Origin of the sequence: Shewanella sp. SM87, from assembly GCF_025653705.1 — a bacterium.
Lineage (GTDB): Bacteria > Pseudomonadota > Gammaproteobacteria > Enterobacterales > Shewanellaceae > Shewanella > Shewanella oncorhynchi.
This window is the reverse complement of sequence record NZ_JAKKSC010000004.1, coordinates 1-57671: the sequence shown is the minus strand read 5'-3', so window position 1 is coordinate 57671 and position 57671 is coordinate 1. Positions and strand designations below refer to the sequence as shown.

The 57671-nt window shown below is 45.0% G+C and carries 52 protein-coding genes, 1 pseudogene and 1 CRISPR repeat array (1 of these 54 running past the window's edge); of the genes and pseudogenes, 34 read left to right on the top strand and 19 right to left on the bottom strand.

The window, feature by feature from the left end; translation table 11 throughout:
- Positions 1–252, bottom strand: the 5' portion of a protein-coding gene (gene hpf, locus L5M11_RS04390) for a ribosome hibernation-promoting factor, HPF/YfiA family (RefSeq protein WP_105249847.1). It extends 105 nt beyond the left edge of the window; 252 of the gene's 357 nt are visible here — the first part of the coding sequence; its start codon is at positions 250–252; its stop codon lies beyond the left edge, outside the window.
- A gap of 299 nt (positions 253–551) precedes the next feature.
- On the opposite strand from hpf (L5M11_RS04390), the gene L5M11_RS04385 reads away from it, so the two are divergent.
- Positions 552–1244, top strand: a complete 693-nt coding sequence (locus L5M11_RS04385) for a cytochrome b/b6 domain-containing protein (protein ID WP_113940655.1) — start codon at positions 552–554, stop codon at positions 1242–1244.
- Between the two features lie 73 nt (positions 1245–1317).
- Here the strand turns inward: L5M11_RS04385 and L5M11_RS04380 are convergent, their stop codons facing one another.
- Entirely contained in the window at positions 1318–1767 is a 450-nt protein-coding gene (locus tag L5M11_RS04380; protein WP_263191494.1) for a c-type cytochrome, read from the bottom strand.
- 190 nt (positions 1768–1957) lie between these two features.
- On the opposite strand from L5M11_RS04380, the gene trpR reads away from it, so the two are divergent.
- A complete protein-coding gene (gene trpR / locus L5M11_RS04375) occupies positions 1958–2233 on the top strand; it encodes a trp operon repressor (protein WP_028760799.1) in 276 nt (91 codons plus the stop codon).
- Positions 2234–2297: 64 nt separating this feature from the next.
- Here the strand turns inward: trpR and L5M11_RS04370 are convergent, their stop codons facing one another.
- Together L5M11_RS04370 and slyD are read right to left on the bottom strand one after the other, a co-directional pair.
- Positions 2298–2669 (bottom strand): hypothetical protein, encoded by a 372-nt coding sequence (locus tag L5M11_RS04370; RefSeq protein WP_028760798.1) that lies wholly within the window; start codon positions 2667–2669, stop codon positions 2298–2300.
- A 237-nt stretch (positions 2670–2906) separates the two neighbouring features.
- Positions 2907–3563, bottom strand: a complete 657-nt coding sequence (gene slyD / locus L5M11_RS04365; protein ID WP_028760797.1) for a peptidylprolyl isomerase — start codon at positions 3561–3563, stop codon at positions 2907–2909.
- 641 nt (positions 3564–4204) lie between these two features.
- On the opposite strand from slyD, the gene thrA reads away from it, so the two are divergent.
- The 6 genes from thrA to L5M11_RS04335 all read left to right on the top strand — a co-directional run bounded on the left by thrA (position 4205) and on the right by L5M11_RS04335 (position 14335).
- Entirely contained in the window at positions 4205–6673 is a 2469-nt protein-coding gene (thrA, locus tag L5M11_RS04360; protein WP_263140446.1) for a bifunctional aspartate kinase/homoserine dehydrogenase I, read from the top strand.
- Positions 6670–7632, top strand: a complete 963-nt coding sequence (thrB, locus tag L5M11_RS04355) for a homoserine kinase (RefSeq protein WP_263140443.1) — start codon at positions 6670–6672, stop codon at positions 7630–7632. Before thrA ends, thrB begins: the two co-directional genes overlap by 4 nt.
- 71 nt (positions 7633–7703) lie before the next feature.
- Positions 7704–8987, top strand: coding sequence for a threonine synthase (gene thrC, locus L5M11_RS04350; RefSeq protein ID WP_028760794.1), 1284 nt, complete (start codon positions 7704–7706; stop codon positions 8985–8987).
- 284 nt (positions 8988–9271) lie between these two features.
- Positions 9272–9565, top strand: coding sequence for a hypothetical protein (locus tag L5M11_RS04345; RefSeq protein WP_028760793.1), 294 nt, complete (start codon positions 9272–9274; stop codon positions 9563–9565).
- A 280-nt stretch (positions 9566–9845) separates the two neighbouring features.
- The gene (locus tag L5M11_RS04340; protein WP_263140441.1) at positions 9846–10703 is read left to right on the top strand and encodes a substrate-binding periplasmic protein; all 858 of its coding nucleotides are present in this window, start codon (positions 9846–9848) and stop codon (positions 10701–10703) included.
- A gap of 347 nt (positions 10704–11050) precedes the next feature.
- Positions 11051–14335 (top strand): S41 family peptidase, encoded by a 3285-nt coding sequence (locus tag L5M11_RS04335; protein WP_263191492.1) that lies wholly within the window; start codon positions 11051–11053, stop codon positions 14333–14335.
- Between the two features lie 106 nt (positions 14336–14441).
- Here L5M11_RS04335 and L5M11_RS04330 read toward each other — a convergent pair whose 3' ends face one another.
- The 5 genes from L5M11_RS04330 to L5M11_RS04310 all read right to left on the bottom strand — a co-directional run bounded on the left by L5M11_RS04330 (position 14442) and on the right by L5M11_RS04310 (position 18025).
- The gene (locus L5M11_RS04330; RefSeq protein WP_212600000.1) at positions 14442–14882 is read right to left on the bottom strand and encodes a hypothetical protein; all 441 of its coding nucleotides are present in this window, start codon (positions 14880–14882) and stop codon (positions 14442–14444) included.
- 224 nt (positions 14883–15106) lie between these two features.
- Entirely contained in the window at positions 15107–15544 is a 438-nt protein-coding gene (locus tag L5M11_RS04325; RefSeq protein WP_263191491.1) for an OsmC family protein, read from the bottom strand.
- Between the two features lie 87 nt (positions 15545–15631).
- A complete protein-coding gene (locus L5M11_RS04320) occupies positions 15632–15982 on the bottom strand; it encodes a DUF3325 domain-containing protein (RefSeq protein WP_113940646.1) in 351 nt (116 codons plus the stop codon).
- Positions 15979–17649 (bottom strand): PepSY-associated TM helix domain-containing protein, encoded by a 1671-nt coding sequence (locus L5M11_RS04315; protein ID WP_173246078.1) that lies wholly within the window; start codon positions 17647–17649, stop codon positions 15979–15981. Before L5M11_RS04315 ends, L5M11_RS04320 begins: the two co-directional genes overlap by 4 nt.
- A gap of 1 nt (position 17650) precedes the next feature.
- The gene (locus L5M11_RS04310; protein ID WP_131523016.1) at positions 17651–18025 is read right to left on the bottom strand and encodes a DUF3649 domain-containing protein; all 375 of its coding nucleotides are present in this window, start codon (positions 18023–18025) and stop codon (positions 17651–17653) included.
- Between the two features lie 428 nt (positions 18026–18453).
- On the opposite strand from L5M11_RS04310, the gene L5M11_RS04305 reads away from it, so the two are divergent.
- On the top strand, positions 18454–20022 hold the full coding sequence (locus L5M11_RS04305) for a methyl-accepting chemotaxis protein (protein WP_263146115.1): 1569 nt from the start codon (positions 18454–18456) through the stop codon (positions 20020–20022).
- 248 nt (positions 20023–20270) lie between these two features.
- Positions 20271–20627, top strand: a complete 357-nt coding sequence (hpf, locus tag L5M11_RS04300; protein ID WP_028760784.1) for a ribosome hibernation-promoting factor, HPF/YfiA family — start codon at positions 20271–20273, stop codon at positions 20625–20627.
- Positions 20628–20720: 93 nt separating this feature from the next.
- Here the strand turns inward: hpf (L5M11_RS04300) and L5M11_RS04295 are convergent, their stop codons facing one another.
- Together L5M11_RS04295 and L5M11_RS04290 are read right to left on the bottom strand one after the other, a co-directional pair.
- Complete coding sequence (locus L5M11_RS04295; RefSeq protein WP_263191490.1) at positions 20721–21371, bottom strand: response regulator transcription factor; 651 nt, start codon at positions 21369–21371, stop codon at positions 20721–20723.
- Between the two features lie 30 nt (positions 21372–21401).
- Positions 21402–22595: a sensor histidine kinase gene (locus tag L5M11_RS04290; protein ID WP_263191489.1), complete on the bottom strand. Its 1194-nt coding sequence runs from the start codon at positions 22593–22595 to the stop codon at positions 21402–21404.
- Positions 22596–22778: 183 nt separating this feature from the next.
- Between L5M11_RS04290 and L5M11_RS04285 the strand changes: the two genes are divergently transcribed.
- Together L5M11_RS04285 and L5M11_RS04280 are read left to right on the top strand one after the other, a co-directional pair.
- Positions 22779–23288: a DUF2141 domain-containing protein gene (locus L5M11_RS04285; RefSeq protein WP_219234069.1), complete on the top strand. Its 510-nt coding sequence runs from the start codon at positions 22779–22781 to the stop codon at positions 23286–23288.
- A 14-nt stretch (positions 23289–23302) separates the two neighbouring features.
- On the top strand, positions 23303–24979 hold the full coding sequence (locus L5M11_RS04280; protein WP_263191488.1) for a carotenoid oxygenase family protein: 1677 nt from the start codon (positions 23303–23305) through the stop codon (positions 24977–24979).
- 65 nt (positions 24980–25044) lie between these two features.
- Here the strand turns inward: L5M11_RS04280 and L5M11_RS04275 are convergent, their stop codons facing one another.
- Positions 25045–25767 (bottom strand): YebC/PmpR family DNA-binding transcriptional regulator, encoded by a 723-nt coding sequence (locus L5M11_RS04275; protein WP_028760779.1) that lies wholly within the window; start codon positions 25765–25767, stop codon positions 25045–25047.
- Positions 25768–26202: 435 nt separating this feature from the next.
- On the opposite strand from L5M11_RS04275, the gene L5M11_RS04270 reads away from it, so the two are divergent.
- Both L5M11_RS04270 and L5M11_RS04265 read left to right on the top strand, forming a co-directional pair.
- Positions 26203–27771 carry a methyl-accepting chemotaxis protein gene (locus L5M11_RS04270; RefSeq protein WP_131523011.1) on the top strand — a complete coding sequence of 523 codons (1569 nt, stop codon included), beginning with the start codon at positions 26203–26205 and terminating at the stop codon, positions 27769–27771.
- 332 nt (positions 27772–28103) lie between these two features.
- Positions 28104–28328: a TIGR02922 family protein gene (locus L5M11_RS04265; RefSeq protein WP_028760777.1), complete on the top strand. Its 225-nt coding sequence runs from the start codon at positions 28104–28106 to the stop codon at positions 28326–28328.
- 176 nt (positions 28329–28504) lie between these two features.
- On the opposite strand, the gene L5M11_RS04260 is transcribed toward L5M11_RS04265, so the two are convergent.
- Positions 28505–29086 carry a TetR/AcrR family transcriptional regulator gene (locus L5M11_RS04260; RefSeq protein WP_028760776.1) on the bottom strand — a complete coding sequence of 194 codons (582 nt, stop codon included), beginning with the start codon at positions 29084–29086 and terminating at the stop codon, positions 28505–28507.
- 133 nt (positions 29087–29219) lie between these two features.
- Here L5M11_RS04260 and L5M11_RS04255 point away from each other — a divergent pair, with 133 nt between their 5' ends.
- A complete protein-coding gene (locus L5M11_RS04255; RefSeq protein ID WP_263191486.1) occupies positions 29220–30287 on the top strand; it encodes an alkene reductase in 1068 nt (355 codons plus the stop codon).
- A 70-nt stretch (positions 30288–30357) separates the two neighbouring features.
- Here the strand turns inward: L5M11_RS04255 and L5M11_RS04250 are convergent, their stop codons facing one another.
- Positions 30358–32775 carry a Lon protease family protein gene (locus L5M11_RS04250; protein WP_198572106.1) on the bottom strand — a complete coding sequence of 806 codons (2418 nt, stop codon included), beginning with the start codon at positions 32773–32775 and terminating at the stop codon, positions 30358–30360.
- A 519-nt stretch (positions 32776–33294) separates the two neighbouring features.
- On the opposite strand from L5M11_RS04250, the gene L5M11_RS04245 reads away from it, so the two are divergent.
- From L5M11_RS04245 to L5M11_RS04195, 11 genes are all read left to right on the top strand, one after another.
- A complete protein-coding gene (locus L5M11_RS04245; protein ID WP_263191485.1) occupies positions 33295–36015 on the top strand; it encodes a bifunctional diguanylate cyclase/phosphodiesterase in 2721 nt (906 codons plus the stop codon).
- A 155-nt stretch (positions 36016–36170) separates the two neighbouring features.
- A complete protein-coding gene (locus tag L5M11_RS04240; protein WP_263191484.1) occupies positions 36171–37409 on the top strand; it encodes a DEAD/DEAH box helicase in 1239 nt (412 codons plus the stop codon).
- 94 nt (positions 37410–37503) lie between these two features.
- On the top strand, positions 37504–37659 hold the full coding sequence (locus L5M11_RS04235) for a hypothetical protein (protein ID WP_263191482.1): 156 nt from the start codon (positions 37504–37506) through the stop codon (positions 37657–37659).
- A gap of 112 nt (positions 37660–37771) precedes the next feature.
- Positions 37772–38431: a hypothetical protein gene (locus L5M11_RS04230; protein ID WP_263191480.1), complete on the top strand. Its 660-nt coding sequence runs from the start codon at positions 37772–37774 to the stop codon at positions 38429–38431.
- Between the two features lie 29 nt (positions 38432–38460).
- The gene (locus tag L5M11_RS04225; protein WP_263191479.1) at positions 38461–38703 is read left to right on the top strand and encodes a hypothetical protein; all 243 of its coding nucleotides are present in this window, start codon (positions 38461–38463) and stop codon (positions 38701–38703) included.
- A complete protein-coding gene (locus L5M11_RS04220) occupies positions 38696–39022 on the top strand; it encodes a hypothetical protein (RefSeq protein WP_263191478.1) in 327 nt (108 codons plus the stop codon). Before L5M11_RS04225 ends, L5M11_RS04220 begins: the two co-directional genes overlap by 8 nt.
- 219 nt (positions 39023–39241) lie before the next feature.
- Positions 39242–39940: a hypothetical protein gene (locus tag L5M11_RS04215; RefSeq protein ID WP_263191477.1), complete on the top strand. Its 699-nt coding sequence runs from the start codon at positions 39242–39244 to the stop codon at positions 39938–39940.
- Positions 39941–39990: 50 nt separating this feature from the next.
- Positions 39991–40323 carry a hypothetical protein gene (locus L5M11_RS04210; protein WP_263191476.1) on the top strand — a complete coding sequence of 111 codons (333 nt, stop codon included), beginning with the start codon at positions 39991–39993 and terminating at the stop codon, positions 40321–40323.
- Positions 40324–40355: 32 nt separating this feature from the next.
- A complete protein-coding gene (locus tag L5M11_RS04205; protein WP_263191475.1) occupies positions 40356–41186 on the top strand; it encodes an ankyrin repeat domain-containing protein in 831 nt (276 codons plus the stop codon).
- Between the two features lie 156 nt (positions 41187–41342).
- Positions 41343–42005, top strand: a complete 663-nt coding sequence (locus tag L5M11_RS04200; RefSeq protein ID WP_263191473.1) for a hypothetical protein — start codon at positions 41343–41345, stop codon at positions 42003–42005.
- Positions 42006–42080: 75 nt separating this feature from the next.
- Complete coding sequence (locus L5M11_RS04195; protein ID WP_263191472.1) at positions 42081–42467, top strand: hypothetical protein; 387 nt, start codon at positions 42081–42083, stop codon at positions 42465–42467.
- Between the two features lie 94 nt (positions 42468–42561).
- On the opposite strand, the gene L5M11_RS04190 is transcribed toward L5M11_RS04195, so the two are convergent.
- From L5M11_RS04190 to radC, 5 genes are all read right to left on the bottom strand, one after another.
- Positions 42562–43122 carry a tyrosine-type recombinase/integrase gene (locus tag L5M11_RS04190; RefSeq protein WP_115336121.1) on the bottom strand — a complete coding sequence of 187 codons (561 nt, stop codon included), beginning with the start codon at positions 43120–43122 and terminating at the stop codon, positions 42562–42564.
- Between the two features lie 122 nt (positions 43123–43244).
- Positions 43245–43658 (bottom strand): DUF2787 domain-containing protein, encoded by a 414-nt coding sequence (locus tag L5M11_RS04185; RefSeq protein WP_263191471.1) that lies wholly within the window; start codon positions 43656–43658, stop codon positions 43245–43247.
- Positions 43659–43802: 144 nt separating this feature from the next.
- Entirely contained in the window at positions 43803–44183 is a 381-nt protein-coding gene (locus L5M11_RS04180; RefSeq protein WP_263191470.1) for a type IV toxin-antitoxin system YeeU family antitoxin, read from the bottom strand.
- A gap of 130 nt (positions 44184–44313) precedes the next feature.
- On the bottom strand, positions 44314–44676 hold the full coding sequence (locus tag L5M11_RS04175; RefSeq protein ID WP_263191468.1) for a hypothetical protein: 363 nt from the start codon (positions 44674–44676) through the stop codon (positions 44314–44316).
- A gap of 40 nt (positions 44677–44716) precedes the next feature.
- Complete coding sequence (radC, locus tag L5M11_RS04170; RefSeq protein ID WP_411569284.1) at positions 44717–45208, bottom strand: RadC family protein; 492 nt, start codon at positions 45206–45208, stop codon at positions 44717–44719.
- 477 nt (positions 45209–45685) lie between these two features.
- Between radC and L5M11_RS04165 the strand changes: the two genes are divergently transcribed.
- The 8 genes and pseudogenes from L5M11_RS04165 to L5M11_RS04130 all read left to right on the top strand — a co-directional run.
- A complete protein-coding gene (locus tag L5M11_RS04165; protein ID WP_208662459.1) occupies positions 45686–45868 on the top strand; it encodes a helix-turn-helix transcriptional regulator in 183 nt (60 codons plus the stop codon).
- Positions 45869–46049: 181 nt separating this feature from the next.
- On the top strand, positions 46050–47099 hold the full coding sequence (gene cas1f / locus L5M11_RS04160; RefSeq protein WP_263191464.1) for a type I-F CRISPR-associated endonuclease Cas1f: 1050 nt from the start codon (positions 46050–46052) through the stop codon (positions 47097–47099).
- Positions 47096–50470, top strand: a complete 3375-nt coding sequence (cas3f, locus tag L5M11_RS04155) for a type I-F CRISPR-associated helicase Cas3f (protein WP_263191462.1) — start codon at positions 47096–47098, stop codon at positions 50468–50470. The genes cas1f and cas3f overlap by 4 nt, the downstream gene beginning before the upstream one ends.
- A 230-nt stretch (positions 50471–50700) precedes the next feature.
- Positions 50701–51963 carry a type I-F CRISPR-associated protein Csy1 gene (gene csy1, locus L5M11_RS04150; RefSeq protein WP_263191461.1) on the top strand — a complete coding sequence of 421 codons (1263 nt, stop codon included), beginning with the start codon at positions 50701–50703 and terminating at the stop codon, positions 51961–51963.
- The gene (gene csy2 / locus L5M11_RS04145) at positions 51960–52844 is read left to right on the top strand and encodes a type I-F CRISPR-associated protein Csy2 (RefSeq protein ID WP_263191459.1); all 885 of its coding nucleotides are present in this window, start codon (positions 51960–51962) and stop codon (positions 52842–52844) included. Before csy1 ends, csy2 begins: the two co-directional genes overlap by 4 nt.
- 11 nt (positions 52845–52855) lie before the next feature.
- Entirely contained in the window at positions 52856–53887 is a 1032-nt protein-coding gene (gene csy3, locus L5M11_RS04140; protein ID WP_263191457.1) for a type I-F CRISPR-associated protein Csy3, read from the top strand.
- Between the two features lie 9 nt (positions 53888–53896).
- The gene (cas6f, locus tag L5M11_RS04135) at positions 53897–54535 is read left to right on the top strand and encodes a type I-F CRISPR-associated endoribonuclease Cas6/Csy4 (RefSeq protein ID WP_263191454.1); all 639 of its coding nucleotides are present in this window, start codon (positions 53897–53899) and stop codon (positions 54533–54535) included.
- A 156-nt stretch (positions 54536–54691) separates the two neighbouring features.
- A CRISPR array of direct repeats spans positions 54692–57299; the repeat unit is 28 nt; unit sequence GTTCACTGCCTTACAGGCAGCTTAGAAA.
- A 221-nt stretch (positions 57300–57520) separates the two neighbouring features.
- Positions 57521–57671 (top strand): annotated as a pseudogene (locus L5M11_RS04130) (IS982 family transposase); the annotation flags it as partial.

Here is a 57671-nt window from a genome sequence, read left to right as displayed (position 1 = left end):
GAGCTGCTTCTCTAATTTTTGGCCCATAGCGTTAATCGCAGTATATAAATTTTCATGTTTTGCTTGAGCGAAGAGTTCTCCATTTGGGATGCCAACCGATGCTTCAATTTTGAAACCAGGTTTCTCCTCCGTAATGATTACATGGGGATTTATCATTTGCACATCATGCCTTGAAAGTTTTTCAAAACGGCTTTCAATGCGTTCGCGAATAGGAGATGTGACTTCAAGTTGCTTGCTAGTAATCTTTAGCATATTTCGAACCTTCTGTTGTTTCCTTGGATTTCAGATTACCAAGGTTCGCACTATAAAACGAGATGTAGATCACGTTTTTGTGCCCATTAGATACTGTTCGTTGGATATTTGATCACTTAGACAAATATCAATAATTCTTGGCCCAAAAGCCTTGTATTGCCAGCTAAATGGGGTCATATTCGATGGGATAACTCCGCAGTCTTTGCCCTTATTTACTTATATTTACTTTAAGTTTCATCCCGAATCCCGATAAAATACCTCTACTTATTCCATTCGGTCACTTTGAGTTTGCCCATTTTATGAATACTGAACACGTTAAAATTAAGGTCTGGGATTTACCCACGCGAATTTTCCATTGGGGCATGGTGTGTCTGTTGGCACTTTTATGGTGGAGTGCCGATGCGGGCGAAATGCAGTGGCATCAAATTTTTGCTTATAGTTTGCTGATCCTTATTGGATTTAGGATCCTCTGGGGGCTCATTGGTAGCGATACGGCAAGGTTTAGCCACTTTGTTCATCACCCCAAAGTTGTACTCGATTACTTGAGATCGATTCGAACTAAAGGGATGTCTGTGGTACTTGGACACAATCCTATCGGTGGCTATATGGTCATCGCGTTGATTGGGATTATTAGCCTTCAATTAGTTACAGGCCTTTTTGCGACCGATGATATTTTTACCGAAGGTCCGCTATATAGCTATGTCAGTTCAGATACCAGTGGATTTTTGACTTGGTTACACAAAACGAACTTTAACCTTATTCTCTTGCTGAGTGCCATTCATGTACTGGCTGTGATTATTCATGCCATGAAAGGGGATAAGTTAGTTGGTGCTATGATCAGTGGTTACAAGAAAGTCTCGAAGGTTGCTTTTTCATCAAGTGCGAAGAGCGAGCTTCGATTCAAGTCTGAGTGGCTTGCTTTAGTGCTGTTCACAGTATGCGCGGCAGTGGTATTTGGCTATTTAATGTGGCCAATAGTGCAAGTTCTGTAGATTTATACTTAGTTTTGGAACAACAAAAAGCCTGCTATTTAGCAGGCTTTTTGATGGGGAAAACAACGTCAAACTAATCTTTCTTATAAATGTCGTGACAACTTTTACAGCTTTTTCCTGTGTCCATAAAGGCTTGTTTGATTTCAGCTTGATTACCTTTTTGAGCTACAGTAGCCAGAATGGCAGCATTCTCTTGGAAGGTTTTCATTTTTGCATCAAAATCAGCTCTGTCTTGCCAAACTTTGTCTAGGGCTTCGGTATCACCTTTGTCTGAGCCATCAATAAAACCTTCGAAAGGAATTTTGGATAATGCAGCAACATTCGTTGCGCGCATTGCGAAGGTTTCTGCTTCGAAAGGTTTTTTACCTTTCATCATGGCAGCCATATCGCCGAAGTTATAAGCAATAAGACCAAATGCAGATTGGCGGTATTCAATTGCATCTTTAGAGTCTTCGAAATTGTGTGCTTGTGCAGTTGAAGCCAATAAGGTACTGGCAACGAGAGTAAGTAGTAATTTTTTCATCGTATTCTCACAAATTAGCGTCGAAGTGTGACATTGCACGCCTATTGTACACAAATTAACTTGATGTACTAGAAGCAATTTTGTCAGTTTTTGTCTGGATCAGACTGCTAAACGTAACAATTTATTTGTAAGTAGGCGAAATCTGTTAGACTGCTAATGTAATGCTTGAACAGTACTTATGAGGGTGATTATGCGAGCTAACTGGGATCTAGTATTAGAAAAAATTTTGAGCCACAGCAATTATGAAGATCTTTCTGTGTTGTTTCATTTACTGTTAACCGAAGAAGAACGTAGTGCCGTTGCCGGACGTTTGAAGGTCTTTCAATTGCTGCTAGACGGGGAAATGAGTCAAAGGCATATCGCTGCGGAATATGAAGTCAGTATTGCAACGATTACACGTTGTTCTAATTATTTGAAGAATATGTCTTCTGAGCATAGGGCGAAAGTTCAAAAATTAATTGGTTAGTGTTCATGTGGATACAACTCTTGTGAATATCATCTGCTCCTACTGTGGTGAATAGAACTAAGCCTTAAGGCGTGATGGGAAGCTTATGACGACGATAGAGGGAACGACGAACCAGAATGTATAAGCCGTAGCTGAGTAAACAGATAGCCAGAATTGGGTAAAGATCCTTGGGAAGGAATTTAAAGATAGCCAGCGCCGCTAAGAGATAGATAAAAGGTAGAAAGTTATAAATTATCTCGGGAAGATAACCCGATTTACGCCGCTTAGCCGAGTCTGTTCGACGGTTTTGAGAACGCATAACGTAGATCCTCGCACCTAATACAAATACCACAGTTGCCGCTATCAAGGCATAGTTGATGTCGAGTGCAATAAAACTCGAACTACCGAGCGCCATATAGCCAAAAGGCAAAATTTCGTAAAGTGGTTTGGTTAACATAAGCACTCCGTCGCTTAACTTAGGTTGATATCAATATCTAATTGAAAATATTCATATAAAATTTGAATACTTCAATTTACCAGTCAGTTATTTATCTATTACGAATATTATAAACGCTTGTGTATAAAAAATGCACGACCTTAAATTAAGGGCGTGCATCTTCAAAGGTTAAACTATGGCAGTTTAATCACTTACGGATAAATAACTTCTCGTTTAACTGCTGGTATCAGGCTTTGTTTAGCCGCGGCAACCACAGCCGCCATTGCCGTCACAGCCAGTTTTAGGTGTGTCGCAGGCTTCGTGTTCTTCATGGTGGTGTCCATGATCGTGGTCTGAACCACCACAACAGCCGCCCGCTTCTTGTTTGCCTGAACCGCCACAGCATCCACCACCGTGGTCGTGATCATGTCCATGGCTTCCACAACCACCTTGGGCATGAATGTGGCCATGAGCGATTTCTTCGGCTGAGGCTTCACGAACGTCAACGATTTCGACGCTGAAATTGAGCGATTGGCCCGCTAAAGGATGGTTGCCATCGACGATAACCACATCGTCTTTCACTTCCATGACTTGAACTGGGCGCTGACCCATTTCAGTTTCAGCGATGAAGCGCATACCTGGGACGATATCTTCGATATCACCAAAGGCTTCTAATGGCACGGCTTGACGTAGGCCATCGTGATAAGGCCCATAGGCTTCTTCGGCGCTAATAGTGACATCGAGTTTTTCGCCTTTGCTTTTACCATCTAATGCGGCTTCTAAACCTGGGATCAGGTTTTCAGTGCCGTGTAGATATAGCATAGGTTCAGAGTCGAAAGAGTCTTCTAATAGTCTGCCTTCTTGATCTGATAAACGGTAATGAATGGTTACCGCGCTGTGTTGAGTGATCTTCATATCGCCTCCAATTCGTAATGTGCGCGCATAATAACGTGCTTTTTTAGTGCTGGCGATAATTTGAAGTGGCTTATGTTAGATATCGCACAGGTTTTTTTTAGGCAAATTTGTCGGTGCTTTACGGTAGAAAGGATGAGTAATGTGATTTTTGCTCGTTAGCCTGTTAATTTAGCCTGAGTGATGAGGTAGAACAAATAACGCATTATTTTAAAATGCATTATAAATAATCAGATGTAAAACAAGTGATTATCTAATGTTTTTCGTACCGTGTTACGTTGACGTCAACAGTTATCTGTTGCGTAAATCGCATTTTTACCCCTAGAAAACTTCATATTAACGAATCTTGATGCAGTATTTTATCGAGCGTTAATATTTGCCTATAAATAATCCATTTTAGGGGTTGACAAGCGCGGGTAAAAAAAGCAATTCTGTTTATCAAGAAATTAACATGGATTAGCCCAAACACATGCATAGCCTAGGTTTCGTAGTAACTACCATTATTACAACCACCACTACAACAACAGTGGGGGCGGGCTGATACACCCTAAAGAATTTTAACGATGAGCCCGCTTCCCACAAAGAAGCGGGCTTTTTTGTTTCTAGCTCTTATTTCTAAGTCGGGCGCGGTACAGGAGAACAAGATGAAAGTAATGAAATTTGGTGGTACCTCGCTTGCAAATTGGCAGCGATTCTCGATGGCGGCGGATATCGTTGCTAAGTCATCTAAGCTTGAACCCATAGCCACTGTGCTATCGGCCCCGGCGACTGTGACAAATGCGTTACTAGAAATGGTTGATGTAGCCGTTAAAGGTGAAGATTATTCGTCTGTGCTGCAGCATGTTGAGCGGGTATTTACCTCGCTATACCAAGATGCTGTTACTTCAATGTTGTCGAGTGAGCAGAGTGAACAGCTCTTTTCTGGACTTAATGCGCAGCTGGTGATTTGGCAGGATAGATTACGTGGCATTAGCTTACTGCAAGAGTGTCCCGATGGCATACGTGCTGAAATCGTGGTGGCAGGTGAGCGTTTATCTGCAGCCTTGATGGAACAAGTGATGCTATCTAAGGGGATCACGTCTGCTCAACTCGATCCTCGCGCCTTGTTTCTGGGTCGTGGTCGGCCGTTAGAATCCGTGGTCGATATCGCTGTGAGTAAGCCAAGGTTTCGTGCGTTGGCATTAGGTGAAAAGCGCGTATGGGTAATGCCGGGATTCACCGCCGCCGATGAACAGGGCAAAGTGGTGACGTTAGGCCGTAATGGTTCTGACTATTCTGCTGCCGTGCTCGCCGCCTGTTTAGATGCTTCGAGCTGTGAAATCTGGACCGATGTTGACGGTGTTTATAATACCGATCCCCGTGTGGTTGCCGATGCTAAGCTATTATCACAACTCAGCTATCAAGAGGCGATGGAACTCTCCTATTTTGGCGCTAAGGTGCTGCATCCTAAGACGATTGCGCCTATCGCCCAGTTCCATATTCCCTGTTATATCAAAAACAGTTTTAACCCCGATGCGCCCGGCACTCTGGTATCAAACCAAGCCGATGAAACCGGCTTGCAGGTTAAAGCTATCTCCAATTTAGATAACCAGACCATGTTCGATATATCAGGCCCGGGCATGAAAGGCATGGTTGGCATGGCGAGCCGTACTCTCGCGGCGATTTCCCGCAGCGGCGTGTCTGTGTCTTTAATCACTCAAAGTTCTTCTGAATACAGTATTAGTTTCTGTGTGGCGACGTCTGACTCGGCCAAAGTGAAATGGGCCTTAGAGCAAGAGTTTGAATTAGAAATAAAAAGTGATTTGCTTGAGCCTATCGCTATGCGCCATGAACTGGCAATTGTGTCCTTGATTGGTGATGGCATGCGCACCCATAAAGGAGTGGCGGCGCGTTTCTTCCAAGCGTTAGCGCAGGCAAGCGTGAACATTATCGCCATCGCCCAAGGTTCGTCCGAGCGCTCGATTTCGACTGTGATCGAGCAGCGTAAGACTAAGCATGCGGTGGCGGCTTGTCATCAAGGCTTTTTCGATGTGCAGCAGTATTTAGATGTGTTTTTAGTGGGTTGCGGCAATGTGGGCGCAGGCCTGCTCGAGCAGATAAAACAACAGTCCGCCATGCTTAAAGAGCAGCACATCAGTATCCGTGTTTGCGGTATAGTGAATTCGAACAAGATGTTACTCGACAGTGCGGGCATCGATTTAAGCAACTGGTCTAGTTTGCTTTCCGATAGTCAGCAAGCCTGTGATATTCCAGCGTTACTTGCATGGGTGAAAGAGCAACAATTACTGAATCCTGTGCTGGTGGATTGCACTTCGAGCGAGCAAGTATCGGATCTGTATTTGGATGTGATGAACTCTGGTTTGCATGTGGTCACGCCCAATAAAAAGTCGAACACTCGCGATTATGCTTATTATCAAGCACTGCGCCAAACGGCATTAAAACAGCGTCGCCAATTCTTATACGAAACCACAGTCGGTGCGGGTTTACCTGTGATCGATAACCTGAAAAAACTGTTATTTGCGGGTGACAAACTGCATAAATTTAACGGTATTTTATCGGGCTCTTTATCCTTTATCTTCGGCATGCTCGATGAAGGTATGACGCTTTCTGAAGCGACTGGTCTGGCACGGGAAAAATGTTTTACTGAGCCCGATCCCCGTGATGATTTGAGTGGTATGGATGTGGCGCGTAAGGTGCTCATTCTTGCCCGTGAAGTGGGACTAAAGTTAGATCTCAGTGATGTGCAGGTTGAATCTGTATTGCCAGCCGAGTTTGATGATTCAGGTGATGTTGAAAGCTTTATGGCACGATTACCGCAAGTTGATGCTGCAATTGCCGCAAAAGTGGCGCAGGCCAAAGCTCAAGGTAAAGTGTTGCGTTATGTTGGGCAAATTGAGGATGGTGTGTGCCGTGTGCGTATCGCCGAAGTGGATGCACAGGATCCGCTTTATAGCGTTAAAGGCGGTGAAAATGCCTTGGCGTTCTATAGCCGCTATTATCAGCCCATTCCCTTTGTGCTACGCGGCTATGGCGCAGGGACTGAAGTGACCGCTGCTGGTGCCTTTGCCGATGTATTAAGAACCTTGAATTGGACTCGTGAGGTGAGTGTATGAGTTTGACCGTTTACGCTCCAGCCTCTATGGGTAATGTGGGCGTCGGATTTGATTTACTCGGTGCAGCATTAGCGCCGATTGATGGTAGTTTACTGGGCGACAGAGTGACTATCGCCGCGGCAGCGTCGGGTGTGAGTTTGGCGCAGACTGGTGCTTGGGCCCATAAACTGCCTGAAAATCCGAAAGACAATATAGTGTACCAATGTGCCGAATTCTTCTTAACAGCCATGAGTAAGGAGTTTTTAACTGCGCAGGGTAAAGCAGATGAAGGCGTGGCACTCACACTGGAAAAGAACCTGCCCGTCGGTAGTGGGTTAGGGTCGAGTGCCAGCTCTGTCGTGGCGGCGTTATATGCCTTGAATGAACATTTTGATAGACCCTATAACGAGCAAGCACTGCTGGAACTGATGGGCGAGTTTGAAGGGAAGATCAGCGGCAGTGTGCATTATGACAACGTCGCTCCTTGTTACTTGGGCGGCATGCAATTGATGCTCAATGTGCCGGGTACAGTTTGCGAAGCAATACCCAGCTTTAAAGAATGGTATTGGGTTGTGGCCTATCCTGGGATTTCACTTTCAACGGCAATGATGCGCAAACTCATGCCAGATCAATATGATAAAAGTGTCACTATCGATTTTGGCCGTTATTTAAGCGCCTTTGTTCATGCGTCTTACCAGCAGAATGCCAAGCTTGCGATCAGCGTATTAAAGGATGTGTTAGCCGAGCCCTATCGCGCCGCCGCGATTCCGGGTTACGACAAGGCCAGAGCCGCTTTAGCCGATTTAGGCATGTTGACTACGGGGATTTCGGGCAGCGGCCCAACGCTGTTTTCGATTACCGATGATTTAGCCACGGCAAATACCGCTAAAGCTTGGTTAGAGGCGCATTATCTCACCGAGGTGGGTGGCTTTGCCCACGTGTGTCGCCTCGATGAGCAAGGCACGCGTAGAGTCGATTAATAGTTAATTTAGCTAAGACTAAGTACCCCAAATTAGCATTTAAGGTTTAGCATCAAAAGGTTGAGTTGAGCATGGAACTATATAATTTAAAACACCCTTCGCAGAAAGTGAGCTTTAAAGAAGCGGTACAACTGGGGTTAGGTAAAGACAGAGGTTTGTTCTTTCCTAGTCAAATACCCGTACTAGACGATATTGAAGGACTGCTGGCGTTACCATTCGTTGAGCGCAGTAAAAAAGTACTCGGCGCATGGCTTGCCTCTGAGTTAGGCCAAGATGCGGTCGATGAATTAGTTGAGCGTGCCTTTAACTTTGATTTACCTTTGGTTGCCGTCGATGAGCAGCGCGCTTGCCTCGAATTATTCCACGGTCCAACACTGGCGTTTAAAGATTTTGGGGCGCGTTTTATGGCGCAATGCGTTAATGCTTTTGTGGGCGACACGCGCTTAACCATTCTGACTGCGACCTCGGGCGACACTGGCGCAGCGGTTGCCGATGCCTTCTATGGGCTTGAGAAAGTCAATGTGGTGGTGCTCTATCCTAAGGGTAAGATCAGTGAACTACAGGAAAAGATGTTCACGACGTTGGGCAAGAATATCCATACAGTCGCCGTCTCGTCCGATTTCGATGCCTGCCAAGATCTGGTTAAGCGCGCCTTTGATGATCCCGAAGTCCGCGATGGGCTGAGCTTAAACTCGGCAAATTCTATCAACATCAGCCGCTTACTCGCGCAAATTTGCTATTACTTTGAAGCGGTTGCCCAATCTAAACAACGCCATGAAGCCGATCCTGTGATTTCAGTGCCAAGTGGTAACTTTGGCAACCTCACCGCAGGTTTATTCGCTAAAGCAATGGGATTACCAGTTAAACGCTTTATTGCCGCGACCAATGCCAACGATACTGTGCCGCGTTATTTAGACAATGGCCAATGGCAGCCCAATCCGACTCAAGCGACTATGTCCAATGCTATGGATGTGAGTGAACCCAGTAACTGGCCGCGTGTGGAAGCCATTTGTGAGAAATTAGGCTGGCCACTGAGTAGCTTAGTGGGTATTCGCTTATCGGAGGAGCAAACGTCACAGGCGCTGGCCGAGTTACACGCTCACGGTTATGTGTCTGAGCCCCACGCGGCGATTGCGGCTAAGGCCTTATCTTTAACCTTAGTGCCCGATGAAGTGGGTATATTTTTGGGGACGGCGCATCCCGCTAAATTTAAGGATGTTGTGGATAGAGAGTTAACGCTTAACTTACCCTTGCCGCCTGAGCTTGAAGCTGTTGCGAGTAAGCCCATCTTATCTGCGGAATTAGCGGCAGATTTTGCTGCATTAAAAGTGCATTTATTCAAAATATTAGCTTAAGGGCTTTAGCCCTACTGATGTCTGCCTAGCAGTGGAATAACATGGCGTAAAAGCAGGAAGGGAGCTTGGCTCCCTTTTTTTACAAGTGTGAGTTTTATGGTGAGGAATTGATGAGCTTGTGTTACCAGTGAACATAAAACAACCCTTAGTTAACTACATGATATTTAATTAATATTTGTAACTTTCTGTATTATCCTTGGTTTCTTATATGTGACATTGTTCACAATTTTATCTATTGCAATTAGTTATGTTCACCCGCGTGTTTAATCTGTGGGTTAATTGATTTGTCTAAATTTTTTCTGTTAAGTACATGTTTTTGCGTTTTAATATCTGGATGTGCGACCAAGCAGCATGAACTATATCGTCGCATTAACGTGGCCTACGATTTTGAAGTCACCCACTGCGATAGTTTTGCTTTAGTCACTGGGGTGAGCCGCCATGAAAACCGGCTTGATGAAGCTAAAGAGTCCGCCACGGCTCAGGGTGAGGAATTGGGGGGAACACACATAGTTTGGTTACAAGTCGATATGGGGGATCCCACTAAAGTTGTTGCTATTATTTATAAGTGTCTGATTTAAATTTATAAAACTTTATTTTATCCCCTGCGTTCAGGCTTAGCCTTTATCGCAGCATAGTGAGTCGTTTAGATCTCACTCTTGGCTGTTGTGCTTTTTTGTTATAATTCCTCGCCCTTTTTTAGGCTAATTACTGTGATCTCGCCGGTGTTTATGGCGCGCTATCTAAGTGACAACTACGCTTACTGAGGTAGAACTCCCTCGCGGAAGTCTGACGCTGAATCGTTATACTTCATCTTAATCAAGAGAGGATCATCAACTTAAGAGGCAAGTAACTTAGCCTATGCCATGGTTTAAATACGTTCCTGTCTTATTTATGTTTTTTTTAGTCTTGCCCGCTGTAAGTGCGTCGCAGGTCAATAGTTCTTTACCTTGTAAGAACACGATTAAAGTCGGTTACAACGATTGGCCTCCCTATGCTTGGCAAGATCCTCAAGGAGAAGCCCAAGGCTTAGATGTGGATCTGATGCGGGCATTTGCAGTGTATCTTGGTTGTGAAGTTCATTTTATTAATGTGCCCGCTAAGCGCTCGCATCAGATGTTGCGAGCAGGACAGTTAGATGTGTTGATGGGAGCGACTATGACGGATGAACGTCAAAACTATGCTCTTTTTTCAACCTATTACCGGGATGAAGAGCTGCGCTTATTTGTACTCGATGAGCAAAAAGATCAGATTAATATCGATAAATGGGAGGACATTTTTACCCAAAAATTGCGTCTACTTGTCCCTTCTAGCGGTTGGTATGGTGCAGATTATCAAGAATCTCAATATCGATTAGAGCAGGAGCACTTGTTAGTATTAAGTCCCGACTCAGATAAGTCTGTGCAAATGCTTATCTACGGTAGGGGAGATATGATCGTCGGAGATACCTTAGCTATGCCCTATATCGCCAGCCAGCATCAACGCATCAAGCTAGTACCACTTAAGTTAGTGTTAGATCAAAACCATATTCATTTAATGTTCAGTAAAGCGAGTATCAAGATAAGCCAGTTAGAGCAGTTTAATCATGCGATTAAGGCATTGATGGATAACGGTGAAATTGCACGAGTGATCAATAAATGGCAACAAATGACACTGGTGAAACAGTCTAATATGAGCCGCCTAAACAGTCCGCTAAAGACGCTGTATGTCAGCCCTTAACATTAGCCCTTCACGTTAGCCACTCATGTCCGACTCTGGTATATTTTTATCCTAGTGCAATATGGTAACGCTATGATCTTTGATGTTTTCCTCTAAAGAATCTTGTCTTTTATTCAGTTGTTCCTCCGCGATTTAAGATGTGACACATTTGCTAAAACTTCTCTGACTTGAAGTTACTGAACTCTCTATCAAATTCTGCTAGCTTGTTGGGCTCAATTGTCATGCTTTGGACTTGATTGTGGTTTTTTACAAAAGCCCATGGCAAGAATTTCTTCGCTAAATCTGCTAGCAAAATCTCGTAGTAAAGAGTCTATTGCTAAAAAATAACAATAGGATAGAGGTCATACATGAAACTTCGCCATTCTGTCGCCTGCTGTATGCTTGCCCTAGGCACATTAACAGCGTTCCAAACCATCGCTGCCGATGCGGTGAGCAATCAAGGGTATTACCGTGCGCCCGCGTTGCACGATCAAACCTTAGTCTTTACTGCAGAAGGGGATTTATGGACTCAGACCTTAGGTCAAAAAGCGGCTACTCGCTTAACGAGTTTACCTGCGGAAGAGCTAGGGGCGACTATTTCGGCCGACGGTAAGTGGGTTGCTTATGTTGCCAACTATGAAGGCGCGAGCGAAGTGTATGTGATCCCCATTACGGGCGGTGTGGCTAAACGGGTGAGTTTTGAGAATAGCCGTGTACGAGTTCAGGGCTGGACTGCCAAAGGTGAGATTTTATATTCCACCGACACGGGCTTTGGTCCTGCTAATAATTGGATGCTGCGCAGCGTCGATCCTCAAACCCTCACCACCACAGATTTACCCTTAGCCGATGCAGTTGAAGGTGTGATTGATGATCGCAATGAATACGTGTACTTCACCCGCTTTGGTCTGCAAGTGACTGGCGATAATGCCAAAGTGTACCGTGGCGGTGCAAAAGGTGAATTATGGCGCTTTAAACTCGGCAGCAAAACCGAAGCACAGTTGCTCAGCGGCCAACACGACGGCTCAGTGCGCCAACCTATGCTATGGCAGGACAGACTCTATTTTATTAGCGACAGCGATGGCAACGACAACCTCTGGTCGAGTGCGCTCGATGGTTCAGGTGCAAAACAGTTGACTCAATTTAAAGATTGGCAAGTCCGCGGTGCGCGGATGGACCAAGGCAAAGTGGTATTCCAGTTAGGTGCGGACATCCATGTGTTTGATATTGCGGCCGCTAAAGACTCGTTACTCAATATTGAACTCATTTCCGATTTTGCCGAGCGCCGTGAGCATTGGGTGACAGAGCCTATGGATTACGCTTCTTCGACTAATTTGGCCCCCGCTGGCGATAAAGTGGTGATCACCGCCCGCAGCCACGTGGCGATCGCGGGTATTGATGGCTCGCGTTTAGTTCAAGTTGCACTGCCGGGGACTTATCGCGTAAGGGAAGCGGTGTTGAGCCAAGATGGCAAGTCGGTTTATGCGATTAGCGACATAACAGGTCAGCAGGAAATTTGGCAATTCCCTGCTGATGGCAGCAGTGGCGCTAAACAGTTAACCAAAGACGGTCATACTTTAAGAATGAGTCTTAATTTGTCTAGTGACGGTCGATTTATCGCCCACGACGATAACGATGGTAACGTTTGGCTGCTCGACTTAAAGAAAAATACCAATCAAAAAATCATCACTAACGGCGAGGGACTTGGGCCTTACGCCGATATCCGCTGGTCCGGTGACAGCCGTTTTATTGCATTAACTAAGTCGGAAATAGGTAAACAACGTCCGCAAGTCGTCCTGTATTCTGTGGATGAAAATAAGGCCGAGACGCTCACCAGCGACAAATACGAGTCCTATTCGCCAACCTTTAGCAGTGACGGCCAGTGGCTATATTTCCTATCGAATCGCCAATTCAGCGCAACACCAAGTTCACCTTGGGGCGATAGAAACATGGGCCCTGTGTTTGATAAACGCAGCCAAATTTTTGCCATCGCACTGGTCAAAAATGCCAAATTCCCCTTTAGTAAACCCAATGAACTCGAATCTAATCAAGTTGAAAAAACCGATGCTAAGGATAAACCGAGTCCAGTGAAAATCGATTGGGCAGGGATCTCCCAGCGTTTATGGCAGGTGCCTGTCGATTCAGGCAATTACAGTAAGCTGCGCGTCGTCGATGATAGACTTTATTTGTTAGATCAAGCTATTGGTGACGATGTCGCACCTAATTTAATGACCATCAAATTAGACCGATTAAGCCCCAAAGTCGAGGTTTTTGCCGAGGACATTGGCCAATATGAGGTTTCTGCCGATGGTAAAAAGCTGATGCTACGTAAGCACAGTAATGAGAAATCACTTCTGATTGTTGATGGCGGCGATAAATTAGGCGATACGGATAATACCAAAGTGCAAACGGAACAATGGCAGTTAGCGATTTCTCCGCAGCTTGAATGGCAACAAATGTTTGAAGATGCTTGGTTGATGCACAGGGAATCCTTCTTCGACAAGAAGATGCGTGGCCTCGATTGGCAAGCGACCAAGGCTAAGTATCAGCCTTTGCTCGATCGCCTGACCGATCGTAACGAACTGAATGACATCTTCATGCAAATGATGGGCGAGTTAGATTCTTTGCACTCACAGGTGCGCGGTGGTGACATACCTCAAGATCCCGATGCGGCTAAAGCGGCAAGCCTTGGCGCGCGCCTACAACAAACTGCAGATGGCGTTAAAATCGCGCACATTTATAGTAATGATCCTGAGTTACCGGCTAATGCTTCACCGTTAAATCGTATCGAAGTCGATGCTAAAGAAGGTGATATGCTGCTGGCTATCAATGGCACGCCAGTGGCGAATGTAGCTGATGTCACGCGTCTTTTACGTAATCAGCAGGACAAGCAAGTCTTGCTGCAGCTTAAGCGTGGTAGCCAAACCCATAAAACCATCGTCATGCCCGTTAGTGCTGTGGTGGACAGTCAATTACGTTACTTAGATTGGGTGAGCCATAATGCGGCTGTGGTCAAGGATGCAAGTCAGGGCAAGATGGGTTATTTGCACTTATATGCCATGGGCGGTGGTGATATTGAAAGTTTCGCCCGTGAGTTTTATGCCAACTACGATAAAGAGGGTTTGATTATCGATGTTCGCCGTAACCGCGGTGGCAATATTGACAGTTGGATTATCGAGAAGTTACTACGCCGCGCTTGGGCGTTTTGGCAACCCACCCATGGCACGCCAAACACCAATATGCAGCAAACTTTCCGTGGTCATTTAGTGGTGTTAACCGATGAACTGACCTATTCCGACGGCGAAACCTTCTCCGCAGGGATTAAAGCGCTCGGTATTGCGCCCTTAATTGGTAAGCAAACGGCAGGGGCGGGCGTGTGGTTATCTGGGCGAAATGCGTTGACTGATAAAGGGATGGCGCGGGTGGCCGAGTATCCACAGTATGCAATGGATGGCCGCTGGGTGCTTGAAGGCCATGGCGTAACGCCGGATATTGAAGTCGATAACTTACCTTTTGCTACCTTTAATGGAAAAGATACGCAGCTTGAAACTGCAATAAGTTATTTAAAGGATGAGTTGGTTAAACAGCCAATCCCAGCCTTAAAAGTGCAACCTTTGCCTGTAAAAGGTATGGCACAGGATATTAAAGCTAAGTAATTGATATTTAAATTCAGTATTTAACCGAAATTTAAGGTATCTCGGCTAGCATATCCGCGTACAAAGTTAGGGTGTTGTCTCTTGGTTCCCGAGACAACACCCATTTTTATGCCCATTCATTAATACTTCTATTCCCATTTTTACTTGTTTCCGCATAGGTTTGCATAGTGTTCACTTGCTGTTGTTGGGCAAGGTGATTAACTGTCATTGCTCTCGCGTCTTCGTTATGGCTTAGATAATAGGCCGTTGGCGCTGAAATTCCTTGGCTCGTTCCTGTCGCTAAATTGGTCATGTCGGCGATCACTTGATACTTCATCTTCGCGTGTTTCAATTCGACTAAGGTTTCTATGTTGTCCCTCAGTGCTGGCATTTCTGCTGGTTTTTGCGCATTTGCCGCCAATTGTTTTGCATCGCTAGAAAGCGTTACTGTATCAGTTGATGCTGGTGCGCTGGTTTGAACTGGATTTTTAACCTGTGCAAATTCAGCATTAGAGACATTTTTTTGTGGGCTGACAGACGGGGAATTTCGCAGTGGTTGAATGTGCATCTTTTAACTCCAACAGATGATACCAAGCTAAGATTGGCTTATATCGTACTGTTTAAAAGCTGGACCTGAGCTGAATAATGGTGAAAAGTTAGACTCTGTGGATGGTTAGGTGGCGCGGATAATTCGGTGATAGCAATGATTCGGACAGGTATTGAGTTACGGTGCGGCAATAAAAAAGCCCGCTTAGGAAAACCATCAGCGGGCCATAAAGATCTGCTCAAATCCTAAAACTTGATTTGAATATCTGCTGCTAAACTATTAGCGATAAAGCAATTTGCATGTGCTTTCTCGTGAATTTTCTCAAGGGTTTCTTGGCTGACTTCGGCCCCTTCAGCGAAAATGACCTTAGGATTGAGCACCATCTTTGTCACGGCCAACTTGCCCGCCTCGTTTTTACCCAGCTCTGCAGTGGCATTATCCACATAGGAGGTTACAGGTAAGCGCTTAAGATGCGCAATTGCTAGAAAGGTCAACATATGGCATGAGGATAATGCAGCCAACAGGCTTTCCTCTGGATTGACATTTTGCCCATTGCCTTTGTATTCCGGTGCCGACGAGGCTTGAATCGTCTGGCCGCTGCCAAAGGTAATACTGTGGTCTCGACAAAATTCGCCTTCTTCGGCGGGCGAGGTTTGCCAGTTAACCGTTAAGTTAAAGCCCATTATTTTCTCCTATCTGAAGGACATCAGGGCACTATAGCCTAGCGGTGCTCACTTAGCCATGATCGCCATGCCAGTGTTAGCTGGACATTAGATCCCAGCACTCAGTAATAGAGTGCCAGTGAGCACGCTGCCAGTGACGATTCCTATCGGTAAATGGCGCGGGCTGTAGCTTAACGTTAGGATGACCAGCATTGCCGCGAGGGAAATTATTCCCATAAACAAAATGCTCCCGTAGGCCCAGCCCTGATCGCTCGCGCAGGCACTTAAGCTAAATGCTAGTAGTAACCAAGCAAACAAGGTTAGCAAACGACTTTGCCATTGTGCTGGTGGACGATTGAACACATCTTTGAAGTGACCAAATTTAGCTAAGGCAAACAGGGCGAGGGAAAGATAACTCAAACCTAAGATCCCAAGTAGGGGAATAAATTCTGGCATCATGATTTGGCTTCCTCCAATGAAGATGACGAACTAAGGTCGCTGGCAAGGGATGTTTGGGATTCGCTTCTACGTGCATTTTTTGCTTTTGCTGGGCGTTTAGCGGGGGCCTTAGCAATCAAAGTCACTCTTTTACTGGCAAATAGCATAGCGCCACCAAGTAGCACTGCGAGCACGTCAAATCCGACTAAAGCCCATTGGTGGGATTGGATATTGTCGATGATATTGCTTGGTGATGTGAAGGCATTGAGCACGGGCAGCGCACAGCACAAGGTCCCTGTGAGTCGTAATGCGGTTTGCCACTGGCGACGTGAACGACCCAAGAAAGCCCAAACTCCCATTGCCGCTAACGCGAGAAAGAAACTGTGAACTTCCCATTCAGAGCGGCTTGCAAAACTTGTCGATAAGAGACGATTGGCGTAAAAGAAGGCTACAGTGCCTAAGGGTAGTCCTAAGATAAACATGAAGTTTAACCCTTCAACTAAACGTAATCCAAAGCTTGGTTTCTCGCCTTTATCGATCAATTTTTGCTGTTTTTGACGTAGACGAATGGCCCACATCAAAGTGCCTGTCGCGATCATAGCGCAGCCTAATAAACCGCAGAAAAAGAATAAAAATCTTAGCAGCGGGGCGGCAAAACGTGCCGTGTGCAGCGACATCATAGTATCGTAAGTCGCGGAGGCTCCTGAGGCTTCGTGCGGGCTGGTATATTTAAGCTCACCATTTACCCCGTTGAATATCAAAATATTGGCTTCATCGGTCACATCTTTACCTGTGTTTTGGTAAAAGGTCACTTGGCTATTTTGATCTTTAGGGTATGACACTATCACTTGCTTAATTGGCGCATCGCCCCATGCGGCTTTCACTTGAGGTAATAATTGGCTTAGTTGCACCTGTGGCGCACTAATCCCTGCAGCTTTCTCGGTTTGTCTGGCGGGATTAAGTTCTTTTAAAAAAGCTTGGTTATCACCCGAATAGGCGGTATTAACCGTCCATGGGATATAGATAAGCATTAGGGTAATAAGCCCTGTATAAGTGATCATCAAATGATAGGGCAGGGCGATGACAGAGCTCACATTGTGCGCGTCTAGCCAAGAGCGAGCGCCTTTATCCCGTCTAAAACTGAACAAATCTTTGAAGATCCGTTTGTGGATCACTATGCCACTGATAAGGGCGATCAGCATAAACATAGTGCAAACGCCGACGATATAACGCGCTGTAATAGCGGACATATAGTGCAAGTCAAAGTGCAGACGATAGAAGAAATCACCGCCGCGACTCTCACGCACTTCAGAGATCATGCCGCTGCCATCTGCTAAGGCTACATGTTCTTCAGTCTTGCCACGACGCTGACCTTTTTCTGGTGGCAGTTGCCAGCTAACGCTTTGAAAGGGGGTTCGTTCAGTTGGAAAACCTATCATCCAGCGCTGCGCTGTTGCCGGCGAATGCGCTTCTATGTAACTTTGACCTTTATCTAATTGGTTTTCGAGTGTATCGGCTCGGTAGTCTTGATAAACCCCTTTGTGTAATTCGGGTTCATTCCAAAGGCTGATCTCATGGCGAAAATAACTCAAGCTACCCGCAAAAAAGATCAACAATAATACCCAACATACCAGCAAGCCTGCCCAGGTATGTAGCCAAGATAAAGTTCTAAAAAATGTCTCTTTCATCTTATTGCCCACATACCTTGATCAATCCAAAACATAACAAACTCACTAAGCCTAAATCTCGCCACGCATGCCAGGTTTTACGCACACAAAAGGCATAAATAATAGCAATGGCATAAAACAGGAAAGCTAACATATTGGCTGTTATCGTGCTTTCAAAGCGCGGCATAGGTAGCACTAATGTCAGCAGGCAAGCCAAGGTTGCTGCCGCAACATAACCCGCCAGTAGAGCGGCACTCGCACGCGCAAAGACTTTGAAGGCAAACTGCGATTGCTCTTGCTTAAACCATTGCACAATTCCCCGCGAAATCAGCGAGAACGAGCGCATTTGGGTTGTAGAAGATTGCGTTGAGGTTTCAAACGCGGGTGTATTAGACATAAGTGCCACTTCTCATTTCGAGCCAATATGGGTCTGTTATGGCTATCCGTTACTGTTGATTCTGCAAAGTGTGCTTGAGCTTTTTGGCTTAACGACGAATGCATTTCTATAGCAGTAGATAGCTAACCGCGAGAAGTATAACTTAGTTAATTCAAATGATAAACGATATCATTTAGATTCGAATGTGAATTTGTGATCTTAAGCTGATCTGCTTTAGCGAGTGTAGGGTGACGAGTTTAACGTATGTAGCGTAACGAGCGCCCTGTCACAATTGTTTGTTTTTATTTGTTGATATGTGTTTAGTGGTTACTGCTTGTTTAGCGTTAGGTTAATTTTTATGCTGCCAATGTGAGCTTTATCAATTTTGATAGACGACGGTTTTGGCAGAATGCGTTATCTTTTTTACCGAGACCTAGCCTGATAACCCTATGCATAAAAATTCTACAAATGGTGAAACACACCTGTCAGATAATGCGATTTTACTATCAACGACGGATCTGAAGGGAAACATTAAATATGTGAATCAGACCTTTTCGCAGATCAGTGGGTTTAGTGTTGCTGAGTTGCAAGGGAATCCACATAACATAGTGCGCCATCAAGATATGCCTGCGGCTGCATTTAAGATCCTCTGGGAGCGAATTAAGCAGGGAAAACCTTGGATGGGGATAGTTAAAAATCGCACCAAAACGGGCGGCTATTATTGGGTGAATGCCTACGTTGCGCCTGTGTATGAAGATGGTAAAGTTCATGAGTATCAATCTGTTCGTCGCCAAGCTACCCCTGAGCAGATTAAAGCCGCTGAGAGTATTTACAGTGATATTAATCAGGGCAAGCAACCTAAAGTGTTGCGTAAAGATAGGTTAGGTTTCAGTGGCAAAATACTGCTGGCCATGTTGGTTTCGATTACGGCTACGGCGATAATTGCCAGTTATTCCCCCATAGTTGCCGCGATGGTGGGAATGAGTCTCGCGTGCCTAGCATGGTATTACCTGATGCAGCCGCTGCAAAAGCTTGTGTCTATGGCAACTAACATTATTGACGATCCCGTCGCTACGGGCGTGTACACCGGCCGCCAAGATGAGATCGGTAAATTAGACCTCGCCCTACGTTTTTTGATCACTGAAATTGGTGGCGTTGTTGGCCGTATGGCTGATTCTGCCAGTGAGATCCAAGCACAAAGTGTCAGCCTTAAACAAACCATTACAAACACTTGGGAGCATGCCGATAGTCAGAGTGAACAAACCACGCAAGCTGCGACTGCGATGGAGCAGATGAGTGCCAGTTTTGCTGAAGTAACGGGAAACATTCATCGCACTGCCTCGGAAATGGTGTCGAGCCATGAGGCGGCTCAACGCGGGCATTCTCGTTTAGAAACGGTTATTGATGCGATACATCAGTTAAGTGTACAAGTGAGCCACTTTTCCGATGTTGTACAAGCTATTGAACAAGATAGCAGTGCGATTCACCAAGTGCTCGAAGTCATACGTGCCATTGCCGACCAAACTAACTTATTAGCCTTAAATGCGGCAATTGAAGCGGCACGGGCAGGGGAGAGTGGTCGTGGTTTTGCCGTGGTGGCCGATGAGGTCAGGCAGTTATCGAGTCGTACTAGCCAATCCACCTCGCAAATTGAGTTAATTGTTAGCCGTTTTAGGGAAAGCACTCAAAGGGCGACCTCGACCATGATGGCGGGGCAGGAACAGGTAAAACGTTCGGTAAGCTTAGCGCAAGATGCGAGTGTGGCTTTTGGCGAGTTGCTTTCATCTATTTCGCGAATTAATTCTTTGAGTGATGATAATGCGGCGGCGATGACGCAGCAGACTTCGGTGGCCGCAGAAATTAGCCGAGCCATCCATGTGATCAGCGACTTGGCTCAGCAGAGTTTAGAGCAGACGCTCGATGCGGCAGCGCGGGGTGATCAAGTGTCGCGTTTATCGACCAAGACGCATCATTTGTCCCAACAGTTTTGGCAGCAGAGTGTGCAACGTAAATATTAAGCGTATTTACCTTATGTCGTATTGCATTTTGTGATTGATTTATTATTAATGCCTGTTTATAAATCAATCACTTAATCATGTTTTTCTCGCTGTTTTATTTTTGACTTCTTGATGGAGGTCACATTTAGGAGATGCTAATACCTGAGTTGACCGAAATATTTGCCAATAACCCTTGTGTTTTATCCTGCATGCCCCAAGCTCTATTAGTGAAGCAAAAATAAAAGTAATGACACTAAAAGGGACAACCTATGAAAATAAATATTTCTGGTCACCACGTCGATGTTACTGATTCTATTAGAGAAGATGTTAACGAAAAATTTGCAAAAATCGCCACCCATTTCCCCTCTCTGATCGCACTGGACATTATTATTGCGAAAGAGCATGGCGAGTATCAGGTTGAGCTTCGTACGAATTATGAAGGAAGCCGTATTTCTGCTTCAGGTACCGATGAGGTTATGTACCCAGCAATCAAAGCCGCATCGAAAAAATTAGATGCAGCACTTAAGCACCGTAAAGGTCAGCTAAAAGCGGATTTGCATGAAACCCCGAGCTGTACAACGCCAGCTATTGCCCATGAAATTATCCAAGAGATGGATCTTCGTTAGGTTTTAGCCATAACTCATCGCTTTAGATGAGCACAAAAAGGGCCTTAAATGGCCCTTTTTGTTGGCAATAGGGTTTGGTTTAATGCTAATGGGTTAAATCAATGCCAGTTGCAATCCCTTGAGCACAGCTTGGGTACGGTCTCGGCAATCGAGTTTAGTGAGTATGTTAGAGACATGATTCTTCACTGTGCCCTCGGCTAAAAATACCGCATTGGCGATTTCTTTATTGGAGAAGCCGCCTGCCATAAAACTGAGAATTTCCCGCTCCCGTTCCGACAATAATTCATTTCTAGTTACCCCAATGCTAGGTGCAGGTTTAGGCTCACTCATCTGTTTGAGTACCGAAGGCTCTATCAAGTAGCCGCCTTTGGCGACGGTTTCGATGGCGTGCAGTAACTTGTCGAGTGACACGTCCTTGAGCAAAAAGCCGTTGGCTCCCGCCTGTAAACTATTGAGGAATAACTCACTGTCGTCGAAGGTGGTTAACATGATGACAGGTAAGCGATTGGCACTTTGCCGTATCTGTTTGAGCATGGCGATACCATCAAGATTTGGCATACGGATATCACTGAGCAGCACATCGACGGGATTGCTGGCAAGCTTTTTGAGTGCATCTTGACCGTCTTCGGCTTGCCATAACACGCGAATGTTGTCGGAAATAGCGAGCAGGCTAGCGATCCCTTGGCGAACCAATTGCTGATCTTCCACTAAACCGACACTGATGGTGTTGTTTTGCATATCCATAGCTATTCCAAAGATTTTTTTAATAAAAAGTTAAGCGAGTGCTGGGAGTGTGAGGGTGAGTTGGCAACCGGACGCCGAGTCATTTGCCCTTAACTCCAAGGTGCCATTAAAGGGTTGTAGCCTTTCCTGCATGCCGCCGAGCCCAGTACCGAACTGCCCAGTGCCGAACTGTCCTGTACCGTTTAGCCCTGTGCCGCTTTTAGCTGATGCGTTTCGCGCGGCTCCCCGTGTTAGCCCCATGCCGTTGTCGCTTAGTTGCAATACCAGCGCGCTTTGGGAGTCTTGCATGCTCAATTGCAGTTGATTCGCCTTGCCGTGACGAACGGCGTTGCTGATGCCTTCCTGCAGCACTAACAGTAGTGCCTGAGTCAGTTCGGCTGATTGCAGTGGTTTCATTGCTTTGCAGGTGAGAGTGACGCAGGGTAAGCGGGTCATCAACGCCTCAAGAGGGGGGACTAAATCCAATCCGACTTGCACTCTTTGCGCCCTGACGACGGCGCGAATACTTTCAAGTAGCTCTTTAGCTAAGGATTTACTTTGGTTAACTTGAGGTTTGAGCTCCTCGGGCGCTGTATGGCTTAGTACTTCCAATTGCAGGGAAAGCGCTGTGAGTTGGTGGCCGAGAATGTCGTGCAAATCGCGTGATATCCTTAATCTTTCTTGCTGTTCGCTGGCTTGGCTCAGCAGCGCGCGAGTGGCAATAAGTTGTTGGTTTAGCTGTTCTTGTATCAAACGTGATTTACGTTCAGAAAGCCTTGCTTGGCTACTGCTGTAGGCAAAGAATTGAAAACCAAGATAAATCAAAATATTGAACACATTGCTTTGTTCATGCAATTGCCATTGCTGCAGTAGGTAATAAACAACATTGACCAACACTAGCTGTGAAATGGCTTGGCGACGACTAAAAAACTCAGGCAACAGTGACGCCCAAATGACGAAGAGGATAGGCAGTAATGCGTTGTTTGCTGTGAGCATTAAGCTCATCACGGTCAACGGCATCACTAGCGTGGTTATGCGGCGAAGTTGAATATTATTATGCGCAACTTTATCGGTAGCTATCAGTATAAATTGCACTAAATACAGCCCATAAAGTGTTACATTGAGCATGCCTTGCCATGTATGTAATGCGGCTTGGTTTATCCCAACCCAAGCGACTAATGCCCAAGTGAGCACTCCAGCGGCAATCAACATGTTTTCTTCTTTCGCTAATCGATTTTCTAGCACGAATGTCTATTCCTTAATCCAATTCTGCCGACCATTCTAGGGTATCACCGCCAGATGTCACTATGCCAAAAGTCATGTTGTTATCATTTTGTTTCATGACTTTTGGCACCTGTTTTTCGTCCTGTGATTTTTTAAGCTAACTCCATCGCAGTTACTTATGAGCGCAAATAACAGGAGTAAGACATGAAACACGTGAACTCGGCTATGACAAAAACACAGTTTTCCCAAGCTAATAAGACGAAAAGGGCGTTATCAGCGATTTGGGGCGCAGGCTTAGCTTGCTCGCTCTTGTCGGCTGGAAGTGTGTCGGCAGGAAGCATGTCGGCTGAGAGCCAGGCACATACCTTGACTGTCGATATCGATAATATTCAAGTACAAACCGGCGCCTTGATGGTTGAGCTTTATGCCAATGCCGAGGATTACGCTGCAGGCCATAATCCTAGCGCGTCTATGATAAAACCCGTCACTAAGACAGAGCATAGGCTGGTATTTAGCGATCTCGCCGATGGCCAATACGCGGTAAAGGTCTTTCATGATGAAAACAACAATCACAGTTTAGATACCAATATGTTAGGTGTGCCGAGTGAAGGCTATGGCTTTAGCAATAACGCCGGCAGTTTTGGACCTGCGAGCTTTAAAGACGCCAGCTTTAGTTTGCAGGCCGATGCTCAAATCACTATACACATTCGCTAAGAGGGGGCTGCACCATGGATAGACGTCAATTTCTAGCAGGCTCAGCCGTCCTAATGACGACCGCTGTTTGGGCCAGTTCAGTGGATAAGTTATTGGCGCTGGATAGCGCACAAACGGTCGCACGTGAGCCTTGGGCTATTGGATTTAGTGGTGCTGAAGGTGACTATCAGCCACTGACTATGCAGGTTTCGGGTGAGTGGCCAGCGCAGTTGAGTGGGAATCTATATCGTAATGGGCCAGCGAAAATGTCTCGGGCAGGTAAGGCATATCAGCATTGGTTCGATGGCGATGGCATGGTGCAACAGTTTAGTGTGAGCAATGGGCAAATTCAGCATCAGGCCAAGTTCATCCAAACAAAGAAGTTTAAAGTCGAAGAGGCCGCTGGCGCGTTTAAGTACACGACCGCAGGCACAGTGATCCCCAATGCTTTACCTATTCGAAATAACGATGACTTGAATGTGGCCAATACCAGTTTATTGCCGCGCCACGGCGAGTTGCTCGCTTTATGGGAGGCGGGGTCACCCTATCGACTCGATGCTCAGACCTTAACCACGCTTGGCGTGAAAAGCTTTGGCGACAAGTTTAAGGGTTTACCCTTTTCCGCCCATCCACTCGATGATGGACGAGGTGGACTATGGAATTTTGGCGTCTGGTATGTCGGTGGTGAGAAGCAATTACTTGTGTATCAAGTGGCACCCGATGACAGCATAGCCAGAATGGAAGTGATTGAATTGCCACAGGCGAGTTACTTACATGCCTTCGCGCAGAGTGAGAATAAGCTGGTGTTTTACATTTCATCCTGCGTGTATGAAGAGGGCGAAACCTATGTTGATGCCTTTAAATGGCGCCCCGAATTGCCATCGCAATTACTAGTCATCGACAAAGCTGATTTTAGCGTGCGCCAGTTATACCTGCTACCTGCGGGATTTGTGTTTCACTTTGGTCAAGCCATTGAGAAGAATGACGAACTTTCTGTGCAGCTTTGCCTCTATCCCAATTCATCTATTTTAACCCAAGGGATGAAGGGGTTACTGACGGGGGAGCGTAAAACTAAGACACCCCATGCAGAGTTAGTGACTATCACTGTACCGCTCACAGTACCGCTCACAGTAGCACTTACAGCAACTAGCAAAGCGCAGTTTGCGGAGACCTTGTCTTCCTCTGCACGTATTAACCGCAGCGGCGTGATGATGGAGTTTCCCCAGTTTTCGCAGCACATTATGGGTAAAAAACAAACTAGCGGTGAAAAAGCGTTTGCAGAGAAAACAGGCGGGGCTTCGGCGTTTGTTCCGTTATTTGGCGTTGGAGCAAGATCAGATTCAGCTGTTAACTCTGGCTCCAGCTCTAACTTTAAATATGAAGCAGAATCTGACTCTGAATCAGGGCTAAGTAACACTCTGTATTGTATTCATAATGCAAAAGACAGCAGCAAGCACAGTGTGGATACACTTGGCGACGCGAGCTATAGCGCGTTTTATCTTGGCAAAGGCAAAATTGCCGAAGAGCCGCTCTATATCCCCGCCACTGAGCAGCACGAAGCCTATTTACTGATGACTTGGCTCGATTACCATAATGCACAGTCTGGTTTGTCTTTGTTTCGTGCCAGTGATATCAGTGCGGGCCCCATCGCTTCGGCTCAAATGAACAGGGTATTGCCACTAGGGTTTCATGGCTGCTTTATTGAAGCTTAATATTTTGATCTATAAATAAAAAACGCAGCTCTTGGCTGCGTTTTTGTTTCAGGCGAAAGAAACGTTTAGTCATCAATTTCCGCATTGTGATAGACGTTTTGTACGTCGTCACAATCTTCAAGTGCGGCAATAAACTTTTCAAACATAACGACATCTTCACCTTCAACTTTAGTCATGTCCTGCGGTACGAAGGTGATATTGTCAAATTCAAAGTTAACCTCTGGCATCGCTTCGGTCAGCGCAGTTTTGACTTTAAAGTATTCAGTGTGTGGCGCGTATACTGTGATTAAGCCATCTTCAAGCTCAACATCGCTTACATCAACGTCAGCCATCATCAGCAGTTCTAAAATCGCATCTTCGTCATCACCCGCAAACACGAACACGGCTTGATGATCAAACATGTGGCCAACTGTACCAGGGCCGCCGAGTTTGGCATCGTTTTTCACGAAGGCTTGACGCACTTCGGTGAAGGTACGTTTTACGTTATCGGTTAAGCAGTCAACAATGACCATGCAGTTGCCAGGACCAAAACCTTCGTAACGGGCGGTATCGTAATCTTCACCACCGCCGCCTTTAGCTTTTTCAATTGCGCGTTCAATAACATGCGCGGGCACTTGGTCTTTCTTAGCGCGTTCAATTAAGCGACGCAGTGATAAGTTTCCATCGGGCTCAACGCCGCCTTGCTTAGCGACAACGTAAATCTCTTTACCGTAGCGTGAATAAATGCGGGTTTTTTGACCGGCTGTTTTCGCCATGGATTCTTTCTTGTTTTGATATGCTCTGCCCATCTTGATCTCGTTAGCTCAAAAAAATTGCGCCGATATTAGCAGTTTTCTTGGCATAAGTGCAGTCGTCCCTATGTGATTTATTACCTAGAAGGCGACGGGGCACGCATTTCAGGGCAAAGTTGGTTTTATCAAGGAAGATCCGCTTTTAGATAGGCAAGGACTATATCGCGATAGATTAATACTAATGTCTAATGCCATACGCTCGTGAGACTGTTGATGATAGCTAACTTCTACTTTGTTTATTTAGCGAGATAAATTATCTAGCTTATTCAGAGAAATAGACTAAAACTATAAATCTTGAGCGCTATCATAGTTAGTCCTCCCTCGTCAGTTGTAAGCAATAGCCGCTGTAATTGATAGCAGCTGAACGAAGGCTAATGATTCGACTCTTAGCATTTCCCTTTCATTTTTACCTTGCGCAGTTACGGGAAGTATATGGAAATACAGCACAAAATTTTAATTTTCATCAGTTTTACGCTGGTCACTCTGGGGAGTTTATTACTTGAGGGACTGCATCTTCCGAGTATTGTGCAGGCGGTGATCTTGGGCGTTCTTGCCTGTGGTTTAGTAGTATGGGTGTGTTTGCACGCATCTAAGGCTAAGCTCGACACCGATGAGGCAAACATTAAGGTATTACAAGAGCAAAGCATCCCCGCCCACGACATTAGTGTGCAAACCAGCAAAATGGCTATTGGTTCGGCTGAGGTGTCGCATTTTATTGATTTACTGAATAAATCAATTGAATCAAATGGCGAGCATGCCAGCGCCATTGCGGTTGCCGCGGGGCAATTGAGTCACACTACGGCCCAACTTGGCGATAATGCGGCAGATATTTTAGGCCAAGCTCAAGAGGCTGAGCGCGTTAGCGTGCAGGGACGAAGTCAAGCTCAGAAAGGTGTTGCAGCCATTCGTTCACTGAGTACGGATATTGATACTGCCGCAGAGCAAGTGCAGGCGCTTAAATCAAGAGCCGAAGAAATCCAAAAAATTACCGAGGTGATTAACTCCGTTGCCGAGCAAACGAATCTGTTGGCCTTAAATGCGGCTATCGAAGCGGCTCGTGCGGGAGAGCAGGGTCGAGGTTTTGCGGTCGTGGCTGACGAAGTACGTAGCCTTGCGGGGAAAACGGCGGGTGCAACCCAAGATATTGGCAAAATGCTATTAGAAATCCGCAGTGAAACGGATAAAACTTCTGGGCTGATGGAGCGAGTCGTGACGCAAACAGCCGATGTGGTCGCCGCCATGGGCGAGTTAGACGCGCACTTCACTGAGATTTCGGCTTCTGTGACCCAATCGGCCCATGCCTTAGGTGATATGGAAGATTCACTCAAACAATATAACAACACTACTAACGACATTAGCCGCTCGGTGACTCAAATACGTGACTCGTTAAATTCGACGGGTAAACAGAGTCATAGCGTATCCGAGCAAGCCTTTACTTTATCCTTGACCACTGAGGGTATTTTTAAAGCGTTGTCTAAATGGGATACACAAACCTTCGATCAGCAGGTTCTGCAATTGGCGAATGTTGCCGCTAAAGCGTGCGGTGACAAGTTAGCACAAGGTTTAGCCAGTGGCAGTTTTAGCGAGGCTGATTTGTTTAATCCTAAATACCAACCTATTACCAATACTCAGCCGCAGAAATACAGCACGGCTTTCGATCGTTATACCGATCAGCATTTTCCAACAATTCAAGAGCCCATTCTGGCAAAACACAGCGAAATTATTTATGCGGGAGCCGTTGATAGGAAAGGTTATTTTCCGACCCATAATAAACGCTTTAGCCAAGCACTGACAGGCAAAGTTGAGGTTGATATGGTGCACAATCGAACCAAACGCTTGTTTAATGATCCGACAGGGATCCGTTGCGGCGCCCATACTGAACCTGTGCTATTGCAAACTTATAAACGCGATACGGGCGAAGTGATGCACGACTTGTCTGTGCCCATTTTTGTAAACGGTAAACATTGGGGCGGATTTCGAGTGGGATTTAAAGCTAAGTAGATTACTGATAACTCAAATTTAGGTTATTTACTCTAAAAAATGCATAAAAACGCATCTTTATTTGTGTCTTATATGTGATCGATAGTGGGTAATTGATTAACATAATAGAAATAGATTGGCATCTTTTTGCCGAAGTGCTTAAATAGCCCAAGGTGTACAGTATAAGACAGTATTGTATCCAATAAAAAATCATAAAATTTGAATAAGACCTTAAGCAATTGATTTAAAATGTTTAAAATATCTTTCTGGATATTTTAAAATGTTGAGGACAGGGAGCTCTCTTGCGACGTAAATATAACGCAGTAGATGCTGCTTAATGTGAGTTAAATGTGATGCAAGCAAATCAAGCGACTGTAACTGTTTTATATTATGATGCCCCCGTAGGGTTAATTATGCACAACGCCGTATTAGGTAATTTGCCAGTGAGTGAAGCTGGGCGTGTGATGATACCTGCAAGTTTCCGCAAGGGAAAATCTATCATTGCTGTACTTGAAGGTGAGTGTAAGATATTGAATTCATTAGGCGAGAGAGTGTTTGCTCAAGCTAATATAGGTTAACATTTTAAACTAATCGTCATTCTTGGGACGAATAATTCGCTTTGCTAAATTATCGTCCCGACATCTTCTGCAAAAATTCTATTCAATCCATCTATTTCTATTAATGTTAGCGCTTGTTCGCCTAATCATATTCGGTTAGTCATTCAGATATTTACTGTCCCACAAATTAACGCACTTTAATGGCAGACTTCTGCCAATAATTGGTCTGCAAGGTACTGTAAGGTTTCGGCATTAGGATGGGTGTGGGCGAAGGTTCTTAAACCATAAATTCCCATCATTAAATATTGGGCTCTTTGCTCGCTGCTGCGATTGCCTTGGAGGAGTCCTTGTAACGTTGCGGTGGCAAATTGTAGTGTGAGTGCTTGCTGCCAAGATTGTAGATACTGATTGATGATGTCTCGGATCTCAACATCTTGCTCTGCAATTTCATTTAACGCTTTTGTCAGTAAGCAAGCTTGGGCGCTATCGCAACTCAGACATTCAATAACGAGATGATCTAAGTAGGTTTTCAAATTAGTAAGCACATTCTCGCCATTGCCGAATAGATTGTTGAATTGCTCGTTTCTGTCGAGTTGATATTGCTCTATGGCCGCGATTAATAACCCGCGTTTATTGGTGAAGGCACAGTAAATCGACCCCGGATGTAATCCCGTGGCTTGAGTAAGATCTTGCATGCTCGTTTTGGTGTAACCCTTGTGCATGAAGGCGGCCATAGCGCCGCGAAGTACCTGTTCTCGGTCGAACTCTGCATTACGCATCGAATTTAATTCACTTGTATAGAAACGCTTAGGCCAGATTCTACCTAAATTTGAACAAACATTCAAAAATGAACTTGAATGATCGTTCAAATAATAATATTTTGAATGCATATTCAAGAATGGGACTGAGAAAATGACCACACAAACCACGCCAAATTCATTGGTAAATCTGTTCGATACCTACTCACTTAATGACACTATTACCTTAAATAATCGTATTTTAATGGCACCTTTAACCCGTTGTATGGCGGATGCCGATTTAGTGCCGACCGATGATATGGTCGCCTATTATGCACGCCGCGCCGAAGCGGGTTTGATCATCACAGAGGCGACGATTATTCGTCCCGATGCCCAAGGTTATCCAAATACCCCTGGTATTTTTACTCAAGCGCAAATTGCTGGCTGGCGTAAAGTGACCGATGCGGTACATGCCAATGGCGGTAAGATTTTTGTGCAGTTATGGCATACGGGCCGTGTTGCTCATCCACACTTTTTCGGTGGTGGTGATGTGCTTGCGGCATCAGCACAGAAGATCGAAGGCAGCGTGCCAAGAATGCGCGAACTGACATATGTCACGCCAAAACCTGCCACACTTGAGGATATTCAAGGCCTAGTGCGTGATTACGCCAAAGCGGTGGAAAATGCCATTGAAGCTGGGTTTGATGGCGTCGAAATCCACGGTGCAAATGGTTATTTGATTGACACTTTCTTACACCATGACAGCAATCGCCGCACCGATGAATACGGTGGAACACCTGCCAATATGTCCCGTTTTGCGCTTGAGGTTGTCGATGCTGTTGTGGCTCGTATCGGCAAAGACAGAACCGGTTTACGGATTTCTCCAGGGGCTTATTTCAATATGGCGGCAGATAGTCGTGACCGCGAAGTGTTCGATTACTTCTTGCCTGAGCTGGAATCCCGCGATATCGCTTTTGTGCATATTGGAATTTTCGATGACAGCATGGAATTCGACTATCTTGGTGGCAGAGCTTCAAGCTATGTGCGCGCACACTATGGCAAAACCTTAGTGGGTGTTGGAAGCTACAGCGCTGAAACCGCCAGTGAAGCGATTGCGGCGAATAAGTTTGATTTGATTGCTATTGGTCGCCCATTCATTGCTAACCCTGACTATGTTGCTCGCGTGCGTGATGGCGTTGAACTTGTTCCTTACAGCGATGAAATGCTTACAAGCTTAGTGTAATTTCGCTTAATAGCTTTATAAAGAAAGGGTTAGCATGTGCTAACCCTTTTTTTGTCTCTCTCGTTTTTATTTAATCCGCTTTAACTAAGGATCTGAGTGCGGTGAGCTTTTGCTGAGCTATGCCAAAAATACTCTCGGGAGAATATTGTCCTTGGCTAGGTGCGGCCGTTTGCGGCAAACTTCCTGCGGTTTTACCGAGCAGTAATTCCATTGCTTGAGTCACATGGGTAATAGCCCAAATATGGAACTCCCCCTGTGCCACTGCATCGACAATGTCTTTGCGCAGCATAAGGTTGGCCATGTTCGAGGCAGGAATAATCACCCCTTGTTCCGGTGTACGGCCTTTTATTTTGCAGACATCGAAGAAGCCTTCAATTTTTTCATTCACGCCGCCAATGGGTTGAGCCTCACCAAATTGGTTCATCGAACCTGTGATGGCAATATCTTGCCTAATTGCTTGCTCGCTAATAGCCGAGATAATGGCGCAGCATTCGGCCATCGACGCGCTGTCACCGTCCACACCGCTGTATGATTGTTCGAAGGTGAGGTAAGTGGTGAGCGGGATTTGCGCCGTCTTACCTAAAACTGAGGCTAAATAAGCGGTTAAGATCAACACGCCCTTAGAATGGATCCGGCCTCCAAGTTTGACTCTGTGCTCGATATCCATCACTTCACCCTTACCAAACGCTGTGGTTGCTGTGATGCGATTGGGCATACCAAACTGATGATCTGAGGTCGAGATTACGGATAAGGCATTGATTTGCCCAACCACTTTGCCCTGAGTGCTAATCAAGGTCGTGCCGTTGGTAAAGCTTTGCATTATGTTGTCGTGCAGACGCGAGACTCTTTGCTCTTGATTTCGCAGTGCTTGCTCAACGTGCGGCACTAAAATTTGCTGGCTACCCGAAGATTTAGCGCAGTAGTTTGATTCCCGCAGCAGGTTGGCAATATTGGCTGAGTGTAGCGACAGTTTTTGTTGATCTTCGGCCTCACGCGAGCTGTATTCGATGATGCGTGCTATAGCCGCACGGTCGCAATGTAGCATGTTGTTGTCGTGAACTATGCTCGAAATAAAGCGGGCATAGTGCGCCTCAGAAGTTGAGGTTCTGTCCATCACATCTTCAAAATCGGCGGTAACGCGGAATAACTCACTGAAGTCAGGATCATAGTGCTGTAACAGCTGATAAGTTTCGTGATCGCCAAACAGAATAATTTTCACATCTAAGGGGATAGGCTCAGGCGCCAATGAAATCGTGCCCGACAGTGACACTTCCCGCTCCAGCGAACTTAAATCGAGTTTGCGTGAACGCAGGGCGCGTTTTAACCCGTCCCACACGTAAGGGCGTTCTAACACTTTTACCGCATCCATCAATAACACGCCGCCGTTAGCTTTGTGCAGACTGCCAGAGCGGATAAGTGAGAAGTCGGTGAACACTGTCCCCCTGAAGGTAGCGTTTTCCACATAACCAAATAGGCTGTGATAACTTGGGCTTTCTTCTACGACAATAGGGAATTTTTGAGTCCCTTGAGCGACCAAAACGTTAACTTGGTAGCGGCGGGGCATTTTCTTTTCAAGGGAAGCGTAGGCTAGGCCCAGTTGTTCTTCACTTTCTTCTAAAAAGATATCTAAATTGTCTAAGATATCCGCCTGCATACCGGTTAAGAAAGTCCGCGCTTCTGGCTGATGCTTGAACTTATCTTTGAGTGGCTTAATAAAATGAATTAATACTTCTTTGGCGACTTGTTCGTCATGCTCTTGCTGCTTATCGCTGAATTCTTCTTCCCATTCAGTGATTTGGCGAATAATACCCCGTAGTTTAACCTCTAGGCCATTGATATTACTTTCAAATTGACTACGTTCAGTCTCTGTCAATGCTTCGAATGAAGCTTCGTCATGGGGTTCTTCACCATTGAGCGCTACCATTTGATAGTCGCCCTGCATGGTTAAACTGAGGCTGATGCCTTTTTGTTTCGCTTCTTCGGTTAATTCAGTGAGTGCGACTTCTTGTTTCTGTGATAATTGGCTTTTGAGTTTTTCGGTGCGGGCATAATACATTTCATTATCAAAGGCTAAAGGCATAGCTTTGACAAGTTTAAGCATCAACTTTTCGACGGCTTTTTTAAATTCAAGCCCAGTCCCTGCGCTCAGTTTCAGTACTTTAGGGCAACGGGTATCATCGAAATTAACCACATAGCACCAATCGTACAGGGTATGGTCGTTTGGCTCGTGACGGCTTAGGTAACGCAGCATCATGGTCCGTTTGCCGAGGCCGTTCTGACCTATGGCGTAGATGTTGTAACCCTTTTCTTTAATTCCCATTGCAAACTCTACCGCTTGCTGGGCGCGTTCTTGGCCGACAATATCATTGAGAGGTGTGAGTTCTGCTGTCGATTGGCAATCTGTGCTTAATTGGTCGAGTTCGCAAATGCGATATAATTGTTTACTGTTGAGCAGGGTAGCTTGGCTTGATACGACGTCAGTGGGCATAAATATCCTTGGTTTTTCAGCCTTATTATTTCCATTGTAGACAATAAGATAGCATTTTTGTCAATCAAAACTCTGTTATTGCTGATATATGTCTTTAGGGATGGTTTTCTCTCGCTAAGAAAGTGCTGAATTATCGGGGGAAGACTTAATTGATTAAGTCTAACTAATTGTTACTCAATAAACTTATCGCGATACTGACACTAAAATTTTGTGCTAAAGTAGCAAATGCAATGTTAGTTGGATTTACCCGTGCAAGCAGTCTGCTGAGTGTGAGTAAGTTAGTGTGAATTTTGATGGTTTGACCTCTACCACCCTAAAAGGTGGATATGATGGAGTAAGTTTTAGATCTAACCTTAGTGCCAATTGAGATGTATTGATTTGATGTTAAACGTAAAATTTTATGAGATTTTACTGCTTGGTTAACGTTTTCCCTCTGTAGCAATATTGGGCATGTGTTTAAGGTCTTACGGTATTCTCGCTGTAGGCCGATTGAGCAGTAACGAGATCTGAGTTGGCAAGATGATGATAGATGTACCTATTACGCAGCAACAGCTGGATAACTGGTTGAGTGACTTAAATTTAGTCGCTGAGATATCAAGCAGTAAAGCAATGTTATTAGCATGGAATGCTGCGGGTGAACTTAGCAGCATGTTAAGTTCAGACTCTGCGGCTGAAAGTGAAATACAGGCAATACTCAGCCACCTAAGTGGCAATCATTTGGCTAACCCCCAGCCTGCGATAAGCCAGTCCGTTGTGATGCCATCAATGCTCACACCATCAGAAGTTGTTCCAAATCCATTTGATATTATTGATAAATCTACTATTTCCCCTCTAAGCAATGCTAAGTTGTCCAGCCTGAGTGAGCCGATTTCAGCATTGCCGCGATTAGGCAGTCATCAAATCACGGCTGCATTATCTGTATCACAGCTAACTGAGCAGGTACGTGAGCCTCTGTTAATTATGGATACTCGGCAGCACTCAGATTGGCACACTTGTAGCGCAATCGGCAGCGTGATTTGTTTATCTCTCGCTTGGCCATCTGGGGCAAATTTTGGCTTTTTATGTTTTTATCACAACGAGGCGCTCGGCGTAGATTCGAAAACGCTGCAGCTGGCAAAGCTTATCAGCGATAGCATTCAACGCCAGTTAGGCGAGATATTGAGCCAGCACAGTGCGGCCGAAGCATTAAGCCGAGGTGCGCCAACGTGTGTCGATACGGTCGATTTACAAACCTTTATTGATAGTTTTGAAGAACATATTTGGATGAAAAATGCCGCTGGCATTTACACACTCTGTAATCGCAGCGTCGAGAAAGCATGGGAAATGCCCCGAAGTGAGATTGTCGGTAAATCCGATGTCGAACTCTTTGGTGCTGAAATTGCGAATATTTTTCTAGAGGGTGATAGGCTCGCTATCGAGTCTGGCATGCCTATTATTGTCGCTGAGTGTTTAGACGGCAATGAAGCTAAAAATCATCTTTGGTTAGAAACGCTCAAACTCCCAACCTTAAATACCCAAGGTGAGTTTGTGGGCGTTATCGGTATGACTCGCAATATTTCCAAGCATAAAGCGGTTGAAGAACAACTGACACTGGCGACCAATGTGTTTAAAAACTCGGTCGAAGGCGTGGTTGTGACCGACAGACACGGCAATATCACCGACGTAAATGGCGCATTTTTTGAGATCACAGGTTATGTGAGGGAAGAGCTGCTCGGTCAGAATCCACGGATTTTTAGCTCGGGTCGCCATGATAAAGCATTCTTCGACAAACTGTGGAATGCCCTGTTGGCTAACGGTAAGTGGAATGGTGAAATCTGGAATCGGCGTAAAAACGGTACTATTTTCCCGCAAAATATCACCATAAGTACGATTTATGATGAAGTCGGTGATGTGCGTTATTTTGTCGCTGTGTTTGCCGATATTTCTGCCCAAAAAGAGAATGAAGCGCAACTCACGCACTTAGCGTATTTCGACCCGCTAACGCATTTGCCTAATCGCATGAAGTTTATGATGCAGCTCAAACAGGAAGTGCGGCAAGCTAAGCGGCTGAATTTGCAGTTAGCGACAGTGATGATAGATGTCGATTTGTTTAAGCATATCAACGACAGTTTTGGCCATAGCATAGGTGATGAAATGCTGGTCGAGCTTGCCAAGCGTTTACGCAGCCAAGTAGGCGATCAGGATGTGTTATCGCGGATTGGTGGCGATGAGTTTGTGGCGTTAATTTCGGGGATTGATAATAGCGAAGATGCCACGGTTGCCATTAATCAATTACGCCAAGTGTTTGACCAACCTTTTATTGTGAGCACGGGCGACCACTTGCGTTTGACCGCGAGCATGGGCGTGTCTTTGTATCCAAGTGATGGAGCCGATGCGGACACTTTACTGCGTAACGCCGATGCGGCCATGTATCGCGCTAAAAATGATGGCCGCAATAATTATGCTTTTTATACTGAGTCCTTAACGCAACAGTCTTTTGAGCATCTTAAGCTGCAAAGTGCCCTCTATGGCGCGATTGAGCAAAATGCTTTGTACTTGATGTATCAGCCAAAACTCGACTTAGTGACTCGAAAAACCGTGGGATTTGAAGCGCTGCTGCGTTGGCACGATCCTCAACTGGGTTTAATTTCCCCCGCGGTATTTATACCCGTGGCTGAAAAAATTGGTCTTATCCATGAGATCGGTTTATGGGTGCTAGAAACCGCCTGTCGTCAGGGCATGCGTTGGCTTAGTGAAGGTAAACACTTTGGCCGCATTGCAGTGAACGTGGCTGGACAGCAGTTACAGCGCAGCTCCTTTGTGGATGATGTGAAACGTGTCTTAGCTGAAACGGGCTTACCCGCCAAACACTTAGAGCTTGAAGTGACTGAAAGTGTGATGATGCAAAATCCCGATCTTGCTATCCGCGACTTAAAGTTACTTGGCGATCTGGGTATCGAATTATCGGTCGATGACTTTGGAACCGGTTATTCATCGCTGAATTATTTGAAAAAACTACCCATCCATAAGTTGAAGATTGATCAATCCTTCGTGCGGGATATTCCCTTCGACACTAACAATACCGCGATTGCTAAAGCTGTGATTGCGCTTGGACATGCGTTGAAGCTCGACATTATCGCCGAAGGAGTGGAAACCAAAGAACAAGCCGATTTTCTGCAACAAAATCAGTGCGATCAAGCCCAAGGTTATCTCTTTAGTCGTCCGCAACTACCAGAAGATCTCGACGCATTTCTATCGTGATGCTGGCGTATTGCGAGACTGACTTATGGTAAGGCTAACTATCCTGAAATTGATTTAGTTTCACCCGATAGAACCACAGGGCTAGCGCTATGGCGCTAGTCGCTTGGGTTTGTGTCTGCTAAGATTCTGGTCATTATTTTCAGTGGTTAACCGCAATGTCTTTTAGTGTCTTATCCTTAAACTCCACATTAGTGAATACCTTAGCGAGCCTTGGCTATGAGTCGCCAACGCCTATCCAGCTAGAAGCTATCCCTGCCATCTTGGCGAAACGGGATGTGATGGCTGGCGCCCAAACGGGTACAGGTAAAACCGCGGCGTTCGCCTTGCCAATCTTGCATCATTTGTTGGCACTCAGCCCTGCGCAAGAGTTAACCGCGGTGAGACCTGTACGTGCATTAGTCTTAGTGCCGACACGTGAACTGGCGGTGCAGGTACAGCAGAGTTTTGTTAAGTACGCTAAAGGGACAGATATCCGTGTCGGCATCGCCTACGGCGGCGTGAGTATCGATGCGCAGGTCGCTGTGTTTAATGCAGGGATAGATGTGTTAATCGCAACACCGGGTCGCTTACTCGATCACCTCAGGCAAGGCGCATTGGGTCTTAAGCAATTGAGCGTGCTTGTGTTTGATGAAGCCGACCGTATGCTCGACATGGGCTTTATGGATGAAATTCAAGCCGTGCTCAAGCAAGTGCCGAGTGACAGACAAACACTGTTATTTTCTGCCACCTTAGATGCCGCCATCTTCAGCTTAAGTAAAACTTTACTGCGCGATCCCAAGTTGATTGAAGTTGCCAAGCGCAATACGACCGCTGCCGAAATTGAGCAAGTGGTTTATGCCGTCGACGCCGACCGTAAAACCGAACTCGTCAGCCATCTAGTGCGCAGTAAAAACTGGCACCAAGTGCTGATTTTTAGCCGCACTAAGCAAGGCGTCGACAAACTGGTTCAGCAACTCAATAAAGCCGATATTATCACTCAGGCGTTTCACGGTGACTTGTCCCAAGGTGCGCGCGAGAAAGTCTTGCAGGAATTTAAACAAGGCAAAATTCAAGTGCTGGTAGCCACGGATGTCGCCGCCCGAGGCCTAGATATCGTCGAGCTCAAGTACGTGATTAATTTTGAGCTACCTTTTATCGCCGAAGATTATATTCATCGTATTGGTCGCACAGGTCGAGCGGGCAGTGCAGGGCTTGCCATCACCCTTTTTAGCCAAGAGGACGCCCTATTACTGGAAGAAGTCGAAGTTGTATTAGACAAGCGTTTACCACAGCAATGGTTACCCGGCTTTGAACCCGACTTTAATAAAATGGACACCGAACCAAGACGTAACGGCAAAGCGGCCCAAAAACAACGTGCTAAAAAGCGTGCTTTAGGTGGGAAGGGGAAAAGGTAGGTTTTTAGGTGCGGCGTCTGGGTGGCTGAATATAATAGATTTTAGATCAAGTGGTTACGTGATTTATTATTGGTTAGCCGAGCATGAGCGGGTGATGGATAAAAATGAAGACGCCTATAAAAAGAAGAAAAAAGTTGAACAATGGTTACAAGACAGAAATATTGACTTCAGCATAATTACTCCTGGCTTAAAGGGGAATTCTGGCCAACAGACAGAGGCTTTTTTTGAATTGCAAAAACCAAGGCGTTAACCGTGTATTTTTATCCACTAAGTAAAGCCCATTAAGGAACTTGGTGTTGGTCAGGCTGATGTATTGGCTAAATTAGTTTTGAGCTGATGGATATGAATTAAGGATATGAGTGATGAAGTATTTGTTACTGCTTATAGGTCTTTGCTTGTATGGCTGCACTTCCACCACTTTGGAGGTCGCCAGTGTTCCTTCAATCAAGCCGTGGGATTCTGTTCCTGATACGAGAGAGTATACGCAGAACAAGAGTCTTGATAAGTACATTGAGTTTTCTAGCGTCCATCTCTCATTGTTGTTGACCAATTATGAAACCAAGTACCGCGGTAATGCCATATTGGGTATTGAAATGGAACGTTGGCCCGATAGCCAATTTAATGATGATGAAATTATACTCGCATTGGGGATAAAACCCTTGAAATTGCATGTTGAGTTAATAGCAAACAATATTGTGCTAATCATGAAGGTTGATGGTGTTGAACAGCATTTGAAGCCATATAGGATACTGAAATTTAAAGACTATGATACTAAATTTTGTGGTTTTGATAACTCTTTTGGTGGATGGGGTACTCGCAGTGTAGATGTTGGCGATAAGGAAGATAGTTTACTGGTCGACAGTAAATTTGCAGATAATTGTTATAACTTGTACTTTAAATTCCCTGAAAAGGTCGAAGATGTGGATTTTGCTCTCGATTTTTCCGGCTCCCTGCTACCGCTGGATAATCATCAAGTCATCTATTTTCATAAAAAACTGATTAAGTGGAGATCATCAAACTAAAACGTGAGAAGCCACTTTAAGTTGTTATTGTGGGATTAAACCAAATTTCTAAAAGCCATGACTTTTGGAACTCAGATATATCAAAGTTGGTTGGTTTTCAGGGGTATGATACTGCAACGGGAATGGTACTTTCAGGAACGGAAGCCTACAACACGGCCTTTCAAACATGGAGTTTGCTTGGTATGGCACCCAGTGCTGCATTCACTGGTATAGCAATGAGCGCCAGCACTCCTTATATCTATGATTTTTCGAAAAGGAATTATTATGAATAGGATCTGGGGCTTAACTCTAATGTTATTCAGTTGTACGAGTATTGAAAATCGTTATTACGATTTAAATACCCGTATCGAGTATTCTGAATATTTAAATAGTTTAAAAAATGACTATAAAGAGGGGCGATATTATAGTTTTGACGCTGTAAATTTCACTGAAACAGGCGACCGTCAACCTAGTTTAGCAAGACTTAAAAAACTGATTAGCTTACATGCGAACATCCCTGTTGATTGTAAGAAAAATATGGAAATCATCGATAGCACAAGGAATTTATACGAGGGTGGTGGGGAAAGCATTATCATCAAGTGCAGTGAATGATATGAGCTAAGTTAAAACGTTCGGTGTTATGTTAGATTGCTGGTCGCAACTTTGTGCCAAGCAGCATCTTCAGTTATGTACTTAGGTGTTAAGTAAATTGGCAAATAGAAACAGTTTCATTTTAGCAGGTACTATTGCGCCAGCAATGGCGGGACAATATTACGCATTAGGCGTGGGTAACTACCACTATTACTTAACCAATTTTGAGAGGAAACGCTAATGCGAAATGCCTATATTGTGTTATTGGTGTTGTTGATAACAAGCCTAGTACAAGGATGTGCCTACTATAGTTACAGTACTCGCACTGCTTACGGTGTGCAAAAAGTGGATATCGAAGAGTATTTAGGGCCGATTGATATAGGATATTATTCTCCCATTTTAAGCCCTGTCATCACTTTTGATAATGGTGTGCAAGTCAAGTTTTATATTTCTGGAGCGTATAATTATCCACCCAAAAAAACTGATTCAGAATATTTTAATAACGCAAGAATTGAGATGTTTATCACTTCATTAAAACAAGGGATACAACTGAATACAAAGCGTATCATTCTAGACCAATATCGTATTGGTAAAAAAACACCCGTTAAGTTTATAGAAAAAAAACGTTATCCAAGTTTGGCGAGAAACCAGCATGGACTATTGGTTTGTACATATCCAGAATCGAGCCAAAAGGCTTTTTATGACTTTTACCCAGAAGAGACAATTAATATTCCTTATAGGGAAACAGATTTAAGTTTGGTTACACGAGCATTAAGCTCTGATCCCAAAGTATTGTGTGGTGACTTGGTCGCGATGGATACTAATTTTGCTGGTGAGCAAGGATATTTTACCATTACACTGCCCTTTATCGAGGCGGGAAATACCAAAGAATACACAGTGCATTTCTATCCAGTAGGGACTCGTTACACCATTAAGTAACTCGCCCCTAATTATCGGTGTTCGGATCAACGTTCCAAAAAGGAATTATTATGAATAGGATCTGGGGATGGGGATTAACTCTAATGTTATTCAGTTGTACGAGTATTGAAAATCGTTATTTCGATTTAAATACCCGTATCGAGTATTCTGAACATTTAAATAGTTTAAAAAATGACTATGGTGAAGGTCGATACTATATGTTTCAAGCTGTTGATTTCACTGAGACAGGCGACCGTCAACCTAGTTTAGCAAGACTAAAAAAACTAATTAGCTTACATGCAAATATCCCTGTTGATTGTAAGAAAAATATGGAAATCATCAATAGCACAAGGAATTTATATGAGGGTGGAGGGGAAAGCATTATCATCAAGTGCAGTGAATGATAGGATAAAATCACAGTTACATGAGCAGGCCTATGTTGAAACGATTTATCAGTTATTTGATGTTTGCATGTTTACTCAGTGCCTGTGCTTCAGAGCCGCATTTTCGGGCTTTGGAAGACGCCGAAAAAGCACATAATAAGAAACAGCGAGAAACTTCTTTAGTGCTAATGGACTTGGATGAAATATTCCCTGATCCTCAAGTTCGCGCTTTAGCGAAGGCGGCAGGAAAAGGCGATGTCAAAAAAATCCGTGAGTTAGTGGCAAATGGGGTCGATGTCAACGCTCAGGGCAGGTCGACAGGCACCCCCCTGTTTTGGGCAATTTATAAGGGTAACCTTGATGGATTTGAAGAATTACTAAAACAAGGTGCCACACCCAATGTCAAACTTGAGGGCTCTAGTACTGTAATGCATTGGGCGACCAGAAATAAAGATAGTCGCTTTTTACAGTTGGCATTAGCCTATGGTGGCGATCCCAATCTTAAAGGGGGAATGTTTGATGCCCCACCTATTGAGGAAACAGTGGAGTTAGGCGGAAAAACGATACCCAGAAATTATTATCTGCTCATTGAAGCGGGCACAGATCTTAATATAAAAATAAACACAGATGCTACCTTGTTAACTGAAGCGGCCGGTAGACGTCGATACGATGTTGTTTTAGATCTATTAAATCGAGGCGCAGAATTTCAAATGGTTAACGGAATAGGACGCGTTGGTCTGTATTATTGGCTAGCCGAGCATGAGCGGGTAATGAATAAAAATGAAGACGCCTATAAACAGAAGAAAAAAGTTGAACAATGGTTACAAGACAGAAATATTGACTTCAGCATAATCACTCCAAGCTCAAAGAGGAATTCTGGCTAATAGTGTCCGAGGATTTTTTGAGTGGCAAAGCCAAGGCGTTAACCGTGTATTTTTATCTACTCAGTAAAGCCCATTAAGTCACTTGGTGTTGATTCGGTTGATGTATTGGCTCAATTAGTTTTGAGCTGATATGGGTAAGAGTAGAAGGAATGAGTGATGAAGTATTTGTTACTGCTTATCGGTCTTTGCTTGTGTGGCTGCACTTCCACCATTTTGGAGGTCGCCAGTGTGCCTTCAATCAAGCAGTGGGATTCTGTTCCAGATACGAGAGAATATAAGCAGAACAAGAGTCTTGATAAGTACATTGAGTTTTCTAGCGTCCATCTCTCATTGTTGTTGACCAATTATGAAACCAAGTACCGCGGTAATGCCATGCTGGGTATAGAGATGAACCGTTGGCGTGATAGTCAGTTTAATAATGATGAAATCATAGTCGCATTGGGGGTAAAACCCTTGAAGTTGGATGTTGAGTTAATAGCAAACAATATCGTACTAATCATGAAAGTTAATGGTGTTGAACAGCATTTCAAACCATATAGGGTGATGAAATTTAAAGACTATGATCCTATCTTTTGTGGTTCTGATTATTCTTTAGGTGCTGGATGGGGTACTCGCAGTATAGACATTGCCGATAAAAATGAGAGTTTACGGCTCGGCAGTGAATTTGTAGATAACTGTTATAACTTGTACTTTAAATTCCCTGAAAAGGTCAAAGATGTGGATTTTGCTCTCGATTTTTCCGACTCCCTGCTACCTCTGGATAATCATAAAATCATCTATTTTCATAAGAAACTGATTAAGTGGATGTCATCTAACTAAAACGGACTAACTTTTTGATTTTACGAAAGACCTAAGTACATCTTGAAGGCTAGTCCCTTATTGAGAGCAGATTTTATGAGAATTTTACATGTGTTACTTAAAACGGTTGCTACTGTGCTTACTAGCTTAAGTTTGGCGGGTTGTCCTACTCAATTTAATGTTGAGGTTTTGAATGAGAGCAGTAATACCATCCACATTCTGTCTGGCTATTCAGATATTGAGTTGTCTCGGATTGAACCAGGTGAAGCAACCCAAGTTGCATATAACCTTGATTGTTTTAGGGTTAGGGCCGGAGAGCAGATTTATGAGTACAAACCTGTGATGCCACCAGCTCAGTATGTTCAAAATGGATTGTTTAGCTCGTCATTTAAAGCTGTTTTCACTAGTGCTCAGGAACTAAAAATTTATGTTGATGGTGAAAAGCAAAATGAATCGCTCTACCTAGTTCAAGGTTATAAGTAATGTAAACACATTAAGCCGTAACTCTTTTGCGTTGCTGTTTAAAAATAAAGTCGTTTTTGACAAAAAATAAGGAGGGTGCTCACCCTCCTTATTGTTAGATTTCCAGCTCGACAAAGTCCTTATCGATATCGTCTTGCTCAATACCGATATACCGAAGGGTAGTTTCTTCGGCGCTGTGCCTGAGCATCTTCATTACTCGGCCAATATCTTTGGTTTGTTGATACAGCAGATAGCCACGGGTTTTGCGCATCGAGTGGGTGCCTAAGGCTATTTTGAGTTCTTCTCCAATCATCGCTAGGGCGCGGCAAATATAGCGCCGTGACAAAGGCGCAGGTTTGATGTGCTTCGCCCGTTGATTACGGTAGGACTGGAACAGGTAGATATGGTTAGGATGTTCGCGCGCAATACGCTGAATCCGTTCCAGCGTCTTTTGGTTGAGTTTGATATTGGCAATTTTGCCGGTTTTAGATTCCTTAATGATAAGTCTATCGCCGTGGATATCACTGAACTTAATCGAGAGTAAGTCAGAGATCCGCAGGGCGAGATTAAGGCCGATATTCCACACATCGGCCAGTTGCTGGCTAAACTGTCTTTCCAGTAAGTAGCTGATAAGCTTAACCGTATCTTGGTCTTTAACTGCGTGAACCTCAGGCATGGTCATGTTCCTCTTTTTTGCTATAGTGTGTTTTTGGGCACTTGCATTGCGCAGAGCCTTATTGGGCAAGGGGTTGAGTGTTCCCGTTTTAGGATTCTGGGAACTTGATTTGGCTAAGAGCGTTAATCCAAACTGACCTTCACCTTGTAAACCCCCATATCGAAATAAGTGGCAAAGTTTTGGGAAAATAAATCGATTAATGCTCTGCATTCCCGCTCCCCAATCCAGCCACTAAATAGGCTATAGACCTGCTTGCTGTTAAAGCAGATATCGATGTCTTTAATGAGCTCAGGGAAGGGATGACCGCGAAAAGCAAAGTCGGTGACGTACACTAAGCGCCAATGTTCTTGCTGTTTCTCAAGCCGCACTTCGACGGGATGAAAGCCGCCCGCTTCGGCGCTGTAGTCTGGATCTCGAAAATTAAGGGTGATGGCGTTGGCGTCTTTTGGATCGACGTTAGCCAGTTCCTTTTCAATCACTTGGTAAAAACGATCTGGCATCGCTGGCTGTTGGTTACGCTTGATGGTTAATGTCATGGGATATTCCTTCTTTGATTTACGCGCACACGCAAGAGCCTAGGAGCTACAACTCCTGGGCTCTTGCTGTGTTTGCTGGTGGGGTAAAGATTGAGTGAAACGAGTCTGATGGAGCGTGATCAGGTATCAGGATGCGCTTTGGTGTTACAAGGTTATCGAAGGGGCGAGTGTTAATGCGGGTAGTGGTTTGTCTGCGGATTGATAGACAGCAATATACAAATAACCATGGCTGCCTAAGGTATCGGCCTCACAGGTAAAGTCATCGTACTCAATGGTGACGCTGTGCTGCTCTCTGGCATCTATCTCACCGGTGACGATGAGACGCTCAAGTTGTTTAACCAATTTCGGGAAAGCGTGATTGAAGCGTTCGCGTACTTCAGGTGGAAACTCACCGACAAAGTTAGCTCGGTCATTGAGATAATCCAAATGCAGACCACGTAAAATCAGCCTCGCACCAAAGCGAGGAGACACCTTACGAGGTAGACCCCAGGCGTGCTCAATATCGAAAAGTTTAAGAGTTGTCATATTGACCTCAATGGTTGAAAAGAACTTTAGGGAGTGGGTTGCTTGTTAGCTGGCGAGCTAAAGCAGTGGTAAATACAAGTGGTTAATGGAGTGGATGACGTTTAGGTAACGGTTTGTAAAATTAGGTATATTAGGTATGCACGCTCCAATTGGGCTGTTCATTGCTGCCATGGTTAAAGTACACGCCGTTGATCACCCGTTGCCATTCACCCATAGGCACACCATAAGTGTCACAGGGGCAAACATAGCGGCAAAAGCTAATCTCCTTGGGCAAGTGCTCAACCACATCGCGGTGAAAAACAAATAATACGGTTTTATGTAGCTCGCGGTGTGGTGCAACGACTGGCTTTCCAATCACTTGGCCCATGGCATTAAGTGGCCGGACAAACATCGGCAAAATCAGCTCAACAGCTAAGCGGTTACGCAGTTCGGGAAAGGCGGCGCAGGCCTCAGCAACACAGGCCTGTGAAAAGCTATCGGTAAATTCAATCATGATGGACTCCTTGATTTGGCGTGGCAGGTTTTAACGCTGGCTAGAGTAAGCCGCGCTCAGCAAAGGACACTGGCGTGCGGCCAACCACAATATGGTCAAGCACGCGCACATCGATAAGTGCTAATGCATCGGTTAACCGTTTGGTGATGTGCTTATCTGCAGATGAAGGTTCAGACTCACCGGAGGGATGGTTATGGGCAAAAATCACCGTCGCCGCATTGACGGCAAATACCGCTTTAACCACTTCCCTTGGATAAACACTGGCAGCATCTAAAGTGCCAAAGAACAGCTCTTTAAATTCGAGTAATTGATGCTGATTATTGAGCAGCATCACCGCAAACACCTCCCGCTCATATCCTCCCAGTTTGTAAGTTAAAAAATCCTTAGTGGCTTGAGGGTTGGTGTAGGCGTCCTTCTTTACATAGCGTTCGGCAATGATATTGGCGGCAGAGGCTAGGATGACGTCATCCGATGGTGGCCATAGCGTCACAGGTCGAATAGTTGTACTGGTGTGCATAGGTTTTGTTGACATATCAGGCTCCTTGAAAGCGTTAATGGGCTTATGCACTGGAGTGATATATAGCTAAAAAAAGTTTGAAACAGACATAAAAGCCAAGGTGCTTGTGGGCACCTTGGCTTTGTGAGGACATGAATAAACTAGGCTACATACCTTTGTTTTTCGCCCAGTCGTAACCAGCAATCACGCCGAGAATAAATAACTCAGCCACGGGCCTATTGATGAGCAGGCTAAACATAGTGCTTCTCCTTTAAGCTGCGGTAAATTCCAACGCCAAGCATAAAGCCCGCGATAAATGCGATAGGCATAAAGCCTCCTTATTCTAAATAGATAGATTTGCCACTGGTTGCAGTCGCTTCTGGTGGGATGTGACAGTAATGGATTACTGCATCTCAGTGATATAGATGTGAAAAAGGTTGGAGGCCGCCAAATTTCACAGTTAAAGATAACCGCCACTCCTCATGGTTTGAACTAAACCAGAGGATTAAAAAAATGAGATTAATCAGACTAAAAGAAGTTATCGACTGTACCGGCCTTGCCCGTTCAACCATCTACAAATATATCGCAGAAGGAGCCTTTCCCAAACCAGTATCATTAGGCGATAGGGCCGTTGCATGGGTTGAAAGTGAAGTTCAGGAGTGGATTTTAGAAAGGATAGAAGCAAGAGATTGTTAACTTAAAGAGTTTGAATGCACTACTTAATAAGTTAAGTCTTAAATGGAATTAGCGATTATGAATATCCGTTTAGAGATGATTTAGTTGCTAAATATGACTTAGGTGTCACAACAACGTTATGGTGAGTAAGCGTTTATGAATGTAGTATGTATTTGAAACGGAGAGCACACTAAGGTTTTTTATGGATGATTTTTCACCTTCTGATTTAAAAACAATTCTGCACTCAAAGCGCGCCAATATGTATTACTTGGAATATTGCCGTGTGATGCAAAAAGATGGCCGTGTGCTCTATTTGACCGAAGCCGATAAAGAAAACCTCTACTTCAATATTCCGATTGCCAACACCACAGTGCTGATGCTCGGCAACGGTACCTCAATTACTCAAGCCGCGATGCGTATGCTCTCACAGGCTGGCGTATTGGTGGGGTTTTGTGGTGGAGGTGGCACGCCACTGCACATGGCTTGCGAGGTGGAGTGGTTCACGCCACAGAGCGAATATCGCCCGACAGAATACTTACATGGCTGGCTTTCATTCTGGTTTGATGATGAAAAACGCTTAACTGCCGCGAAGCAATTTCAAAACGCGCGGATTGATTATTTGCAGCGTGTTTGGCGATCAGACCGAGAACTAACCCTTGAGAAATTTAATCTGCAAGATGAAGTGATAAAACAATCCCTTGAAACCTTTCACCAGCGTACCGAATCTGCCAGCAAACCTGCCGAACTGCTGCTTACGGAAGCGCAGCTCACCAAAGCGCTATACAAGTATGCCGCCAATAACACAGGCAAAGACGGTTTTACTCGCCAGCACCAACCAGACAAAAAATGCACTGACAAAGCCAATGATTTTTTGAATCATGGCAACTACTTAGCCTATGGCCTCGCAGCAAGCTGCTTGTGGGTGCTTGGCATTCCCCATGGTTTTGCTGTTATGCATGGCAAAACCCGAAGGGGAGCTTTAGTGTTCGATGTGGCGGATTTAATTAAAGATGCCATCGTGCTGCCGTGGGCGTTTGTTTGCGCTAAAGAAAACGCCACCGAACAAGAGTTTCGCCAACAAATACTGCAAGCTTTTATCGAGCATAAAGCACTCGATTTTATGTTCGATACGGTGAAAAGTATTGCTCTGCAAGGCCAGACAGAGTCCGAGAACGAACCTGAGAACAAGCCAGAAAAGCACCTTGAGAGCAAGCCAAAGATCGAGCAAGAGAGTGAGGTGAACCCACGATGATGGTTACCTTTGTTAGCCAATGCGAGAAAAACGCCCTCCAGAAAACCCGTCGTGTACTGGATGCCTTCGCCAACCGCATTGGTGATAACACCTGGCAAACCCTCATCACTGAAGAAGGGTTACTCACGGTGAAAAAAATGCTTCGCCAAACCGCCACCCGCAGTACCGCCGTCAGTTGCCACTGGATCCGTTCCCGTTCGCGTAGTCAGTTTTTATGGGTGGTGGGTAATAAAAAGAAGTTTAATGCACAGGGCATTGTGCCTGTTAATAGTACAGAAAAAGATTTACTCAACAGCGAATATGAAAACGATTGGAAATATTTACCACTGATTAAGGTGATCACTGGCATGGCCGCTTTGCTGCACGATTGGGGTAAAGCATCTTTACTTTTCCAGGAAAAGTTAAATCCAGAAATTAAAATCAAGCATAAAGGTGACCCGCTACGCCATGAGTGGGTATCTTGTTTGCTCTTCCACCAATGGATTTCTTGTCAAGATCACGAACGTCTTGATGAGGTTTGGCTAAATTCACTGATTGATAAAGGCATAGATGAAACTTGCTTTAACGCCCATGCATTACCAAGAGAAAAGGCGCTTGCCGAATTACCGACAGCCGCAGCTTTGATCGCTTGGTTGATCGTTTCTCATCACCGGTTGCCTTTACCCAAAGAGAAAGACTTGTGTGATAAACAACGAGAAGTTGATAACTCGTCGTTGGCGGATTTATTAGCCAGAATTACCCCAGCATGGGGCTATGAAAACCGCTTTGATGAGTACAACGCGCTGCTGCTGAAATGTTTTGAGTTTCCGTTAGGGCTGCTCTCTAATTCCTCGATTTGGCTTGCTGAGCTAAAACGCCGCGCGAAAGACTTATTACATCACCTACCTTTACTCGAACAGGCAATGAATGATGGTAGTTGGCGGGGGATTCTACACCATGCTCGATTGTGCCTGATGCTAGGTGATCACTATTATTCTTCACAACCCAATGATCATCAATGGCAAACGTCGATAGAGCTGTACGCTAATACCGATCCAACCACCAAAGAGCGTAAACAAAAGCTGGATGAGCACTTAGTGAATGTCGCTAAAGTCGCGGTGAACACAGTGAAGTTACTGCCGTTTTTTGAAACTGAGCCGCTCAAAGCCACCGAGCTCAGCGAGCTGGCACCTAAGGCTAACACGCCTAAGGCATTCCGTTGGCAAGACAAAGCGGTACGCAAAATCAACGAGTGGCGTGAACACACGGAAGATAAAAGCCAAGGCTATTTTGTGGTGAACATGGCCAGTACCGGTTGTGGCAAAACCATCGCCAACGCCAAAATTATGCAGGCGTTATCTGAAGAGGGTGAAAGTCTGCGTTTTATTCTGGCACTTGGCTTGCGCACACTCACTTTGCAAACCGGTGACGAATACAAAGAACGTCTCAAACTGCAAGAGAGCGACTTGGCAGTACTTATAGGCTCTAAAGCCATTTCTGAGTTACATCAATCGGGTAAGGCGGTTGAAAAAGACGACATTGAACCCGAACAAGCTGACGCTGGTTCTGAGTCTTTGGAGAGTCTTCAAGATGAAAACGATGTTCTCGATTGGCAAGGTGTGCTACCTGAAGAGGAGCTCACGACCGTTTTAACCAAAGAAAAAGACCGAAAACTTCTGTATGCCCCTGTACTGGTGTGCACCATCGACCACATCATGGCCGCAACGGAAACCAAACGTGGTGGCCGCTATATTCTGCCTTGTTTGCGTTTAATGTCGTCCGACCTAGTCATTGATGAGATCGATGATTTCACCGGCGATGATCTAATTGCGATTGGCCGATTAGTGCATTTGGCTGGCATGCTCGGGCGTAAAGTGATGATTTCCTCGGCCACCATACCGCCGGATTTAGCACTTGGTTTATACAGTGCCTATCGTCAAGGGTGGGCAGTCTTTGCCGCCAGCCGTGATCGAGTCAGCAGTATTAATTGTGTTTATGTCGATGAATTTAGTGCCGACGTTCAGATGGTGGGCTGCGATGATCCTGATTTAGCTGCCTATGAGACGTTCCAACAACGCTTTGTGTCTAAACGTGTGGATAAGCTAAAACAGCAAGTCGCGAAGAGAAAGGCCGATATCATTCAATGTATTAAACAAAATGATCAGCCGCTAGATAAACAGTATTTCGACATAGTCAAACAAGCTATTTTGGCTAAACACCAGCACCACAACACGTTAGAACCAGAAAGCCAAACACGGGTGTCGTTTGGCGTGGTTCGTGTTGCCAATATTCAACCTTGCGTCGAATTAACCCAATATCTACTCAGTTGTGATTGGCCAGCCGATACCGAAGTGCGCTGCATGGCTTATCATAGTCAGCAAGTGATGTTGCTGCGTCATGCGCAAGAAAAGCATTTGGATGAGGTGCTCAAACGCAAAGAGAAAGTGGGGGAACTGCCGAGTGCTTTTGCTCATCCCGTGATCCGCGAACACCTAGCGGCTTGCCAAGCAAAAAATCTGATTTTTATTCTGGTTGCAACCCCGGTTGAAGAAGTGGGGCGTGACCATGACTTTGACTGGGCAGTGATTGAGCCCTCATCTTTTCGTTCGATTATTCAAATGGCAGGCCGTGTACGCAGGCATCGTGATGGAGAAATTCTGGAACCGAACATTGGGCTGTTGCAATACAACATCAAGGGCTTTAGAGGGAAAGATGAACGGGCCTTTAATCACCCAGGTTACGAAACAGACAGCGCCACTCAGCTCGTCACTCATGATTTATGTGAGTTGGTGGATGAACAATCTCTGTTGCAATCGGTCAACGCGATTGTCCGTATTCAAAAGCGAGCAGTGCTAGAACCGCGCAACAATTTGGCGGATTTAGAGCACTTTGCAACCGCAAAAACCCTTGGTACCGATCAAATTGGCAAACCACAGCAAGCCAATACCAGTCGTCAGGATCGATATAGCCGTAATCGTCGCAATAGCTCGCCACAGTCAATATGGAATGAACATCTGCACGGTCATATTCACGGCTACTGGTGGCTTACCGCACTGCCGCAATACTTCAAACGCTTTCGTAAAAGTGAACCCACAGTACAAATCTACTTAGTTAAAAAAGCGCGCAGCATTGAGTTTTGTTTGCGTGAAGAACAGGGCGGCTTACATCCTATTGAACGCACTTTGAATATTGAACATCTGCCGCTTGCACCAACGCAGCAAAAGGTGCTCTGGCTACAGCGTGATTACAGTGAGTTAGTCAGTTTATATAGCCCAAGCCCTGAGCTGGAGTTTGCCACGTCAGTGCGCTATGGCGAAATCAGTTTTATCTACCGTGAAGGTAATCAGCAATACAGCTACAACGACCAGCTAGGGTTAGTCAGAACTTCCTAAAAATAAAGGCTGGAAAAATCCAGCCTTTAGCTACCTGCATGGTAGTGAACAACTTAAACAATTAGATAATTTTCTAAGCTGCATTTTTGCAGTCGAGGGAGAGGCTACAGCATGAGTAGAACTCTTTCAAAGGATTTTCAAAATTTATATTTAAATAATTAAATAATGGTTGATCTTGTTTTGTGGTGGTTATAAGCTGAACAAAAATTAATCAAAAAGGGAGATGTCAAGTGATAGATCCAGCAATAGCCGCCTTTTTTGCGGAGCGTAAAGAAGCATGGCTAAAGAAAAACATCAGTGCAGCAATGTCTGATACAGAAGTATTGGAAAAACAACAGGAGTGTGAGCAAAACTTTCTATTAGACAATTGGTTGCCTGATGCGGCCAAAAGGGCGGGGCAAATTTCAGTGGCTTCGCATCCTTGTACCTTTAGTCATCCGAGTGCGCGGAAAAATAAAAATGGTTATGTCTCGTCCATTATTGCTAAGAACAAACCTAGGACAGATGGTTTTCTTCGCTCCGGTAATGTGAGTGTTGAGCCAGATGCACTAGGTAACGCGGCGGCATTAGATGTATACAAGTTTCTCAGCTTAGAGATGAGCGACCAAGGTTCTTTACTGTTGCATATTGAGCAAGAGAGCGAGTTAGCTCGGCAATTGCTTGATATACCAAGCTGTGAATATCAGGCGCTACGCGATGGCTTTTTAAAAATGGTCGATAGCGATCAGGCGTCTGTTTCCAGCTCGAAGATTAAGCAAGTCTATTTCCCGATAGCCGATGGAGAATATCATTTATTGTCGTTATTAACTCATTCCGGCCATCTTTTTGAATTACGTAAACGTCTTGATGCCCTTCGATTTGGTGATACGGTAAAAGAGGCAAGAGAGTGCAAAAAAACGAGTCAATTTCACCCTGCGGGTTACCAAGAGATCTTTGGCCTAACCACGATTGGGTTTGGCGGCACAAAACCGCAAAATATCAGCGTGCTCAATAACCAAAACGCAGGTAAAGCGCATTTGCTGGCCTCGATACCGCCGGAGTTAACACCTCGCGATATCCGCCTACCGAAAACGGACTTTTTCAAAGAGAGTTTTACCGCTTGGCAAGCCAAAGAGGTGCTTGAAGCGCTACATCGACTTTTTATCACCGACCACAACAACATTAATCTCCGTGATGGACGCGACTACCGCATTCAGCAATACGTTGATTTGGTGATTGAAAAAATGTGGCAAGTACGCCTGTTTCTTGAAGAATATTCCGGTGAATTATCGAGTGCGTTGCCTTTGGAGCAAAAAATCTGGCTCTATCCAGAGTTTGCTGAGCAGCGTCATCAGGGAGATGAGTGGCTCGATAAAATCACTCGCCACATTACCCGTGGCTTAATCAATCACTACACCCGCAGCAAAGTTATTGCCAATCCCGTCACATTGGCTGACCAAGAGCTGCTGGCGATTGAGAATGTGGTTGCCAGCAATAAGGAGAACTTGCGATGAATATATTGATTCTTCCGCATCTAAAAATTCATAACGCCAATGCACTTTCAAGTCCATTGACCATTGGCTTTCCGGCGATGACGGCATGGTTAGGATTCGTGCATGCCTTAGAACGCAAGCTGAACCAAGCAGGTTTATCTGAGCTCATGCTGCACAGTGTCGCTGTGGTTAGCCATCTCTGTAAAGTGCAAACCCATAAAGGTGAGGGTGACTTTGTTCATTCAATAATCGGTACAGCTAATCCACTCGATAAGGATGGTTCACGCTCGGCATTTATCGAGGAAGCACGCTGTCATTTAGATGTGTCCCTTGTCATTGAGTGGAGTGGCAATGAGGATCAAGTTCAGCAGCCAGAGTTTACCCAGCAGTTACAAGCAGTGATCGCGACGATGAAAGTGGCAGGAGGCGACGTTCTTTCCGTTGGGAAGCACTCAGTTAAATCTGTGATTACGGAAGAGGATACTGCCCAAGCCCTACGCCAATTAATGCCAGGTTATGTGCTGATTGAACGCCGCGACTTAATGATTGACACCATGCAGCAAGGCGCTGACGCGATAGATGCGCTGCTTGGTTATCTCACCGTACACCACAGATGTGAGCTTGAAGACCAAAGCGTTGTTTGGCATAGCCAGCGCAAGACGAGTGGCTGGATTGTGCCCATTGCCACCGGATTTCAGGGCATTTCACCATTAGGTGAGGTAAAAAATCAGCGCGATCCATCAGTGCCGCATCGCTTTGCCGAAAGTGTGGTCACGCTGGGCGAATTTGTCATGGCGTACAAAATCAAACATCTTGATGACATCCTTTGGCAATACCACCCCGATTTACCAAACGATCTTTACCTTTGTCAGCAAGTTAACGCTATCAACGAATATCAATAAGGAACAACCTCATGGCTAAAAATAACGACATCGCTTCAGTATTGGCATTTGAAAAGAAACTAGTCCCATCCGATGGCTACCTCTTTGGATGCCAGTGGGAAACAAAAGAGCAAGCAACCCCATTAGCCCTACAAGAAAAATCGGTACGTGGCACCATTTCCAACCGTTTAAAAGCCGCAGTGCAAAACGATCCTGCTAAGCTGAATGCGGAAGTTGAAAAAGCAAACTTACAACGAGTGGATGCCTGTGCTTTGGGGCAGGATCAAGATACTTTGAAGCTACATTTCACACTCAAAGTATTAGGGGGGCTTGTCCAACCTTCGGCGTGTAACAATGCGCTGTTCAAACAGAGTTACAGTGCTGCGGTTTCGCAGTACATTACCAAATATGGCTGTTTCGAATTGGCGAAACGCTATGCCACCAACCTTGCCAATGCCCGTTTTCTATGGCGCAACCGCGTTGGCGCAGAAGAAATTGAAGTGCAAATCAAGGCATTGAACAAAGGGGCAGAGCAGGCGTGGACTTTTAATGCTAAACAATTCAGTACTCGACACTTTGATCATAATGATTCACACATCAATAGTTTGGCTGACAGAATTGCTCAGGCACTGGCCAGCGAAACGGATCATTTGATGCTGCAAATTGACTGCTACGCTAAGGTGGGTAAAGCCCAAGAAGTTTACCCTAGTGAAGAGTTAGTGCTCGATAAAGGCAACAGCAAAACCAAGAAAAGTAAAATCCTGTATGCAGTTAATGAGCATGCTGCGATGCACTCACAAAAAATTGGTAACGCACTGCGATCAATTGATACTTGGTACCCAGATTACGCATCAGAGGAGCAAAGTGCTGGAGCCATTGCGATTGAACCCTATGGCGCTGTCACCAATTTAGGAAAGGCATTTCGTACCCCGAAAGATAAGCAAGATTTTTACACTTTCTTTGATAAATGGGCGCGTGGTGAAAGCTTGCCCCGTGAAGAAGATGAGCATTACGTCATGGCGGTATTAGTGCGTGGCGGTGTATTTGGCGAAAGTGACAAATAGGTGGCAGTGATGAACTACTACCAAGAGATCACTTTACTGCCAGATGCTGACATTGCCTTGGGCTTTCTTTGGCAAAACGTCTTTCAACAAGTCCACATTGCCTTGGTGGAGCACAAAGTGAGTAGCAATCAATCGCTCGTTGCAGTTGCTTTTCCTGATTATCGTCAAGCGAAGTTTCCGCTGGGCAGTAAGTTGCGCCTGTTTGCAAAAGAGCAAGCGACACTGGAAAAGCTGGCAATTCATCAGTGGTTAACTCGATATGAAGACTATGTGCACATCAAAGGGATCAAACCCGTACCAAGCGATGTAACTTACGTAAGCTTTGTACGCAAGCAGGTTAAATCGCCTGAACGTATTGAGCGGGATATGCAGCAAAAAGCCGCACTATGGGCAGAAAAATCCGGTAAACCGCTGGTGGAATGCTTAGCGGATTTACAACAAAGCAAGCCGACAGCATTGTGCTCTTTGCCCTTTATTTACTTGCATAGCCAGCAAACAAAGCAACGATCCCCAGATAAAAGCAGCAAGTTCCCGCTGTTTATTCAGATGCAGCAACAAAGCATATCACAAAATGGGGGCTTCGATTGTTATGGTTTGAGTGCCAAAGTGAATGGACAGTCAGTATTGGGTACCGTACCGCACTTTTAAATTGAACGAAAAAGTTAAGTTTTAACCCTTTATTTTTTGCTCTTTAAAAATATAATTTAAATACAATAAGTTACAATGGGTGGTTTTTAATAAGGTAAAAAAGTAATTTTTATCCTAACTGCCTGTTGTAACTTATTTTTATTGATTTAGTCTATTGTTCACTGCCTTACAGGCAGCTTAGAAATCACTCGTTGGTTTCTAGTTCGGCAAATGCAGGTTCACTGCCTTACAGGCAGCTTAGAAATTAGCTCGTTCCACAGCATTCCCTTTGTCAGCGTTCACTGCCTTACAGGCAGCTTAGAAAGTGACATAAGATACTCTTCGTATGGAAAAAATGTTCACTGCCTTACAGGCAGCTTAGAAATCGCTGTAAACCAAGGTATACATTTCCTGTTAGTTCACTGCCTTACAGGCAGCTTAGAAAAATAGAACCGCTTGTTCCTATTAATCCTTTAGGTTCACTGCCTTACAGGCAGCTTAGAAAACCCTGGCAGCTTTCTAGAGTTGGATTTTTTTGTTCACTGCCTTACAGGCAGCTTAGAAAGCTCACATCAAGGGGATAAATCCCCTTAATAAGTTCACTGCCTTACAGGCAGCTTAGAAAAGAATATCCAAGGCACCAGATTAGCGGGGCATGTTCACTGCCTTACAGGCAGCTTAGAAATACAGGAGTCATTTGTGCATTTAATACTGAGTGTTCACTGCCTTACAGGCAGCTTAGAAAATTTACTCATAACACACCGCCATTTGCGAATTGTTCACTGCCTTACAGGCAGCTTAGAAACGCCTATATCGCGATGAACCGCGCTTAGAAATGTTCACTGCCTTACAGGCAGCTTAGAAATACTAAAGCCGATCTCGAAAAACTGAAACGTCGTTCACTGCCTTACAGGCAGCTTAGAAAGTGGCGAACAGCGCCCCTATGTAGTCGAACCCGTTCACTGCCTTACAGGCAGCTTAGAAAAAATACAGGCGCGACGTCCTGCACAACTTGATGTTCACTGCCTTACAGGCAGCTTAGAAAGACAGCCCAATGCGCGTCGCCACGGGCTCAGTGTTCACTGCCTTACAGGCAGCTTAGAAACGTCGTTCAAAGGCTTTGAGCCGCTTTAGGTCGTTCACTGCCTTACAGGCAGCTTAGAAATTTGGCCTCGAACAGCTTCAACGAGCACTTTTGTTCACTGCCTTACAGGCAGCTTAGAAATATCACGGAAAACCCCACGCTTTTTGAGCGCTGTTCACTGCCTTACAGGCAGCTTAGAAATATCACGGAAAACCCCACGCTTTTTGAGCGCTGTTCACTGCCTTACAGGCAGCTTAGAAAGACCCGCAGCGTTTAGTGTTAGCGATCGAAGAGTTCACTGCCTTACAGGCAGCTTAGAAAACTCAGTGTAAATCTAAGCTTGTTGTAGTCGAGTTCACTGCCTTACAGGCAGCTTAGAAATAAATTGTACACACCAGTCGTAGTTGCCTTCAGTTCACTGCCTTACAGGCAGCTTAGAAAGAATCCGCTCGGTAAGAGCGCGTCGGCACAGGGTTCACTGCCTTACAGGCAGCTTAGAAAGTAACCACCCGCTGTCGCGGTTTGACACAAAAGTTCACTGCCTTACAGGCAGCTTAGAAAACTACTTCAGCGACTAGCACATAACACATATCGTTCACTGCCTTACAGGCAGCTTAGAAAAGCGCAATGCTCACAGACATACCTCACCGATCGTTCACTGCCTTACAGGCAGCTTAGAAAAACACCGAACGATAAGGCCGCAATGGTAATAAGTTCACTGCCTTACAGGCAGCTTAGAAATTCTTACGTCACACCAAGCCATTTACGATAAAGTTCACTGCCTTACAGGCAGCTTAGAAATCTGCGGCCTTAGCCGCGTTGTTGTGGTTGATGTTCACTGCCTTACAGGCAGCTTAGAAATAAATAAATCTCAACATCAGTCGCCATACCCAGTTCACTGCCTTACAGGCAGCTTAGAAAAAGTAAAGGGATTGAGGAGTGGTTCGCCGCAAGTTCACTGCCTTACAGGCAGCTTAGAAAGCAACTTAGCCAGGTATTAACCTTCACACTCTGTTCACTGCCTTACAGGCAGCTTAGAAAATGATCCGCGCCTGCAGTGAGATAGTGATGTTGTTCACTGCCTTACAGGCAGCTTAGAAAGATCACATCAATGGGCGATTGATACCCATACCGTTCACTGCCTTACAGGCAGCTTAGAAATGTGGCTCAAGTGTTGCGCGAACGCCAGTTTTGTTCACTGCCTTACAGGCAGCTTAGAAATAGTGCGAGATCATCCAAATATTGCATGATGTGTTCACTGCCTTACAGGCAGCTTAGAAAACTCTATCTCCGGGTGCTAAAGCTTGTATTTCGTTCACTGCCTTACAGGCAGCTTAGAAAGTGCCAACAGAGTTTGTAAACCGTGTTGCTGAGTTCACTGCCTTACAGGCAGCTTAGAAAAAAGGAATGCAAGGCCACATGGCGACCTACAAGTTCACTGCCTTACAGGCAGCTTAGAAAAAAGAAATGCAAGGCCACATGGCGACCTACAAGTTCACTGCCTTACAGGCAGCTTAGAAATCATGGCCGACTTTACCGAGTCACCAGAAAGGGTTCACTGCCTTACAGGCAGCTTAGAAAATTGAATCAAGTTCAACTTCTTCGCACAACTGGTTCACTGCCTTACAGGCAGCTTAGAAAATTGAATCAAGTTCAACTTCTTCGCACAACTGGTTCACTGCCTTACAGGCAGCTTAGAAAATAAATTAACGCTGAAAATCCGCTAAGGTCGAGTTCACTGTCATACTGGCGATTTGTTAAGCTAATAACTAGAGTTCGTTGTAGTTAAAAGCACAAATTTGATTTGTTGTTCGTTGATGTTGCTTAATTAACCTGAACTCGGGATAAGAAATGTTGAACTAATAGCCCTCCAAGTGATCGGATCTTTCGACCAAGAGAAACCCCATCACACCGGAGGGCCTATGCATAAATTAGTGGAAGTGTTTTGCGATGTCGATGATTTTTGCGCTGTTTTCATTCCAGAATGGGAAAAAACGCTGTTAACCGATGGTACACGCAAGCGTCAACGCCCTGGCCGTATGACGATGAGCGAAGTGATGACCATCATCATAC

What these genes read in the sequence shown, in the direction of transcription:
- L5M11_RS04215 (WP_263191477.1), top strand. Translation starts at nt 39,242, where the DNA reads ATGCGAAATGCCTATATTGTGTTATTGGTGTTGTTGATAACAAGCCTA.
- L5M11_RS04275 (WP_028760779.1), bottom strand. Translation starts at nt 25,767, where the DNA reads ATGGGCAGAGCATATCAAAACAAGAAAGAATCCATGGCGAAAACAGCC.
- L5M11_RS04195 (WP_263191472.1), top strand. Translation starts at nt 42,081, where the DNA reads ATGAGAATTTTACATGTGTTACTTAAAACGGTTGCTACTGTGCTTACT.
- L5M11_RS04190 (WP_115336121.1), bottom strand. Translation starts at nt 43,122, where the DNA reads ATGCCTGAGGTTCACGCAGTTAAAGACCAAGATACGGTTAAGCTTATC.
- csy2 (WP_263191459.1), top strand. Translation starts at nt 51,960, where the DNA reads ATGAATATATTGATTCTTCCGCATCTAAAAATTCATAACGCCAATGCA.
- L5M11_RS04315 (WP_173246078.1), bottom strand. Translation starts at nt 17,649, where the DNA reads ATGAAAGAGACATTTTTTAGAACTTTATCTTGGCTACATACCTGGGCA.
- radC (WP_411569284.1), bottom strand. Translation starts at nt 45,208, where the DNA reads ATGTCAACAAAACCTATGCACACCAGTACAACTATTCGACCTGTGACG.
- L5M11_RS04235 (WP_263191482.1), top strand. Translation starts at nt 37,504, where the DNA reads ATGGATAAAAATGAAGACGCCTATAAAAAGAAGAAAAAAGTTGAACAA.
- L5M11_RS04320 (WP_113940646.1), bottom strand. Translation starts at nt 15,982, where the DNA reads ATGATGCCAGAATTTATTCCCCTACTTGGGATCTTAGGTTTGAGTTAT.
- L5M11_RS04285 (WP_219234069.1), top strand. Translation starts at nt 22,779, where the DNA reads ATGAAACACGTGAACTCGGCTATGACAAAAACACAGTTTTCCCAAGCT.
- L5M11_RS04385 (WP_113940655.1), top strand. Translation starts at nt 552, where the DNA reads ATGAATACTGAACACGTTAAAATTAAGGTCTGGGATTTACCCACGCGA.
- L5M11_RS04185 (WP_263191471.1), bottom strand. Translation starts at nt 43,658, where the DNA reads ATGACATTAACCATCAAGCGTAACCAACAGCCAGCGATGCCAGATCGT.
- L5M11_RS04260 (WP_028760776.1), bottom strand. Translation starts at nt 29,086, where the DNA reads ATGCGTAATGCAGAGTTCGACCGAGAACAGGTACTTCGCGGCGCTATG.
- L5M11_RS04295 (WP_263191490.1), bottom strand. Translation starts at nt 21,371, where the DNA reads ATGGATATGCAAAACAACACCATCAGTGTCGGTTTAGTGGAAGATCAG.
- csy3 (WP_263191457.1), top strand. Translation starts at nt 52,856, where the DNA reads ATGGCTAAAAATAACGACATCGCTTCAGTATTGGCATTTGAAAAGAAA.
- thrB (WP_263140443.1), top strand. Translation starts at nt 6,670, where the DNA reads ATGAGTTTGACCGTTTACGCTCCAGCCTCTATGGGTAATGTGGGCGTC.
- cas3f (WP_263191462.1), top strand. Translation starts at nt 47,096, where the DNA reads ATGATGGTTACCTTTGTTAGCCAATGCGAGAAAAACGCCCTCCAGAAA.
- L5M11_RS04175 (WP_263191468.1), bottom strand. Translation starts at nt 44,676, where the DNA reads ATGATTGAATTTACCGATAGCTTTTCACAGGCCTGTGTTGCTGAGGCC.
- L5M11_RS04240 (WP_263191484.1), top strand. Translation starts at nt 36,171, where the DNA reads ATGTCTTTTAGTGTCTTATCCTTAAACTCCACATTAGTGAATACCTTA.
- L5M11_RS04255 (WP_263191486.1), top strand. Translation starts at nt 29,220, where the DNA reads ATGACCACACAAACCACGCCAAATTCATTGGTAAATCTGTTCGATACC.
- L5M11_RS04270 (WP_131523011.1), top strand. Translation starts at nt 26,203, where the DNA reads ATGGAAATACAGCACAAAATTTTAATTTTCATCAGTTTTACGCTGGTC.
- L5M11_RS04335 (WP_263191492.1), top strand. Translation starts at nt 11,051, where the DNA reads ATGAAACTTCGCCATTCTGTCGCCTGCTGTATGCTTGCCCTAGGCACA.
- L5M11_RS04310 (WP_131523016.1), bottom strand. Translation starts at nt 18,025, where the DNA reads ATGTCTAATACACCCGCGTTTGAAACCTCAACGCAATCTTCTACAACC.
- L5M11_RS04205 (WP_263191475.1), top strand. Translation starts at nt 40,356, where the DNA reads ATGTTGAAACGATTTATCAGTTATTTGATGTTTGCATGTTTACTCAGT.
- L5M11_RS04265 (WP_028760777.1), top strand. Translation starts at nt 28,104, where the DNA reads ATGCAAGCAAATCAAGCGACTGTAACTGTTTTATATTATGATGCCCCC.
- L5M11_RS04165 (WP_208662459.1), top strand. Translation starts at nt 45,686, where the DNA reads ATGAGATTAATCAGACTAAAAGAAGTTATCGACTGTACCGGCCTTGCC.
- L5M11_RS04305 (WP_263146115.1), top strand. Translation starts at nt 18,454, where the DNA reads ATGCATAAAAATTCTACAAATGGTGAAACACACCTGTCAGATAATGCG.
- L5M11_RS04220 (WP_263191478.1), top strand. Translation starts at nt 38,696, where the DNA reads ATGAATAGGATCTGGGGCTTAACTCTAATGTTATTCAGTTGTACGAGT.
- L5M11_RS04325 (WP_263191491.1), bottom strand. Translation starts at nt 15,544, where the DNA reads ATGGGCTTTAACTTAACGGTTAACTGGCAAACCTCGCCCGCCGAAGAA.
- hpf (WP_028760784.1), top strand. Translation starts at nt 20,271, where the DNA reads ATGAAAATAAATATTTCTGGTCACCACGTCGATGTTACTGATTCTATT.
- L5M11_RS04200 (WP_263191473.1), top strand. Translation starts at nt 41,343, where the DNA reads ATGAAGTATTTGTTACTGCTTATCGGTCTTTGCTTGTGTGGCTGCACT.
- thrC (WP_028760794.1), top strand. Translation starts at nt 7,704, where the DNA reads ATGGAACTATATAATTTAAAACACCCTTCGCAGAAAGTGAGCTTTAAA.
- L5M11_RS04340 (WP_263140441.1), top strand. Translation starts at nt 9,846, where the DNA reads ATGCCATGGTTTAAATACGTTCCTGTCTTATTTATGTTTTTTTTAGTC.
- L5M11_RS04250 (WP_198572106.1), bottom strand. Translation starts at nt 32,775, where the DNA reads ATGCCCACTGACGTCGTATCAAGCCAAGCTACCCTGCTCAACAGTAAA.
- L5M11_RS04230 (WP_263191480.1), top strand. Translation starts at nt 37,772, where the DNA reads ATGAAGTATTTGTTACTGCTTATAGGTCTTTGCTTGTATGGCTGCACT.
- slyD (WP_028760797.1), bottom strand. Translation starts at nt 3,563, where the DNA reads ATGAAGATCACTCAACACAGCGCGGTAACCATTCATTACCGTTTATCA.
- L5M11_RS04180 (WP_263191470.1), bottom strand. Translation starts at nt 44,183, where the DNA reads ATGACAACTCTTAAACTTTTCGATATTGAGCACGCCTGGGGTCTACCT.
- thrA (WP_263140446.1), top strand. Translation starts at nt 4,205, where the DNA reads ATGAAAGTAATGAAATTTGGTGGTACCTCGCTTGCAAATTGGCAGCGA.
- L5M11_RS04210 (WP_263191476.1), top strand. Translation starts at nt 39,991, where the DNA reads ATGAATAGGATCTGGGGATGGGGATTAACTCTAATGTTATTCAGTTGT.
- cas6f (WP_263191454.1), top strand. Translation starts at nt 53,897, where the DNA reads ATGAACTACTACCAAGAGATCACTTTACTGCCAGATGCTGACATTGCC.
- L5M11_RS04370 (WP_028760798.1), bottom strand. Translation starts at nt 2,669, where the DNA reads ATGTTAACCAAACCACTTTACGAAATTTTGCCTTTTGGCTATATGGCG.
- trpR (WP_028760799.1), top strand. Translation starts at nt 1,958, where the DNA reads ATGCGAGCTAACTGGGATCTAGTATTAGAAAAAATTTTGAGCCACAGC.
- L5M11_RS04280 (WP_263191488.1), top strand. Translation starts at nt 23,303, where the DNA reads ATGGATAGACGTCAATTTCTAGCAGGCTCAGCCGTCCTAATGACGACC.
- L5M11_RS04380 (WP_263191494.1), bottom strand. Translation starts at nt 1,767, where the DNA reads ATGAAAAAATTACTACTTACTCTCGTTGCCAGTACCTTATTGGCTTCA.
- L5M11_RS04245 (WP_263191485.1), top strand. Translation starts at nt 33,295, where the DNA reads ATGATGATAGATGTACCTATTACGCAGCAACAGCTGGATAACTGGTTG.
- cas1f (WP_263191464.1), top strand. Translation starts at nt 46,050, where the DNA reads ATGGATGATTTTTCACCTTCTGATTTAAAAACAATTCTGCACTCAAAG.
- L5M11_RS04330 (WP_212600000.1), bottom strand. Translation starts at nt 14,882, where the DNA reads ATGCACATTCAACCACTGCGAAATTCCCCGTCTGTCAGCCCACAAAAA.